Source organism: Halorubrum sp. Ib24, from assembly GCF_002252745.1.
GTDB lineage: Archaea > Halobacteriota > Halobacteria > Halobacteriales > Haloferacaceae > Halorubrum.
The window spans coordinates 1-55,093 of record NZ_NHOX01000024.1; the positions used below are offsets into that span (position 1 = coordinate 1).

Here is a 55,093-nt window from a genome sequence, read left to right on the forward strand (position 1 = left end):
ACGCCCAAATCGGTTGCCCTCGCGGAACCGAGCGGCCGCGTCGAATCGCCGGTATATCACGAAATATCTATATAGCAGCGATAGGCGAGCCGGCGCGCAGAGCACGCGGCCGTCGAACCGCCGAAAAATCACGGCTATTTTTGCCGTGGTGACCTTCACGACGGCCTCTTCCGTAGGTTTTCAGAATCGATATCGGCACAAGGATTTAAATACTCTCAGGCCTTACCCGTTAGTGAGGAGACTAACCGAGACGCGTCTCTCGGTCCCCTCGTTCCCTCCATTTGAACCAACCAATGAGCGAAAACGTTCGAACGTACACGGCGGAGCACGTCGACGACGAGGAGGAGACCGAGTCGTCGGACGAGGAACTGCGATGTCCCGAGTGCAGCGGCCAGCTCGCGACCGACACCGAGCACGGCGAGACGGTGTGTGTCGACTGCGGGCTCGTCGTCGAGGAGGACGAGATCGACCGCGGGCCGGAGTGGCGCGCGTTCGACTCCAAGGAGAAGGACAACAAGTCGCGCGTCGGCGCCCCGACGACGAACATGATGCACGACAAGGGGCTCTCGACGAACATCGGCTGGCAGGACAAGGACGCCTACGGCAAGTCCCTCTCCAGCCGGCAGCGCGAGAAGATGCAGCGGCTCCGCACCTGGAACGAGCGGTTCCGCACCCGCGACTCCAAGGAACGGAACCTGAAACAGGCGCTCGGCGAGATCGACCGCATGGCCTCGGCGCTCGGCCTCCCGGACAACGTCCGCGAGACCGCCTCGGTCATCTACCGCCGCGCGCTCGACGAGGACCTCCTGCCCGGCCGTTCCATCGAGGGGGTCTCGACGGCCTCGCTGTACGCGGCCGCCCGGCAGGCCGGCACGCCGCGCAGCCTCGACGAGATCGCGGCCGTCTCCCGCGTCGAGAAGGACGAGATCGCCCGGACGTACCGCTACGTCGTCCGCGAACTCAAGCTGGAGATCCAGCCCGCGGACCCCGAGAGCTACGTCCCGCGGTTCGCCTCCGACCTCGGCCTCTCGGACGAGGCCGAGCGCCGCGCCCGGTCGCTGCTCGACACCGCGAAGTCGCAGGGGATCCACTCCGGCAAGTCGCCGGTCGGCCTCGCCGCCGCGGCGGTGTACGCCGCCTCGCTGCTGGTCAACGAGAAGGTGACTCAGAGCGAGGTCAGCGACGTCGCGAACATCAGCGAAGTGACCATCAGGAACCGGTACCACGAGCTGTTGGAGGCCGAGGACGGCGTCGCGCTGAGCTGATCGGCGCGCCGGACACGACGACCGCACGCGGTCGACGCTCCGCCCTTTCTGACCGACGTCCGGACGCTCGGGCGTCCGGACGCGGTTCCCCTTTCAGAACGCCCAAGCCCCCGCGGGCCGAGCGGCGCGTATGGAGACCACCCGTCACTTCACCGCGACGACGTACGTCGTCAACGACGGCGCGACCGCGCTCCACGCGCACGACCGGCTCGGGATCCGGCTCCCGCCGGGCGGCCACGTCGACCGCGACGAGCTCCCCCACGAGGCGGCGCTCCGCGAGGTCCGCGAGGAGACCGGGCTGGAGGCCGAGCTGGTCGCGACCGAGTCGTCGATCGAGGGGCCGAACACGCGCGGGCTCCCGGAGCCGGCCCACCTCATGCTCCACGACATCAACGTCCGCGAGGACGGGGCCGTGGGGCACCAACACGTCGACCACCTCTACTACGCCCGCGTCGGCTCCCGCGATATCGCGCCGAACGGCGACGACGAGGTCGACTCTGACGGGTGGCGCTGGTACACGCCGGCCGAACTGGCCGCGAGCGAGCTGCAGCCGGACGTGATCGAACTCGGCCGCGAGGCGATCGCGACCGTCGAGGAGCCGTAGTCGGTCGACGACCCGCGGGAGCGATCGCCGGAAACCCCGGGCCTGCGCGCCGGTCGGCACCGACTGGATCGGCTTCGATCGGCGTCAGACGGGCGTCTCACGGTCCGGAAGGTATTTGGGTCGTTGCAGGCGACATAAACCAAGATGGACGCGCAGCGACGATCGGAGATCACCGAGTGGGATTCCCGCGGGTTCTCGGGCGGATTCGCCGAACTCGGGCGCCTCGTCGACCGCGGATTCTCCGGCGCGGTGACCGACGGCACGGCGTGGCTGTTCGTGTTCGAGGGCCGCGTCGTCGGCGCGGTCGACGGCGACCTCGCGGACTTCTCGGAGGCCTCTGGCACGCTGTACGAGGCCCCCGAACCGGTCCTCCCGGTCCTGTTCGCCATGCAGGAGCGGGGCGGCGAGCCCCGGGCGCAGTACTACACGAACGACACCCCGCTCTCGGAGGCGGACCAGAAGCTCTCTCGCGGCGGGTTCACGGGCTACGTCGAGCTGTCGGAGAACGTGCTCTCCGGCGACTACTACGTCACGTACACGGCGGGCGAGTCGATGACCGCCGCGTACGTCGGCAACTCGCGACGCCTGGAGACGGGCGAGAAGGCGTTCTCGCTGGCCGACGACGAGGTCGGCATCTACACCGTCTACGAGGTCGACCTGAGCGTCAGGGAGATCCCGTCCGACGGCGACGCCGGAGCAGCCGAGTCCGGGGCCGCCTCGACAGCCGAACCGTCCCTCGACGGGTCGGCAGCGGCGGACCCCGAGCCGAGCGCTGCGGGCCGCGACGGCGACTCGGATCGAGACGACGTCACCGCGGCCGACGAGCCCGGTGACGCGGCGGCCGACGACGCCGACGGGAGTCCGGCGCGCCACGGAGTCGCCGGAAGCGAGAGGGCGGACGAGAGCCGCGAGAGTCCCGCTGGTCGGGACGAGACCGAAGCCGGCGGCGACGACGGACCGTCGCCCGTCAGGGTCGGCGGAACCGACGGCCGAGATACTGACGGTCGCGATACCGACGGCCGAGATACTGACGGTCGCGATACCGACGGCCGAGATACTGACGGCGAACGACGGGAAGCCAACGGAGAGCGCAGCGCAGACGCGGAACGTGGCGCGAACGAGGCGCGAAGCGCTGATGACGCCGCCCTCGACGCGGGCGCCGGCGCGGACGAACCGGCGAGCGACGCAGAGGCCGCGGCCACGTCGGACGCCCGCGACGATGGCGAGCCCTCCGACGCGGCCGCCGTCTCGGCGGACTCGGACCGGCCCGAGGGCGAGCCGCACCCGAGCGACGACGTGTTCTCCGAGGAGGAGGAGTGGCGCGAACAGAAGTCGATCCCCGCGTTGGACCCGTCGGAATCGAGCGACCCGCCGACCGGCCGCGACGGAAACGGGGGAGGCTCCGCCAGCGGCTCCCGGCGGTCCCGCGGATCGAACGGCGCCGCGCGGCGAAACGATCCCGAACCGGGCGGGCAGTCCGCGGGGGACGACTCTCCGGATCCGCGGTCGACGGCCGAGGCCGACTCGAACCGGTCCGCCGTGTCGCAGCGCTCGCGGGGCGCCGACGGATCGACCGGCGACGGACGGGGCCAGGATCGCCTGCGCCAGCTGAAGAGCGCGCTGGAGGAGTCGGAGCGGAAGCGCGAGTCGCTGGCGGCGGAGCTGGACGAGACCGTCGCGGACCGGGACGACGTCGAGGCCGAGCGCGACGAGCTGGCCGCCGAGGTGGACCGCTTGGAGTCGGAGCTCTCGACGCTCCGCGAGGAGCGCGACCGCCTGGGCGAGGAGCTCGCCGCGGCCCGCGACCGGCTCCCCGAGGGCGACCGCTCGCTGTCTCCCGCGGAGGCGCGGAGCGGGACGAACCTCTTCGTGCGGTACGATTCCAAGGGCGGCGCGACGCTCGAGGACGCCCACGACGGGGCGGTCGACCGCGACGCGCTCAGCGAGAACCTGCGGATCGAGCACCACACGAGCTTCGAGACGGACGGGCTCACGGTCGACGGGCGGCCGTACGAGGAGTTCCTGCGGGACACGATCGAGTACGGCTTCACCCGCTGGCTCGTCGAGGACCTCCCGTTCGAGGTGAGCGGGACCGGCAACCAGAGCGTTCTCCGCGACCTGTACGACGCGATCCCCGAGGTCGACCGGGCGGAGATCGGCGGCTCGGTGTCGATAGCGATCCGCGAGAACGGCGAGGAGACGCGAGAGCAGCGCGCGTTCGACCTCGTGTTGCGCGACCGGATGGGGAACCCCCTGTTCGTCGCCGACCTCAACGACAGCCGGGACCCGACCGCCGAGGGGACGCTGGAGTCCCTCGTGGGCAACGGCCGCGACATCGCGGAGTCGAACGACTCGTTCGCGGCTGCGTTCGCGGTGACTGAGAGCTTCTTCGAGCCGGGCGCGTTAGAGACGGCGAGCGACGCGGTCGGCGGCGGGCTGTTCAGCCGATCGAAGCGCGCCAGCTTCGTGAAGCTTTCGCGCAAGCAGGGGTACCACCTCTGTCTGGTCGAGGCCCGCGACGGCGGCTTCCACATGACCGTCCCCGACCTGTAGCTCGGCGCTGTTCGCGGCGGAGAGACGGCGACCCGTGACTCCGGGCGGGCGGCGAGAGAAACCGCGGCGGGCAATCAGAGTCGGGGCGAGAGACAACTGCGGCTGCGGTGACCCGAGATCGAAACGCGGACCCGCGGCCGGCGGCGCGTACGAACGGAGGCGTTCAGTTCTCGAGCTCGGCGGCGTCGTCGATCCGCATGGAGCCGAGCTTGTCGACCGTCTCGTCGAGCTTCTCGTCGAGCTCGTCGACGAACTCGTGGGTTCGCTCGGTGGTGATGGCGCCCTGGCTCGACGGCTCGATGAGGTTCTCCTCCTCGAGCACGCGCAGGGAGTACCGGACCTTGTGATGGGGGTATCCCGTCTCGTTCGACATCTTCACGATGCCGATCGGCTCGTTTTCGATGACCATCCGCAGGACTTGGAGGTGTCGTTCCAGCATGTCTACCTCCTTCTCTAGTCGATCTATCATGGCACATGTTAACTCGTCATGCCCCTGTTTAAAAGTTGCTGTCGTCGGCCGCCCCCGGGTCGCTCGATCCCCGACTTCGACGTGGCAGTAATTAACGTGTTCGATCGATCGGGGACCGAGTGGTCGTGCGAATCGACGGCCGACTCCGCGAGCAGCGGCCCCGCGAATCGGTGGCGGAGTTCGTCGCTTCGCTCGTCGCGAGCCCGTCAGACGGGGATCTATCGCACGAACGGGCATACCTCATATGAGTACGCCGCAATCTGATGCACGTTCGTGGGGTGATCGCGTCCGCGGACCGTAATCTGTTTTACCCCCCGGAAGGAACCACCGGGCCGTATGACACTCACCATCGTCGGCTCCCAGCTGGGTGACGAGGGCAAGGGCGCGCTCGTCGACCGGTGGGGAGGGGACGCGGACGTCGTAGTCCGTTATCAGGGCGGCGACAACGCCGGCCACACCGTCGTCGAGGGGGGCGCGGAGTACAAGCTCTCGCTGGTACCGAGCGGTGCCGTCCGCGGCACGGTCGGCGTCCTCGGCAACGGCTGCGTCGTCAACCCGCGCACGCTGTTCAGCGAGATAGACGGCCTGCGCGAGCGCGGGCTCGACCCGGACGTGCGGGTCGCCCGCCGGGCGCACGTGATCCTGCCGTACCACCGCGTGCTGGACGGGATCGAAGAGGAGGTCAAGGCCGACGACGACGCCGGCGACGAGGTCGGCACGACCGGCCGCGGAATCGGGCCGACGTACGAGGACAAAGCGGGCCGCCGAGGGGTCCGGGTCGCCGACCTGCTCGACCCCGGCGTGCTCCGAGAGAAACTGGAGTACGCCGTCCCGCAGAAGCGCGCGATCGTCGAGGACGTGTACGGGCTCGAGATCGACGGCGATGAAGAGCGCGCCGAGGCGTTCGACGTCGACGCGCTCCACGAGGAGTTCGCCGCGATCGGAGAGCGCCTCGCCGACGAGGGGATGACGGTCAACTGCTCGGACTACCTCCACCGCCGCCACGAGGCCGGCGACGAGATCCTCTTCGAGGGCGCTCAGGGGACGCACATCGACGTCGACCACGGGAACTACCCGTTCGTCACGTCCTCGAATCCGACCGCCGGCGCCGCCGCGGTGGGCTCCGGGCTCGGGGTCACGAAGGTCGGCGACGGCGAGGTCGTCGGGATCGTGAAGGCGTACCTCTCCCGCGTCGGCGAGGGGCCGATGCCGACCGAGCTCGACGGGGACGCCGACGAGGAGGCGCTCGCCGACGACATCCGAGAGAAGGGCGGTGAGTTCGGCACCGTGACGGGTCGCCCCCGTCGGATCGGCTGGCTCGACCTCCCGATGCTGCGCCACGCGGCGCGCGTCTCCGGCTTCACGGGGCTCGCGGTCAATCACGTCGACGTGCTCGCCGGGCTCGACGGGCTGAAGGTGTGTACCGGCTACGAGCTAGATGGAGAGGAGATCGATACCGTCCCCACCACGACCGACCGATGGGAGCGGTGCGAACCGGTGTACGAGTCCCTCGACACCTGGGCGGAGTTCGACTCGGCCGCGGTCGCCGAGGAAGGCTACGACGCGCTCCCCGAGGCGGCCCGCGAGTACCTCGAGTTCGTCGCCGACGAGACCGACACGCCCGTCTACGCGGTCGGCGTCGGTCCCGACCGCGAGGAGACGGTCGAGCTGGTGAACCCGTTCGACGCGTAGGCCCCCGTCGCGGGCATACGTCGTTTGGTGCGACGCGTTCGACGGGTGTGAACTGGCCGTTCAGACGGCTCTCTCTGGCCATCCGACTTTCCGGACACTGAGGTCACACGCACGGTACGTCCCGGAGTCCTCGCGACACGCTCGCACTTGCGACGGGGGCTCACCTGTTCGGCTCTTCGCTGTCGTCCATCAGAGAGGAGATGATCAGTCGCTTGATTCCGCGCCGAAGGAGCCCGCTAGCCGCGGGCTGAGAGATGTCCAGGTCGGCGGCGACGTCACTGAGAGTCACGTCTCGGGGCTCTTCGAAATACCCCGCATCGACCGCGACGAGGAGCGCCTCCCGCTGGCTGTCGGTCAGTCCCGCGTCCGTGGTACCGATGCCATCGTACTCGTTGACGCGCACGAGCTCGATACTGATGTCATTCCGTCGTGCGTAGTCCCACAGGCGAGTCAGATTCGCTCGCTCGGGCAGCCACACCGTCAGGTTCCACGCGCCACCCTCGTTTTCCATGTCGAGGATGACACCGCTCGCCGCCGAGACGACCGGCGAGACGATCGTTGCTTCGTCCGAATACTCCACGCTGTAAATCGCCCTCCCGTCGCCGGTTTCACGCAGGCGCTCGAACGCCCCGATTGTGTGATCGTTCCGCAATCCCCTCTCGAACCGACGGAGATCGGACGATTCCACGCGGTAAAAGAACCGCCCGGACGTCGGATCGGTGCCCGCCTCCGATACCGATTCGACGCTCGCACTGCTGTCGTGACGGACCGCGCCCGTGAGGACGATGTCGGCGTGCTCGACTCGGACGACCGCTTTAATATCGCTCATCGTTCTGTGAGGGAACTGCCTCCGGAGTTCCACCTCCGTGAGCGACGGGTGCCGAGGTGGTCGGCGCAAATCGACGGTCGAACGCTCGCGACCGGCGTCACTGCGGCGGTCGTTCGGTGAGTCCCGTCGCCCGGTTGGGCACGGCCTTCGGATACGCGGGTCGCGGTGATATACCTATGTCTCATACGTGTGCGGTTCGGACCGGGAGGGCGACTTGGGGACCGACACGGTGTCGGCCCGAACCGACCGGTCCGGTTCGGCTGTTCGAAGACCCTCCGGCGGACCCGTTCGCAGCGTTCTCGACTCGTCACCGTGGCGGCTTGAACAGCGTCGCGCGGACCCGGTCAAACCAATCGAGTGCGGCCGGGCGAGCGGACGCGGCAGGGAGGTAGAACTTCGGTTCGGTTCTGTCGGCGCCGTCGCGGACGCGGTCGTTCCGTGTCATACGGGTGGAACGTGGAGCCCTCGGCCCATCGGTCTCCGGCTTATGAGTATAACTCACTTATATACTAACGGCCGATCGCGCCCCTGCCGGCCGCCACTGGCGGCCACCTGCCGTACACGATGGCGGGGCGGTCGAGGTCGGTGAAGAACGGCGGCCATCGTGACAACGGACGGCGAACGAGGGGTGTGGGTCGCGACCGTCATCGCCCGGGGGTCGGCGCGTCTCCGACCGAGAGAGACCTTCGACGTCAAAGCGATCGGGTGCTCCAACGGGCTCGATCGGCTCCGTCGTTACCGACCCGCACCCGGACGCCGTCGTTCACGGTACGGGGGTCGCGTCGTTCGACGTGAGTCCTCCGACGCGGGCCGTGCGTACCTCCGTCCGCGGTGCTAGCTCGCTCGACACACTCGTCGGCGACGGCCGCTCTGGCCGCCCGAACGGTGCTCCTGAAGCGGCGGCGGGTATCGACGGTCCACGCGAACGGCCCGCGCCGGTCGTCGCCGAAGACGGCCGTTCCGGACCGTGAGGTCCAAGCGCCCGCGCCGCTAGCCGCCGAACGATCCTGGACACCCCGGCACGGCGACTGCCGTCCCGAGCGCGGGGAACTGACGCCGACGCACCCGAGGCCGGACGCCGTGAGAGGGCTCAGGAATCGGGGCGCATCGCTCGTCGGCGCTCTACGCCCGCAGATCGATCTCGTCCAGAGCTGCCATATCCTCGTCGGTCAGCGAGAGGTCGGCGGCCGCGACGTTCGTTTCGAGGTGTTCGACGCTCGACGTGCCCGGGATCGGGAGCGTCACGTCGGAGTGTTCGAGCAGCCACGCCAGCGCGACCTGCTGTGGCGTGGCGTCGCGACGCTCGGCGACCTCGTCGAGCACGGCGGCCGGCCCCTCCTGAAAGACCGCGTACATCGGCCCCCACGGGATGAACCCCACGTCGTCGCGCTCGCAGGCGCGGAGCACGTCCTCGTCGTCTCGGTGCCCGACGTTGTACCGGTTCTGGACGGTCGCGATATCGACGATCTCCGTCGCCGTCTCCAGCTGTTCGACGGTGACGTTCGAGAGGCCGACGTGGGCGATCTGCCCGGCGTCCTTCATCTCCGCGAAGGCGTGGACGGAGGCCTCGAAGTCGGTGTCCGGGTCGGGCCGATGGAACTGGTAGAGGTCGATCGTGTCGGCCCCGAGCCGGTCGAGGCTGCACAGCACCTGATTCTTCAGGAAGTCCGGGTCGCCGTGGGGGAGCCAGTCGCCCTCGCGGTTGCGGAGCAGCCCGGCCTTCGAGGCGACGACCACGTCGTCGGGGTCGCCGAGGGCCTCGCCGATCAGGCGTTCGCTGACGCCCGGCCCGTAGGAGTCGGCGGTGTCCACGAAGTCGACGCCGAGCTCGACGGCCCGCCGGAGGACCCGCTTGGCCTCCTCCTCGTCGGCCGGCCGCCCGATGATGTCCTCGCCCGTGACTCGCATCGCGCCGAAGCCGAGGCGGTTGACGGTCACGTCGCCGCCGACGTCGAACGTCTCGCTCCGGGTCGTCGTCGCTGGTGACATGGCCGGGCGTACGCGTGCGGCCCCCAAAGTGGTAAGGATAGCGGAGGGGGGAGAGCGCCGACCGGCGCGCCGCGGCCGACGGCCCGTCTTGCGCGCGTCGCTACTCATAAACCGCCCCCGCGTGATCATGAAGTATGGACGCCGAGCGCGAGGTACTCGACGTGTTGGCGCGGAACGCCCGCGAGGACATCGACGACATCGCGGCCCAGACGGGCCTCGACGCCGCCGCGGTAGAGGAGGCCATCGCGGCGCTGGAGGCGGACAACGTGGTCCACGGCTACCAGGCGGTCATCGACTGGGACCGCGTCGACGAGGGGAAGATCCGGGCGGTCGTCGAGATCAACGTGGAGCTCGACCGCGAAACGGGGTACGAGCAGGTCGCCGACCGAATCGCGAAGTTCCCGGCGGTCGACGCCCTCCACCTCGTTTCCGGTGACTACGACTTCGCCGTCGAGGTGCTCGGCGAGACGATGCAGGACGTCTCCCGGTTCATCTCCGAGCAGGTCGCGCCCATGCCGGAGGTCACCCAGACGGTGACTCACTACATCATGGAGACGTACAAGGACGGCGGGGTGCGGTTCGAGGACGGCGACGACGACGACCGCCTCTCCGTCTCGCCATGAGGCTCTCGGAGCGCGCGCGCGACCTCCCCGAGTCGGGGATCCGGAAGTTCTTCGAGCTCGCGGAGGCGCGCGACGACGTGATCTCGCTGGGCGTCGGCGAGCCGGACTTCTCGGCGCCGTGGGCGGCCCGGAACGCCGCGATCGACTCGCTCGAACGCGGGAAGACCTCCTACACGTCGAACCGCGGAATGGCCGCCCTCCGCGAGCGGATCGCGGCCCAACACGAGCGCTACGACCAGTCGTACGACCCGGCCGAGGAGGTGCTCGTCACCACCGGCGCGAGCGAGGCGGTCGACCTCGCCTTCCGCGCGCTCGTCGACCCCGGCGACACGGTCGCGGTCCACGAGCCGACGTACATCTCCTACGGCCCGGGGATCGAACTGGCCGGCGGCGAGCGGCTGACGGTCCCCACGCGGGCCGAGGACGACTTCGCGCTCACGCGGAGCGCGCTGGAGGCGTCGGGCGCCGCCGACGCGGACCTCCTCGTCCTCTGTTACCCGAACAATCCGACCGGCGCGACCATGACCGACGAGCAGTACGCGGCGGTCGCCGCCTTCTGTCGCGAGAACGACATCCGGGTGATCGCCGACGAGATCTACGCCGCGCTCACGTACGGGACCGACCACGCCTCGATCGTCACGCGGCCGGGGATGCGCGAGCGCACCGTCGTCGTCAACGGCTTCTCGAAGGCGTACGCGATGACCGGCCTCCGGCTCGGGTACGCGCTCGGACCGACCGAGGCGATCGACGCGATGAACCGGATCCACCAGTACACGATGCTGTCGGCGCCGACGACGCCGCAGTACGCGGCGATCGAGGCGCTCGACCGCTGCGACGACGAAGTGACCGAGATGGTCGACGAGTACAACCGCCGCCGCCGACTCGTCGTCTCCCGGTTCAACGAGATGGGCCTCGACACGTTCGAGCCCGGCGGCGCCTTCTACGCCTTCCCCGACTGCGGCGGCGACGACGAGGTCTTCGCCGAGGAGCTGCTGGAGGCGCAGGGCGTCGCCGTCGTCCCCGGCTCCGTCTTCGGCGCGGGCGGCGAGGGCCACCTCCGGGTGTCGTACGCGACCTCGATGCGCGAGCTGAAGGAGGCGACCGACCGGATCGCGACGTTCGTCAACGGGCGTAACTGACGAGCGTCCGCCGAGCGCCCGCCGAGCGCGCTCGGTCGGTCTCGCTTCTCGGAGCCAAACGACTAACGCGGTCGCCCGCCACGAGCGGGTATGGGCGAGTACGACGCAGTCGTGGTCGGTGCGGGCGTGGTGGGGTGTGCGGCCGCCCGCGCGCTCGCCGGCGAGGGTCGAGACGTGCTGCTGTTGGAGCGAGGCGACTTCCCGAACCCGCGGGCGACCTCGCACGGACCGAGCCGCATCTTCCGACTCGCCTACCACGAGGGCGAGATGTACGTGCCGATGCTTCGCCGGAGCCGACGGGCGTGGCAGCGACTCGACCGCGACGCGGAGGCCGACCTCTTTTATCGAACCGGGTCCCTGACCGTCGGGCCCGAGTCGGGCGACTCGTTCACCGGCGCGCGAGCGACCTGTCACACCCACGACATCGACCACGAGGTGCTGGACGCGGCCGCTGTCAACGACCGGTTTCCGGCCTACGACCTCCCCGAGGGGTACCGAGCCGTGTTCCAGCCCGACGGCGGGCTCCTCGACCCGGAGCGGTGTCTCGTCGCGCTCGCCGAGGCGGCGATGGCGGACGGCGCCGAGCTGCGGGCCCGCGAGCCGGTAGTCGACTGGACCGCGGGCGAGGACGGGGTCCGCGTTCGGACGCCGCGACGGGACTACGACGCCGACTCGCTCGTGGTCGCGTCGGGCGCTTGGGCCGCCGACCACGTCGCCGCGGTGGAGGGGTTGGTGGAGCGCGAGCGGCACGTTGCCTGTCGGATCCGGCCGCGGACCCCGGCCGCGTTCGCGCCCGACTCGTTTCCGGTGTTCGTGATGGACACCGAGGACGGCCGGCACTTCTACGGCCTCCCCCGGCATCGCGTTCCCGGATTCAAGGTGGGGGCGACCCACGCCGAGGGGAGCGCCGTCCATCCCGACGAGATTCACGACGCGGGACTGGCCGAGACGGAGGCGGCGCGCGGGTTCGCCCGCGACTTCGCGCCGACCGGTGACGGGGCGGTGCTGGGGACGAGGGCGTGCGTGCTGTCGCAGACGCCGGACGGGGACTACATCATCGACACGCTCCCCGACGGTGGGAACGTCGTCGTCGCGGTCGGGATGTCCGGACACGGGTTCAAGACGGCGCCGGTCGTCGGCGAGGTCGCCGCCGCGCTCGCCACGGACTCGGACCCGCCGGTCGACGCAGACCCGTTCGCTCTCGATCGGTTCGACGGGGTCGGTGACGGACGGGGGTAACCCCGACCGCTCGCGGTCGACGATCCGTCCACACGGGCGCCGACCGGAAGACACGGCGCGATCCGACGCCCGCCGTGCCGGGACGCCGTGATAAACGCGCTCCGGATTCCTCGTCATTTACGAATAATTATGATGAATTCGGCGGATCGGGTGAACATGGAGTTCCAGCTGACCGACGAGCAACGACACCTGCGGGACGAGGTGCGGAAGTTCGCCGACGAGGAGATCCGACCGGTCGCGACGGAGTACGACGTGGCCGAGGAGTACCCCCACGAGGTCATGGAGAAGGCCGCCGAGATGGGCCTGCTCGCGCCGCACGTCCCGGTCGAGTACGGCGGCGTCGGGTACTCGTCGGTGGAGAACGCGATCCTGACCGAGGAGCTGTTCGCGGCCGACCCCGGGATCGGCCTCTGCGTCTCCAGCGCCGGGTTCGGCGCCGAGGCGCTGATGGAGTTCGGTACGGAGGAACAGAAGGAGCGCGTCCTCCCTGAGGTGACCGCCGGCGACGCGGTGATGGGCTCGGCGATCTCGGAGCCGCAGGCGGGCTCGGACGTGACGTCGGTCGAGACCCGCGCGGAGAAGGACGGCGACGAGTGGGTGATCAACGGGTCGAAGATGTGGATCACGAACGGCACCGTCGCCGACTACTTCGTCGTCGTCTGCGAGACCGACCCCGAGATCGACGACCGCTACTCCGGCTACTCGCAGATCCTGGTCGAGGGCGACCGCGACGGGCTCACCCGCGACAAGATCACCGGGAAGCTCGGTATCCGAGCGAGCGACACCGCGGAGCTCCGCTTCGACGACGTCAGGGTGCCGGAGGAGAACCTGATCGGCCAGCGCGGGATGGGATTCCTCCAGCTGATGCAGTTCTTCGACGAGACACGCACCGCGGTCGCCGCGCAGGGCGTCGGGATCGCCCGCGGCGCGGCCGAGCGCGCACTTGAGTACGCGGAGGAGCGCGAGCAGTTCGACCGCCCGATCAGCGACTTCCAGGCGATCAAACACAAGCTCGCGGAGATGCACACGAACACGGAGGCCGCCCGCTGGCTCACTTACCGCTCCGCGTGGGCGGTCGACAACGAATCCGGCGATCTCACCGCGCTCGCGTCGATGGCCAAGGAGTTCGCCTCGCGGGTCGCCGTGGACGTCGCCGACGAGGCGGTCCAGGTCCACGGCGGCGCCGGCTTCGTCAACGACCACGACGTCGAGCGGCTCTACCGCGACGCGAAGATCACCCAGATATACGAGGGGACCACCGAGATCCAGAAGAACATCATCGCTCGCGAACTGCTCGACGAGGGGTTGTGAGCGACTCCGTCGGGTCGCTCGCGCCCCCCGCTCGCGACCGGTATATAAAAACCGGCGGCGGCCCTTCGTCACTGACATGAGCGACGGTGCGGACTCCGAGCCGGCCGGGAGCGCGAGCGACGGCGCGGACGCCGAGTCGGCCGACGGCGTGACCCCGGAGGAACGCCTCAAGCGCCAGCGCGACGACCTCCGCCTGCTGAACCAGGTGATGCGCCACGACATCCGCAACGACCTCCAGCTGGTCGGGGCGTACGCCGAACTGCTCGACGACCACGTCGACGAGGACGGGAAGGAGTACCTAGAGGTCATAAAGCGCAACACCCAGAGCGCGGTCTCGCTGACCACGACGGTCCGCGACCTGGCCGAGGTCATGCTCCGGGAGGACACCGACCCGAGCCGCGTCGCGCTCGATAGGGTCCTCTCCCAGCAGGTCGAGGAGGTCCGCTCGGCGTACTCGGAGGCGGTGTTCACCGTCGAGGGATCGTTCCCCGACGAGGCGGTCGTCGCCGACGAGATGCTGAGCTCGGTGTTCCGGAACCTCCTGCGGAACGCGGTCCAGCACAACGACGAGACGCCGCCGACGGTGACGGTGTCGGCGACCCTCGACGAGGGCGAGGGCGTCGTCGAGGTACGCGTCGCCGACAACGGGCCCGGGATCCCCGAGGGCCAGCGCGACGAGGTGTTCGGGAAAGGAGAGAAGGGACTCGACAGCCCGGGCGCCGGTATCGGGCTGTACCTAGTCCGGTCGCTCGTCGAGATTTACGACGGGGACGTGTGGATCGAGGGCAACGAGCCGAAGGGGGCGGCGTTCGTCGTCAGGCTCTCGGTGGCGGAGTAGGGCGCGAGGGCGTCGCCGGTCTCTCCGCCAGTCTCTCCGTCCGCGCCGCCAGCGTGATCAACGCCGCCAGCGTGATCAACGCCGCCAGCGTGATCAACGCCGCCAGCGTGATCAACGCCGCCAGCGTGATCAACGCCGCCAGCGTGATCAACGCCGCCAGCGTCGGTTCCCCGGGCGCACCGAGCGCGCTCACTCGTCGTCGTACTCCATCGCGACCGAGTTGATGCAGAACCGCTTCCCGGTCGGCTCGGGGCCGTCGTCGAACACGTGGCCCAAGTGGGAATCGCAGTTCGCGCACCGCACCTCGGTGCGGCGCATCCCGTGGCTCGTGTCGACGGTCGTCGTCACCGACTCTTCCTCGGCCGCGTAGAACGCCGGCCAGCCGCAGCCGGACTCGTACTTCGTCTCGGCGTCGAACAGCACCGTTCCACAGGCCCGACAGCGGTACTCCCCGTCGTCGGGGTGGTGGTCGACGTACTCGCCCGAGAATTTCGCCTCCGTGCCGCTCTCGCGGAGCACGCGGTACTCCTCCTCGGAGAGCCGCTCGCGCCACTCCTCGTCGGTCAGCTCTCCCGGGTCGACCGCGTCTCCCTCCTCGGTCTCGCTCATACGCCGAGTACGGGCCCCACGCCCAAGGCGGTTCCGGCGGGGTCTCGGTCGCCCCGCCCGGACCGGCCCCAAACCGTATGCCTGCGGGCACGGATCGACGTGACATGGCGCGCGAAGTCACCCACGAGGAGCGCGGTCCGGCGATACTCGACGAGTCCGACACCGGCGACGACGGCAAGATATACGTCTGTCAGTGCGGCCTCTCCGACTCGAAGCCGCTCTGTGACGGGTCGCACAACGCGACCGCCGACGAGGCGGACGGCGTCGTATATAAGTACGCGAACGACGACGCCGACGGCGAGCGGCGCGAGATCGACGAGATCGCGTCCGAAGACCGGTAAGCGAACCTGAGACGGTCGGGTGGTAGCGGGGAGGCGTTCGCTCAGGAGTCGACGGGAGGCCTCTCGTCGAGGAATGCGGCGACCTCGTTCGGACCGCCGGTACTGCCGGATTCGACGTAGGAGACCGCACAGGCGTTTCCACACGCCAGCGCGACGTCCCAATCCCACCCGCACGCCAGCGCGTGGCCGAGCCCGCCGGTGAATCGATCGCCGCCACCGGTGTGTCGGACCGGACGCTCGACGCTGTAGTTGCTGACCCGCAGACGATCGTCGGACGTGACGGCGGCGGCGGCCTCGTCTCTCGCGTGCATCACCGCGGCCGTGACGCCCGTCTCCGCTCGGATCGCGGCGAGTCGGGCGAGGTCGTGGTCGAACGGTCCGGACAGGGGCGCGGCCGTCGCCCGGACTTCCTGCCGATTGGCTGAGTACACCACGTCGAACGCGTCTTGGAGAGCGGCCATTGCGTCGAGCAACGCACCGATCTCGTCGGGCCCGCACCCGACGATATCGCCCGGGTCGAAAACGAAGGGGATCCGCGGGACGTCCGCGTCGCTCAGCCGGTGAAACGCGCTTTCGAGCCCCGCCACGGAGTCCCAGTTACTACAGCAGACGGCGTCACCCCCGAACACGTCCGGGAGATCAGCGACTCGGCGTACCTCCGCGAGGGTCCACTCCGCGACGTCGGCGGCCTCGACGAACATCACGTCCCGATCGCTGAAGCCGAACACGTACACGACCGCCGGAGCCCCCATCGACACGGTATCGAAGGGTAGCGACTCGAATACCGGCGCGTCGAGGTGGCCGTAACAGGTGACCGATCCGCCGAGCGCGTGGAGCTGTTTCGCCGCGTTGACCGCTTGGCCGCCGGGCTCGGTCGCCTCGACGGCGAACGAGAACGACGACCGATCTCCGAGGATCTCCCGGCCGAACGCGTCGCGGGTCTCCGGCGACTCGGCGTCGTCTTCGGCGACCGTACAGAAGTGGTCGACGCTTCCGTCGGGGAGCGTCGTCACAGTCGGAGACCCCGACTCAGTGAGACGCCGCCGCAGCCGATCGTAGGGCATGCGACACCTCCGTTCAGAGCACGCCCATCGCTCCGAGCCGCTCGGGGAGGTACGTGTCGGTGACGAAGTCGAGCCCGCGGCTCGCGAGCGACTGCTGTTCGGACTTCTTCCCGATGTCGAGCTGGAGCTCGATCTGCTCCTCCCAGTAGTCGGTCTGGAAGCGCGGGTCCTCCAGCTCCGACTCGAGGGCGTTCACGTCTGAATCCGAGAGCGGGTCGGCCGGGAGGTCGTACTCGACGATGTCCTCGGGCTGGATCCCGACGAACTGCGCCTCCGGGGTCGCGAGGTACTTCGAGAGGTGCGCGGACTTGATCGAGCCGTACGCCACGGAGCCGTAGATCCGGTAGGACCACGGGTCGCCGTCGGCGAAGACGGCGATGGGGACGTCGAGCTCGTCGTGGACGCGCTTCGTGATGCGGCGGGTCGCTCGCGCCGGCTGGCCCTTTAAATGGATGACGAGGCAGTCGTACTCCTCGTCGAACCCGTTCTCGACGAGCCGGTCGCGCATCCCGCCGGTCTCCACCGCGAGCGCGAAGTCGATGTCGTCGTCGAGGAACTCGATCATGTCCGGGTTGTTCGGGATCTGGTAGCCGCCCTCGCCGACGTCCTTCTGACAGTGGATCTCGCGCTCGCCGCGGCGGGTCTGCTCGCGGATCTCCAGCGGACCCATCAGGGTCGCCCCCGACTCCTCCGGGCGCATGTGGAAGTCCTCGCGGGTGACCCCCGTGACGATCTCCAGGTCCTCCACGAGGTCGTTGGACTCGTCTTGTGACTTGAACTGCGCCTCGTCGTTGTCCCACGACTCCGAGAGGTAGTACAGCTCCCGCAGCGTCGAGGAGCGCCCCTCGTCGAGCTGGTTCGCGAGGAACTCGATCGTGTACGCCGCCTTCAGCAGCTTGCGGGCGCCCCGCACCGAGTTGGCGCTGCGCGTCGACGTGCGGTCGCCGTACGTCCACACGCCGCTCTCCGTGTCGTACTCGATGTTGCTCTTCGTCCGCGTCGGGAGCTGCAGCTCCGGGATCGTCCCGTCCGCGAACTGGTCGTAGAAGTCGGCGGCCAGGTCGATCAGCTCGTCTCGTGCGTCAGTGTCTGTCGTCATTTACGCGTTCACCGTGAGTTTCTCCGTCTCGACGCCGCCGACGCTGACCTCGAACTCGGCGTCGCCGTCGACCGCGTACGTCAGTTCCCGCTCGTCGCCCGAGGGGACCTCGGGCTTCCACTGGACGAACCACTCGCCGTCCATGTCGACGACCGTCCCGTCCGAGGGGTCGGTCGGCTCGGTCGAGACGATATCGGTGATCTCCAACTGCTCGTTCACGTCCGAGTGGTTCTCGACGACCAGCGTCACGGTGCCGTCGGACACCTCGCGATCGACGCTGACGTTGTTCATGATCCGCGCCAGCGCGCCGTCGATGTCGGGGCGCGGGCGGCCCGTGACCTCGGAGACCTTGTCGGCCATCTCCGGGAGGATCTTCCCGAGCACGTCCTGCTTCTCGCGGCGCTGCTGCATCGAGCGGCGCTTGTTGAGGAACGACTTCAGCTCCCGAGCGGCCTCCCGCACGGCGAGCTCGATCTCGTCTTCGATCGCGGGGACGTTCGCGAGCGCGTCCTTCGACTCGCTCGTGAACGGGACGTTCGTGGAGGCGACGTGGATGCTGATCACGGCCGGCCCGTTCGGCATCCCCGAGCCGCCGGGCTGGTCGAGCCCGTAGTTGCGCCAGCCGATCGACTTGATCACGTCCGTCGTCGCGCAGGCGCCCCGCTGGTAGACGAGGGGGACGCGGTTCGCGAACCGGAGCAGCTCGACGGAGCCCTCCGCCGGAATATTCCCCCCGTAGGCGATGCCGGCCTCGACGATGAACGGGTCGCCGCCGTGGACCTCGGCGTCGCGCGTCGCCGCCGCGTAGAAGTCGGCGTCGTACTCCTTGCGGAGCCCGGCCTCGACGAGCTCGGCCGTGATGGGCGCGAGGCAGTCGGTCGGCGGCGCGAGGATGTCCGTGGTGCGCATCGCTTCGAGCAGGTCGGCCGCGGCGTCGCGGTCGGCGGCGACGTCGCGCACCTTCGGCGGGTCGTCCGGCACGGTGCGCGCACGGGACCAGAACGCTTCGACGACGTTCTCGCGGGCGGTCTCTCCGAACGTCGCGTCGTGCTGTTCGGCGACGAAGTTCGCCGCGTCGGCGACGAGCCGATCCAGGTCGTCGCGAGCGATCCGGAAGGCGTCGCCGTCGAGGTTCAGGAACCGGCGCGTCAGCGCGTCGGCCATCGCCTGGACCGCGGCGTCGTCCTTCCGAGTCGACGTCACCTCGTCGACGAGCGCGTACGCGTCGGCGACGAGGGGGGAGTGGGCCTCTCCCCCGTCGTCCTCGCCGTCGCCGGCCGCGTCTCCCGCGGCGGCCCCGACCGGCTCGCCGTCGGTGTCGACCCCGGTGATCGCCCGCCACGCCGCGTCGACCGCGTTCTCCCGGACGGTCCCGCCGAACGTCTTCCCGGTGTCGTCCTCGACGCCGTCGGCGACGTTCCCGACGATCGTCGCGAGCTCGGACCGGCTCAGCCGGTCGTTCCCCGAGACCGTCTCGGCGACGCCTTCCGCGAAGGCGGTCGTCGCCGCCTTCCCCTTGTTGGCCACCGCTTCGCTCACCGCGGCCGCGACGTCGCGGTCGTCGTGCGCGCGCGGCGGCGTCCACGAGAGCTCGCGCCCGTAGTAGACGTCCCGGAAGTTGTCGATGACGCTGTCCGCGGTCTTCTTGCCGACCCGCGTGAACTCCTCCTGGAGGAACCCGGACACCGAGTACGACTCGGTCGCCTCCAGCATCTTGATGAGCGCGCCGAGCTCGACCCCGTGGGGGTGCGGGCGGATCTCCTTCGTCTCAGCCGGTAGATCGTCGGTCGCGCGCTCGAACTTCATCGGCTCGTCGAGCCCCGGCTCGCGGAGTTCGATCCGGGCGTGGGGGTTGACGACCGCGGTGTGTTTCACGTAGTCGTGGAGCTGCTGACGGGCCCGCATGTTCGCCTCCATCTCCAGCTCGATGCGGGTGCCGTGGGGGCGGTCCCACGTCGCCTCCTCGTCCGCCTTGATCTCCGGCTCGTTCGTGTCGGTGTCGATGATGAGCTCGAAGTACTGCGCCCGCGACTGCCCCTTCGGGCGCGAGGTGATCTTCGCGGGCTGGCCGGACGTCAACTGCGAGTACAGTACGGCCGCTGAAATCCCGATTCCCTGTTGACCGCGATTTTGTTCACGTGTATGAAACCTTGAACCGTACAGGAGCTTCCCGAACACTTTCGGGAGCTCCGCTTTCGTGATGCCCGGCCCGTTGTCCTCGATGACGAGCCGGTAGTAGTCGCCCACCTCCTCGATCTCGATGTAGATGTCGGGGAGGACGCCGGCCTCCTCGGTCGCGTCCAGGGCGTTGTCGACCGCCTCCTTGACGGCGGTGACGAGCCCGCGGGCGCCCGAGTCGAACCCGAGCATGTGCTTGTTCTTCTCGAAGAACTCGGCGATGGAGATCTCGCGCTGGCCCTCGGCCAGCTCCTCCGCGACCCCCTCCTCGTCGCCGATCGTCGACTGGAAGGACGTCATTCGGTACCCCTCCCTTCCACCGAGGCACCTAAAAACGCACCGCCGGCGCGGTGAAAGTGGATCCCGGCGTCAGACGCCGTCTCATTCGGATATATTGGTCGCTCTCGCGTTGTGGACTTCGGGCGACTGCGAGAGCGCTTCCGTCGCGACCCTGTCATCAATAATTTAAAATAACATAAAATTATTGTATATAGTGGCACGGTAACATGTGCCTTGTCAACGACCGTGCCGGGAGGCAGCACACCCATGGCAAACGACGACGCGAGTGGAGAGCCGAGTCGAGCGCGAAACGCGGACCGACCGCGGGACGCGAACCGACGCGGGGTTCTCCGGGGAGTGGCCGCGGCCGGTGCCGCCATCGTCTGGGGGTCGTCGACCGTCGCAGGCAAACCGGGCAACGGAAACGGCGGAAGCGACTCCGGAGGAGGCAAATTCCCTCCGAAGCGACTGACAGAGTACGGGAGACGCATAAAACTCGGAAAGGGTATCGTCAGGACGTTCACGAAAGTGACGCCATCGGGAGAAACGGAGTACCACGGTGTTGAGTTCGACCGCGCGGCGCTGGAAGCGTTACCAAGTGCAGAAGAGCTCAAGAATGCCGCAGAGAGCTCAGGCCGCGGTCCATACGCGGATAAATATAACCCGACCGGGGAGGCGCTGGAGGTGCACTACAAGTACTCGCTTCAGTTCTTCGTCCCGTTCCCGGACACGGCAGACACACCATTCACGTTCTTGGGACTCAACTGGAATCCGGGCGGTCACTTCGGCGGCAAGGGCGCGTGGCTCAAGCCGCACTTCGACATCCACTTCCATATGCTCGACCCCGCGACGGTCGACGCCGTCGAGGGGCCGCGGCTCCCGCCGTATGACACCGGGAACGGGGAGTACACGTCCGGAAGCCCAGCACCGGATTTTGATGGAAAGGTGACCGACACGAATTTCGATTACGACCAGCTCCCCGAGGGGTACGCGCGGGCGCCCGATCCGGTCGCCGACCAGCGATACATCAGGGACATGGGCGAACACACGGCCCCTGCGGACGCGCCCGAACTACCCGACGGACCGGACGATGTCGGTGATCCGGGTGCCTTCGATAACACACTCATCCAGGGGTTCATCGGTGACGCCGACTCGTCGCGTCTGGCGTTCGTCGAGCCGATGATCACGCGAGAGTTCCTCCGGAATTTCAACGGCAACGAAGAGTACAGCGTCCCACAGCCGGATGCGTACCCGCACGACCAGCGGCACCCGACCAAATACAGAGTCCGCGACGTTCCGTCGAAGGACGTGATCGCCGTGGTGCTCGAGAAATTCGAGCAGGTTTGATCGCGGGGGCGCGTCTCGTTTCGCGCTGTATTTATCCGTTACCGGTTCGCCCGCCGACAGCTTTCTCCGCGTGAGACCCCTTCCGTCTCCCATGTCAGGCTGGACGACCGACGAGATGCCGCGACTGGACGGAAAAACTGTGGTCGTCACCGGGGCGAACAGCGGACTCGGCTACGAGGGGACCCGTGCGTTCGCCGAAAAGGGGGCGACGGTCGTGATGGCGTGCCGGAGCGTGCGGCGCGGCGATCGCGCCGCCGACGAGATCCGACGCGAGAGCGCCCTCGATCGCGAGGACCTCAACCTCGACGTCCGCGAGTGCGACCTCGCCTCCCTCGACTCGGTAGCGGCCTTCGCCGAGGGACTCGCCGCCGACTACGACGCGGTCGACGTCTGCTGTAACAACGCCGGGGTGATGGCGATCCCGCGGAGCGAGACCGAGGACGGCTTCGAGACCCAGTTCGGCGTCAACCACCTCGGCCACTTCGCGCTCACGGGGCGCCTGTTCCCGCTCTTGGACGCCGCCGAGGGGATCGGCGGGGCGGCCCGCGTCGTGACGCAGTCGTCTGGCGCCCACGAGCAGGGCGAGATGGACTTCTCGGACCTCAACTGGGAGCGCTCGTACGGGAAGTGGAAGGCGTACGGCCGGAGCAAGCTCGCGAACCTGCTGTTCGCCTACGAGCTCCAGCGGCGGATCGCCGACGCGAGGGGGAACGACGGGGGCGACGACCCCGAGATCCGAAGCGTCGCCTGCCACCCGGGCTACGCGGCGACGAACCTCCAGCACCGCACCGCGGAGGCGAGCGGTAACCCCCTGATGAAGGTCGGGATGAAGGCCGCGAACGCGGTGCTCGGACAGGACGCCGCGACGGGCGCCCTCCCCATGCTGTACGCCGCGACCGCCGACGTCGACGGCGGCGCCTACGTGGAGCCGGGCGGTCTCATGAACATGCGGGGGACGCCGACCGTCGGCCGGTCGAACGACGCCTCGTACGACCGCCCGGACGCCCGCCGGCTCTGGGAGTACTCCGAGGAGGCGACCGGCGTCGAGTTTCCTATTTAAAAGAAACCGCGGCGACTAATGCAGCGTGCCCTCCCGCACGCGGTCGTCGTGCGCGAACAGCGCGTAGCCGACGTCGACCGCGCGGTGACCCGTCTCCTCGGCGATCTCGCGGATCGGTTCGATCATCGTCACGTAGTCGGCGGCGTCGAACGACTCCTTCCGCCCGTCGAGATACCCCAACCGCTCCAGCGACGCCCAGACGCGGGTGTCGACGACGGCGTGGCGGTCGCCGTCGAGCGCGGCGACCACGCACGACGCCGTCGGCGCCTTGAACCCGGTGAGCCCCGTGATCAGGTGGATCGTCGAGAAGTCCCCGTCGACGGCGCGGGCGTTGCGGGTCACCTCCCGACAGCGCCGCTCCGGGTTCTTCCGGACGTGGTACGCGCTCCGCGTCGACGACTCGTAGGCGATGTCGTACAGCTGTTCGCGGGTCAGGTGCCCCTGCGCCCGGTACCTGTCGCCGAACTCGTCGAGCCGCTCGGGGAGGACTCCCTGCGTCTCGGCGTAGCGGTCGAGGTGCTCGGCGACGAACTCGTCGAGGTCGTCGACCTCCATGTCGGCGTCCTCTGGCTCGGAGGTCAAAACACCGGCGACGCCGCTCGCGGTGTAATATACGCGGAACGCGTTTCGAGAGCTGTCCGCCGTCGCCGGTCGCGGGTACGGCCGAGCGAGCTACAGCCGAGTGAGGTTCGTCGCGCGCGGACCCTTGTCCGCCTCCTCGATCTCGAACTCTACCTCCTGGCCTTCCTCGAGGTCCGGGCCGCCGACGTCTTCCATGTGGAAGAATACGTCTTCGTCAGCGTCGTCAGTCTCGATGAATCCGTAGCCGCCGGTGTCGTTGAAGAAGTCGACCTTACCTGTCGCCATCGCATTCAGACACACTCCCGACTGGATGATAAGTGTTGTGTGCGCTCCGATCCACCCGTATTCGACGCTCTCAGACCCGGACAGGCTCTATGTCCGTTTTTCCGGACCGGATCGCCGCGGCGGACCCCTTCGCGGCCGGAACGTCGGAATCGCCGCCGGTCGCGCGCGGCACCGTCCGCGCCCGCATCGGCCCGCGAGTCGGATCGCGAACCGTTTCCCGAAACGTTAGGTCGCGAGCGGCCGTACGTTCGAACGTAACTCGTGGCGAAAGACGACGCTCGGGTCGACATGACGGCGGGAGCCATCTCGCCGAAGCTGTTCGACCTCGCGTGGCCGCTGGTGCTCGGGAACCTCCTCCAGACGCTGTACAACCTCGCGGACATGTTCTGGGTCGGGCGGGTGAGCACCGAGGCCGTCGCCGCCGTCTCGCTCATGTTCCCGCTGTCGTGGATGTTCGTCTCGACCGCGGTGGGCCTCACGGCCGCGACGATCGCCCTGGTCTCCCAGCACGTCGGCGCCGGCAACGACCGGCGCGCCGACGAGGTCGTGGGACAGACGGTGCTGCTCGCGGTCGCGGTCTCCGTCGCCCTCGCCGCCCTCGGGTTCGCGGCCCGTCACCGGCTGCTCTACTGGATCGGCGCGCGGGACGCGGTGTTCGTCGAGTCGCTCGCCTACATCGAGGTGATCCTCCTCACGCTCCCGCTCACGTTCCTCTTCTTCGCGTTCCGCGCCTCCCTGCAGGGCGCGGGCGACACGACGACGGCGATGTGGCTGGTCGGGATCTCCGCGGGGATCAATATCGTCATCGATCCCGTCTTCATCCTCGGATGGGGGCCGGTCCCGCCACTCGGGACGCGCGGGGCCGCGATCGCGACGCTGATCGCGCGCCTCTTCGCGACCGCGACGGGCGTCTGGATTCTGCTGCGCGGCGACTGGGGGGTGAAGCTGTACGTCCGCGACCTCGCGCCGAACCCGGAGATCCTCCGGAAGCTGATCGGCGTGGGGTACCCGGCGACGCTCGACGGGTGGGCGCGGTCGTTCGCGGCCGTCTTCATGGCCGCGCTGGTCGCTCGGTTCGGCCCGGCCGCGACCGCGGCCTACGGGATCGGCGTCAGGCTCATGTCCGTCTCGTGGTCGGTCGCGGGCGCGGTCGGGCAGGCGACCGCGACGGGGGTCGGACAGAACCTCGGCGCGGAGACGCCCGACCGCGCCGTCGCCGTCACCCGCGTCGCCACGCTAGGGACCATGGCGCTACTCGGCGTCGCCGGCGGCGCGGTCTGGCTGTTTCCGGCGGTCGCGATGCGCGTCTTCATCGACGACCCGGCGACGGTCGCCGAGGGGGTCGTCTTCCTCCGCGTCATCGCGCTGTCGTGGGCGTTCTTCGGCGGGCTCATGGTGATACAGGGCGCGTTCCGCGGCGCGGGCCACACCAAGGCGGCGCTGGCGCTCTCGCTGCTCTCCCGGTGGGCCGTCCGGATTCCGCTCGCCGCCCTGCTCGCGTTCGGGGCGGTCGGGATCACGCTCGGCGGCGGGGCGGTCGGTCCCGTCGACGTCCCCGCGATCGAGATCAGCTACGTCGGGCTCGACTGGGGCGTCGTGGGGCTCTGGTGGGCGTACGCGATGGCCGCCGTGGTCTCCTTCGCGGTCGGCGTGGCGTGGTTCCTGCGCGGGACGTGGACGGAGGGAGTCGTCGACGAGTCGGACGGTGCGGCGGTCGCGCCGGGCGACGACCGCGGAGACCGGGAAGAAGGGGAGGGGGAGGGGGTCGAAGGCCCGGACGTCTCGGCCGAGACGGTCGACGACTGACGCCGGACCGCGACCCGGGACTACCGCTGTTCCTTCGCCATTTCCAGCGAGATAAAGAAGCCGAAGTACGCCGGGATTCCGGCGAGCATGAACATGTAAAACACCCACTGCGGGGCGTTCGTGAACGCGTAATCGAAGAGGAGCGACACGAGCGTCACCCAGACGACCGCGAACAGCAGGTCCTGCACCATGCCGGTCCGGTGCTCGGTGACGTGCGATCGGACGCGGTCGGCGAGGCTCTCCTCGTCGCTGTCGTCGATCGGCTTCGTCTCTGTCATGAGTGTGCGTGTCGGTCGGGGTACGTCGGTGTTCCGGAAGCGGTGCGAGTCGGTCGGTCGAACGCCCGTGGCCGCGACGGAACGCGGCCGCGCCCGCGGTCGCGGCTCAGTCCTCGTCGGCGTAGTCGACGACGAGAACGGGCACGTGCGTCGACCGAAGCGTCCGCTCGGTGACGCTCCCGAGGAGCGCGCGCCGGACGCCGGCGCGGCCGTGGCTCCCCATCACGATGAGGTCCACGTCGTGGTTCTCGGCGTAGTCGGCGATCACCGTGTGCGGGCGGCCGCCGGAGATCTGCTCGACGACCTCGATATCCCGCTCCGCGCCGCGGGCGGCGACGGCGCCGGTCGCCTCGTCGGCCTTCGATTTCAGCTCCTCCATCTCGTCGAACCGGCCCTGCTTGAGCCGGTCGACCTGCTCGGTCCCGAGGCCGAGGTTGACCGAGTCGATGTCGACCACGTACAGCGCGTGGACCTCGGCGTCGTACTGCTCCGCGAGGTCGAGCGCGTGTTCGACCGCTGACTCTGCGACGTCGCTGCCGTCGGTCGGGATCAGAATGTGTTCGTACATGGATCACTCCTCCGTGGCCGCGCGGCCCCCGTCGGCCGTCATCTCCTCGCCGCCGTCGGCGACGACGTCCTCTGCCGTCTGCTGTTGGCCCATCGGTTCGGGGCTGTGACACTGGCGGACCATCCGCTTGGTCTCCAGCGGGGGTTCCGGCGTCGCCATCGAGACGGCGATGGTGACGAGGAACACGAGCGGCGTGCCGACCAAGGCGGCGCCGATCGGCGGCACGTACTGGGCGTAGACCGGGATGAGCGCCTGTCCGGAGCCACCGGCGATGTCGGCGAGGAAGCCGACGTAGGCCGGCAGGACGCTGTTGACGATCGAGGTGAACCACAGCACCAGGCCGACGGTCATCCCCGCGAGCGCTCCCTGCCGGTTGGTGTTCTCCCACCACAACCCGAGGAAGAACATCGGGAACAGGACGGTGCCCGCGAGCGAGAACGCGTAGGCGACGAGTTCGCCGATGAGCGCCGGCGGGTTGAACGCGGTCACCGTGACGAGCGCGCCGATCCCGACGATGGTCGCCCGGCCGATGAGCACTTGCTGCCGCTGGGTCGCGTCGGGGTTGATGAGCTCGGCGTAGATGTCGTGAGCGACGGCGGAGGAGGCCGTAATGAACAGCCCCGCCGTCGTCGCGATCGCGGCCGCCATCGCGCCGGCGGCGACCAGCCCGACGAACCAGGTCGGTAACTGGGCGAACTGTGCGGCCAGCACGACGATGACGTCGCCCTCCGCGCCGGACATCGCCTGCTCGCCGCTGAACACCGCTTCGGACGAGATGCCGTTCACGGTCGCGAAGAGGTCGACGCCGAAGGCCGCCATCGCCGGCGCGGCCCAGTACAGGAGCAGGATGAAGAACAGCCCCCACACGGTGGACCAGCGGGCGGTCCGCTCGCTCTGGACCGTGTAGAACCGGACCAGAACGTGCGGGAGGCCGCACGTGCCGAAGATGAGCGAGAACGCCGTCGCGACCCACAGGTAGTAGCTGTTCCCGCCGATGAACGGCTCGCTGAACTGCCGGCCGAGCTCGCTGAACAGGGTGCCGTACTCGATCTGCGGGAGCACCGTCGAGTACCCCTGCGAGAAGCCGACGACGTAGACGCCCGCGAGGAACGCGACGATGAGGATCACGTACTGAACGGCCATGTTCTTCGTCGCGCCCAGCATGCCCGAGAGCGCGAGGTAGCCGACGGTGATGGTCATCATCACGATGATCATCGGGATGATGTCGAGTCCGAACACGTACTGACCGACCAGCCCCATCCCGCGGGCTTGGCCCACGGAGTAGACGTACGCGATGAGCAGCGTGGTGAACGCGGCCAGTGCGCGTGCCATCGGGGAGTTGAATCGGTCCGCGACGAAGTCCGGCGCGGTGTACTTCCCGAACCGGCGCATCTGGGCCGCGAGGAAGATGAGCAGGACGAAGTACCCGGTCGTCCAGCCGACGATGAACGCGAGCCCGTAGAAGCCGGCGAGCGCGACCAGCCCGGCGAGGCCGAGATACGAGGCGGCCGACATCCAGTTGGCGCCGATCGCCATCCCGTTTTCGATGTTACCGATACCCCGACCGGCGACCCACATGCCCTCGGTGTCTGCCACCTTGAACACGAAGCCGATGGCCAGGAAAGAGGCCATCATCAGGAAGACGATGATAGCCGGGAGGAGCTTAAAGGAGATGTCGAGCGCCTCGGCTTGGAGCGGGAGCGTCATTCCCGCTGCCCCCCGTCGCTGGCGGTGTCGGCCGACCCGGTGTCGGTGCTGTGGTCGATGCCGTACTTATCGTCCAACTTGTCCCGCTGGCGGGCGTAGACGGCCGCCAAGATCAGTGCGCCCGTCGGCGCGCCGAAGGCGACTAAGAAGTAGTGCCAGGGGAATCCGAGCACCGGCATGGTCGTCGTCATCGTGCCCGGTGCGAGCATCGTCATCGTGACCGGACCGAAGACGATGAGTGCCCAAACGATGAACCCGGTCCAGACGATTCTGAGGTGGTCCCGCATATACGCGGTGCTCGGTTTCAGCAGGTTCACCTCTTCGCTGAGGTAGTCGGTCTGTCGGTGCTGCTGTGCCGCGCCCGTGGCGACGCCGCCGTCGGTGGCCGCGTCGCCCGCTGCTCGTCCACCCTCGGTGGCCGCGTCGTTCGGTGCTCGTCCACCGTCGGTGGCCGCGTCGCCCGCTGCTCGTCCACCCTCGGTGGCCGCGTCGTCAGTATCGTGTGAACTATTATCTGTCATGTGTATCGGTGTGCCGTGGTGTGTCGGTATCGCGTGTCGTCGCGCGTCGATTATCTGAATCGATCGTGATGGTCGTCGGCGCGTCGGCGTGCTCCGGTACCGGTTGCGTGTCGAAAACGAGGCCGGTGAGCGGCTACTCGCCCTCTGCCTTCCGCTGGATCTCCTCGACGATCTCCGGGTTCCGGAGCGTGCTCGTGTTTCCGAGCTCCTCGCCGTCGGCGATGTTCTCCAACAGGCGCCGCATGATCTTGCCCGAGCGCGTCTTCGGCAGGTCGGGCGTGAACACGACCTGCTCCGGCCGGGCGATCGGGCCGATGGCGTCCTCGACGCCGGCGACGATCGCGTCGCGGAGCTCCTCGTTGCCCTCGTACCCGTCCTCGGTCGTCACGTACGCGTAGACGGCCTCCCCTTTGATCTCGTGGTTGCCACCGACGACGGCGGCCTCCGCGACCCCCTCGACGCCGACGATGGCGGACTCGATCTCCATCGTCCCCAGCCGGTGGCCGGAGACGTTCAACACGTCGTCCACGCGGCCGAGGACGGTGATGTACCCGTCCTCGTCGATCTTCGCCCCGTCCTCCGGGAAGTACACCCAGTCCTCGGGGTCGTCGCTGTCGGTGTCGGAGTACTCCGCCCAGTACTCGTCGATGTAGCGCTCGTCGTTGTTGTACAGCGTCCGGAGCATGCCGGGCCACGGCTTCTGTACCGTGAGGTAGCCGGCCTTCCCCGGCTCTACCTCGTCGCCGAGCGTGTCGAGGATCTGGACGTCCAGCCCCGGCAGCGGCGGGCCCGCCGCCCCGGGCTTCATGTCCTTGATCCCGGGTAAGGTCGTGATCATCATCCCGCCGGTCTCCGTCTGCCACCACGTGTCGACGATGGGGCACTCCTCGTCGCCGATGTGCTGGTAGTACCACTTCCACGCCCGCGGGTTGATCGGCTCGCCGACAGTCCCGAGCAGCCGCAGCGAGGAGAGGTCGTGGCGGTCCGGGTACTCCGAGCCCCACTTCATGAACGCGCGGATCGCCGTCGGCGCCGTGTACAGCTGGGTCGCGTCGTGCTCGTCGACGATCTCCCAGAGGCGGTCCTGTTCGGGGTGGTCCGGCGTCCCCTCGTACATCATCGTCGTCGTCCCGAGCGCGAGCGGCCCGTAGACGATGTAGGAGTGACCCGTGATCCAGCCGATGTCGGCCGAGCAGAAGTACGTGTCATCCGGCTTGATGTCGAGGACCGACTGCGAGGTCCACGACACCCACGAGAGGTAGCCGCCGGTCGTGTGTTTCACCCCCTTCGGCTGTCCCGTCGTCCCCGAGGTGTACATCAGGAACAGCATGTCCTCGGCGTCGCGGGTGACAGGCTCCACCTCTGCGCCCTCGTGCTCGGCCACGAGGTCGCCGTAATCGAGCTGGTCGTCGCCGAGGTCGTGACCGAAGTCGTCGCCGTTCGGCCCGAGCCGGTCGACGACGACGGTCGTGGTGTCGTGGTCGACGCCCGCGAGCCCCTCGTTCGCCTTGTCGAGGTGGTCGAGGGGGTCGCCGCGGCGGTAGTAGCCGTCGCAGGTGACGAGGTACTCCGACTCCGCGGAGTTCATCCGCGTCGCGAGCGCGTCGGCCGAGAACCCGGCGAACACGACGCTGTGGGGCGCGCCGATGCGGGCGCACGCCAGCATCGCGACCGGTAGCTCCGGGATCATCGGCATGTACATCGTCACGACGTCGTCCTCCTCGACGCCCTGATCGCGGAGGGCGGCCGCGAACTCGTTCACCTCGCGGTGGAGCTCCGCGTACGTGTACGTGCGGTCGTCCTCGTCGACCGGCTCGCCGACCCACTCGATCGCGGCCTCGTCGCCGCGCTCGTCGAGGTGTCGGTCGAGGCAGTTGGCGGACGCGTTCAGCTCGCCGCCGGTGAACCACTCGTAGAAGGGCGGGTCGCTGTCGTCCAGCACCTGGTCGTAGTCGGACTCCCAGTCGAGGAGGTCGGCTGCCGCCTGCCAGCACTGCGGCCAGTTCTCCTCGAACGTCTCGTAGATCTCGGGGTCGGAGACGTTCGCCTGCGCCGCGAACGACTCGGGCGGCTCGAACACCTCCTGCTCTTCAAGTCTCGCTTCCAGTTGACCGTCACCCTCTGTCATGGTACGGTCGTATCCAACCGATCTCGGCATATAAACGCTGACGCTAAATACGAAAAATCATGAGGAATACGCGGCGCGTTGCCCGGCTCCGTCCCGTCCGCGTCGCGCTCTCGAACCCCGTTACGAACGATTCGCGTGGGTCGCGTCAACGGCGCTCTCGGTACTCCTCGTCGAAGAGGCCGTCGAGCAGGGCGCGCTGGGCCTTCCGGAGGTGGTTGTGGAACGTCGGGGAGGAGACCTCCATCGCGTCGGCGACCTCCTCGGCGGTGCTCTCCCGCGGCCAGTCGAAGTAGCCGCCGTGGTACGCGGCCGACAGCGCGGCCCACTGGCGGTCGGTGAAGCGGTCCGCGACCCCCTCGCGGAACGACGACTCCGGCCGTGACGCCCGGACGACGGACTCCTTGCTCGCGAGGCGGGCGTCGTCGAAGGCCGCGCGGAGCCCGTCGGCCACCGGTCTGACGTCGGCGCCCCCGGGGAGGTCGGCGACGACGCGGACGCGACCGTCCTCCGCGGTCGCCTCGCGGACCGTCGCGCCGTGTTCGGTGAGCGTCCGGACCGCCGACCCTCCCTCGACGCGGACCGAGGCCGAACAGCCGTCCTCGCGCGTCTCGGTCACCCGGAGGTCAGAGACGCCGTCCGCGCCGTCGACGACGTCGGCGACGCCCTGGGGCCTCGCGCCAGCGACGGAGAGGTAGAGCCGCGAGGCCTCGTCGGTGACGCCGACGGTGGAGTCGAGTTCTATCGCACAGCCGAGGGCGGCGCTCGCGCGGGCGAGGAACGCTCCGTCGTCGGCGGTGTGGAACTCCACCTCGGTGACGGCGTCGGAGTGCAGGAGGTCGCGCCACCGGCCCGCCGTCACCGCCCGAGCGCGACCAGCTCCCGCCGCTCGACGTCCGACACGGGCGCGCCGTCGTCGGCGACGACGCAGAGCGCGCCGTGCGTCACGTCCCGGTAGCCGGCGGGGACGGCGATCCCGGGCCGGCCGCCGGCGGTGGGCTCCCCGTCCGTCAGGACCGGCTCGCCGTCCTCGACCGCGCCGAGCCACGGCCCCTCCCGCGTGACGCCGCGGTCGACGAGGACCTCTCGGTCGACCCCGGCTGCTCCCACGACCTCCGCCCGGCCGTCGTCGACCGATCCGCGGACCACCCACGCCTCGGCCCACCGACCGGACTCGACCAGTCGCTCCGGGACCGCGGCGAGCGGCGATTCCCTCGCCTCGCCGTCGGCGAGGGCCTCGAATCCGCCGAGCGCGCTCGGGGCCCGTCCGCCCGCGTCCGGATCCGGAGCGCCGGTACCGCCGGCTTCGGCGCCCCCGGCGGGGGCGAACGCCTCGGCGATCTCCCGCCCGTCGAGCGCGCCGAGGAACTCGTCGAGCGTGCCGAGGGTCTCCCAGCCGCCGGCCTCGCGCACGGCGTGCGGGTCGACGCCCCGATCGACGAGGAGCCGGCGCGCGAACGTCTCCCGGAGATCGCTCGGCGTGACGTCGGCCGGCACCGCGCCGTCGGTCCGCGCCGCCGCCCGCTCGGCCGTCTCGGACACGATCATCTGGACGCGCCGGGGCGACACGCCCACGAACGGCTCCGCGTCGTCGAGTCCCTCGCTCTCGGCGTACCGGCGGAGCTCGGACGCCAGCGAGGCGGGGACGACTGTCTCGCGGTCGATCGCCACCGTCGACTCGGCGCCGTTCGTCGGCTCCCCTTCGGCCTCGCCGTCGGTTCCCGAGCCGTCCGGGACGGCGAGGAGGGACGCGCCGGAGGCGACGCCCGAGTCCCGGAGATCCCGCGGCGCGACGCGGGTGATCTCGCCGGTTCGGAGCCCGGCCTCGCCGGCGAGGCGAACCACGACCGCGGCGCGGTACGTCTCCGCGGCGGTCAGGAGCGCGTCGTAGGCGTCGCCGTCGAGGCCGTCGACCATCTGTTTCGTAAGTAGACAGAAACCCGAAAGAAAAATCTTCCCCCTTTAGTCGCCTCGCGCGGTCTGCAAGGCGAACTTCAGCCGACGCGGTCGACCGACCGCTCTGATCGCACCTTATGGACGGTCAGAATTTCGGTCTTCAGACAGTACCCGAAATAGCCGTCGAGCGGTCAGCCCGAAGGCGGTGCGCCCCGGACGACGGGGATCCGCCCGAGCACCCGCGGTCCGCCCCTGCCGAGGCCGCCGAGACCGCCGCGACCGGGCGGCCGACTCAGACGCCGTCGGCGACGCCCCACGCGACGTGGTCCCACAGGCGCTCGTAGGCGTAGTAAGTCGCGGTCTTGAGGGCGTTGGTCACCAGCCCGATGTTCACGGCGTCGCCGACGTCGCCGACGACCGCCCACGCCACGGTCACGGTGATCATGACCATGAACGCGCGGTAACAGTGCGTCTTGGCGACCGCGCGCCTCCGGTCGTGAAGCGCGGACCGCGAGACCAGCGTTCCCATACCGACGCTTCGGCGGCCACGCTTATGGATCCTTGAGAAATTTCGAAAGCGGTGTTTGGGAACCGTATTCGGTTACTCACTTCGAACGGCGGACTCGATCTCTCCGACGACCTCGGGGTTCCGGAGGGCGCTGACGTCGCCGAACTCCTCGCCGCGCGCGATGTCTTCGAGCAGGCGGCGCATGATCTTGCCCGAGCGCGTCTTCGGGAGGTCCGGGGTGAACACGATCCGGTCCGCGCGGGCGAGGTCGCCGACCTCGCGGGCCAGCTCCTCGCCGATCGCCGTCCTGAGCGGCTCGCCGGGCTCGACGTCGCTCCGAGTGGTCACGTAAGCGACGACGTCGCCGTCGTCGTCGCCGACGACCGCGGCCTCGGTGACCCCTTCGACGCCGACGATCGCCGACTCCAGCTCGGCCGTGTTGAACCGCTGCGCCCGGACGTTGATCACGTCGTCGACGCGACCGAGAATGGTTACGTAGCCGTCCTCGTCGACCGTCGCGCCGTCGCCGGTCCGGTACCGCCACCCGTCCTCGGCCTCGACCCAGTACTCCCGGCGGTAGCGCTCGTCACCCTCGCGGAGCCCGCGGAGCATGCCGGGCCACGGCGACCCGATCGTGAGGTAGCCCGGCTCGCCCGGGTCCACCGGCTCGCCGTCCTCGTCGACGACGCGCGCGTCGATCCCGGGCAGGGGCGGCCCGACCCTCCCCGGTTTCATGGGCGTGATCCCGGGCAGCGTCGCGAGCGCGATGGCGCCCGTCTCCGTCTGCCACCACGTGTCCACGATCGGCGCCTCGTCGCCGCCGACGTGGTCGCGGTACCAGCGCCACGCCTTCGGCGTGATCGACTCGCCGACGGTCCCGAGCAGCCGGATCGACGAGAGGTCGTGGCGGTCGGGGTACTCCGCGCCCCACTTCATGAACGACCGGATCGCGGTCGGGGAGGTGTAGAAGACGCTGACCGCGTTGCGCTCGATGAGGTCCCACACGCGGTCCCGGTCCGGGTAGTCCGGCGAGCCCTCGTACAGCACGGTCGTCGTCCCGACGGAGAGCGGGCCGTACACGCCGTACGAGTGGCCCGTGATCCAGCCGATGTCGGCCGCGCACCAGTAGGTGTCCGACGGGCGGACGTCGAGGACGTTCCGGGTCGTCCAGGCGACGTGCGCGAGGTAGCCACCGGTCGCGTGTTCGACGCCCTTCGGCCGGCCGGTCGTCCCCGAGGTGTACATCACGAACAGGAGGTCGGTGGCGTCGCGCGCGACCGGCTCGACCGTCTCGCCGTCGTGCGCGTCGACGAGCGACTCGTACGCGTGTTCGTCGGCGCCGAGCGACACGTCCAGCGCGTCGCCCAGCCGGTCGACGACGACCGTCGCCGCGAGGTCGCCGTCGGCCCGGAGTCGCGCGTTGTCCGCCTTCGACTTCTGGTTGAACGCGTCCTCCCGGCGGTAGTAGCCGTCGCAGGTGATCAGGTACGACGAGTCGGCCGCGTCGAGGCGGGTCGCGAGCGCCTCCGCCGAGAGCCCCGCGAAGACGACGTTGTGCGGCGCGCCGATGCGGGCGCACGCCAGCATCGCGACCGGCAGCTCCGGGACCATCGGGAGGTACAGCGTCACCACGTCGTCCTCCTCGACGCCGAGCTCCCGCAGGCCGGCCGCGAGCGCGTTCACTTCGCGGTGTAAGTCGAGGTAGGTGTACGACCGCCGCTCGCCACGCTTGCCGAACCAGCGAATCGCGAGCTGGTTGCGCCGCTCGTCGAGGTGGCGGTCGACGCAGTTGACGGCGGCGTTGAGCCGCCCGTCCGGGAACCACTCGTAGAAGGGCGGGTCGCCGTCGTCGAGCACCCTCTCGTACGGTCGCTCCCAGTCGAGGAGGTCGGCGGCCCGCCGCCAGGCGTCGGGCCCCTCGGTCGCGAACGCGTCGTACACCCCCGCGTCGCTCGCCACGGCCCGCTCGCGGAACCCGGTCGGCGGCTCGATGGCGTCGTCGTCGGCGACGGGGCGGTCCCGCCGTCGGCCGTCGACTCCGGCGTCGTCCATGATACCCGTTCGCAAGTGGAGGAATGTATACTTTGTCCGCGGTCCCCGGTCGGCGGCGAGTCGGCTACGTCGACTCCGCGGGCGCGAGATCCGCCGCCTTCGACCGCGCGCGGGCCACGATCGAGGGTTTGGCCTCGAAGTCGACGGTCACCTGGTCGCTCGCGTACGACTCCTCGTCGACGTGGCCGTGGTCATGGATCCACGAGACGAGGCTCATCGCCTCGTCGGAGACCGGGAGGACGAGCCGCTCGCGCTCCCAGTCGGGGAGCTCGTCTTCGACGCGGTCGCGGAGCTCCGCGACGCCCGCGCCCGTCTTCGCCGAGACGGCGACGGGGTCGGGGGCGACACCGGAGAGCGCACCGCGCTTATCGGCCAACTCGCCGGGCGCGAGCCGGTCGACCTTGTTGAACACGGTCACGACGGGGGCCTCGTTGCGCTCGTAGAGGGTGTCGTGGCTCGTGACGAGCTTCTCGCGCATGTCCTCGACCGGCTCGCTCGCGTCGACGACGAGCAGCACGAGGTCGGCGCGGTAGACCGAGTCGAGCGTCGACTCGAACGACTCCACGAGCCAGTGGGGAAGGTCCGCGATGAACCCGACCGTGTCCGTGAGCAGCACGTCTCGCTTCTCCATCTCGGCCCTGCGGGTCGTCGTGCCGAGCGTGGTGAACAGCATGTCCTGCGACTCGGCGGTGGTGTCGAGGTCGGGGTGTCGGTCGGCGTTCTCGTCGACGTCGATCTCGGCCGCGAGCCGGCGCATCAGCGTCGACTTCCCGGCGTTCGTGTACCCCGCGAGCGCGACCAGGTCGAAGCCGGAGTCGCGGCGCTGCTCGCGGCGCGCCTCTTCCTTCTCCGCGATCGACTCCAGCTCGTCCTGTATCTCGGAGATCTGGCGTTTGATGTCGCGCTCGACGCTCTCGTCGTACTCGCCGAGCCCCATGAAGCCGGGGCGCTCGTCGCGCTTCGCGAGGCTCGCCTTCGCCTCGGCGCGCGGGAGCTCGTACCGGAGCTCCGCGAGCTCGACCTGGAGCTGCGCCTTCCGGGTGTTGGCGCGCTGACCGAATATCTCGAGGATGAGCGTGAACCGGTCGATCACCTCGACGCCCTCGGGGAGCTCCCCGCCGATATTGAACGTCTGGTACGGGCCGACGTCGTTGTCGACGATGACGGCGCCGGCGTCGGTCCGGCGGACCAAGTCGCGCAGCTGCGCGACCTTTCCCTCCCCGAACATGAACGCGGCGTCCTCGGTGCGGGTCTGGGTGAGTTCGCCGACGACCTCGTACCCCGCGGCCGCGGCGAGCTGGGTGATCTCGGCCAGGTCGGCGTCGCCGGAGTCGACGCGCTTGGCGACGACCGCCCGCCGCTCTCGGGGGACCGATTCGGCGTCGCCGTCGGCGCTCGCCCCCTCGACGCTCCCGGTCATAAGAGGAGGTCTCGGGCGGCGTACGCGGCGTGGTGTGCTGCCTGCACTGTTTCGCGTTCTCCTATGCTCTCGACGTATTTAAACTCGGGTCGGAAGCTCAGCCCGACTCGATCGGGGGGCTCCTCGTAGAACTCGCCGTGTTCGGCGACGATCGGGCCGTCCGGCGGCTCCGGCAGGTTCCCGACCGCGGTCGCGACGAGGCCGAGGGTCGCGTCGAGCGTCGGTCCCTCGCGCACGGCGGCGAAGCCCATCCCCTCGACCGACCGGATCCGCGTCGAGCCGACCCGGGCGTGGACCGCGGCCGCGACCATCAGGTACTCGCCCGCCTCCTCGTGGCGGCCGCTGATGTCGACGCCGACCACCTCAGGGGCGGGCACCGGCCACCTCGGTTCGCCCGGGCCGCGAGCTCCTACCGACGGGTGTCGGCTCCATAACCCGTCGTTGTTTGCCCGCCGAATTGAACGTTTCCGTGGTGTGCGCCGGAAATTCGAGTCCGCCGGCTCAGGCCGACAGCGTCGCGACCGCGTCGCCGATGCGGTCGATCGCGGCGTCGACGTCGTCCTCGTCGACGTCGAGGTGCGTGGTGAACCGCGTCGTGTGCTCGTCGAACTCCACGCAACCGACGCCGGCCGACTTGCAGGCCTCGACGAGGTCCGACGCGGGGATCCCGGCGTCCTCGGTGTGCGCGACGACGATGTTGGTGTCCGGCGCGGGCGCGTCGACCCCGTCCAGCGCGTCGAGCCCGGCGGCGAGCCGCTCGGCGTTGGCGTGGTCGTCCGCGAGCCGGTCGACGTTCTCCAGGGCGAGGAGGCCGGGCGCGGCGATCATGCCGGCCTGTCGCATCCCGCCGCCGAACAGCTTCCGGACGCGGCGGGCCGCCTCGACGAACGCCTCGTCGCCCGCGAGTATCGAGCCGACGGGCGCGCCGAGCCCCTTCGAGAGGCAGAAGGTGACGCTGTCGACGGGGTCGACGACGTCGCTCGCGTCGACGCTGAGCGCGACAGCCGCGTTGAACACGCGGGCGCCGTCGAGGTGGACCGGCACGTCGGCGTCGCGGGCGACGTCGGCGGCCGCGGCGATCCCCTCGACCGGCACCGCGACGCCCCCGCGGTAGTTGTGGGTGTTCTCCAGCGAGAGGAGGCCGGTCCCGGGCCGGTGGAGGTCCTCGCTCACGAGTCCCTCGCGAACCTCCTTCGGGGTCGGGACGCACCGGTCGCCGGCGTCGATCGTGCGAGTCTGCGCGCCCGAGAGCTTCGCCGCGCCGGCGAGCTCCCACCGGTAGATGTGCGACTCGCGCTCCAAGAGGAGCTCCTGCCCCGGCTCCGTGTGGACGTGGACGGCGATCTGGTTGGCCATCGTCCCGGAGGGGACGTACAGCGCGGCCTCGGTCCCGACCGCCTCGGCGGCGAGGCGCTCTAACTCGTTGACCGCGGGGTCGTCGCGGTACACGTCGTCGCCGACCTCGGCGGTCGCGGCCGCCTCGCGCATCTCGGCCGAGGGCGTCGTGACGGTGTCGGATCGCAGGTCGATGGTGTCCTCGTCGGTCTCCATTCGGTACCGTCGGTTCGGCGGCCGATCGGAAATAGGTCGCGCTCACCCGGCCGGGGCGTTCCGGATTCGGTCCCTTCTTAATCGGCGCGACCGATCCGTGACGTATGGCAACGGAAGCCGCGGCCGACGACGCGACCGACGCCCCCGATACGTACGAGGCCCTCCTGGACCGCGTTCGACGCTGGAACACGGTCGGGAGCGCCGCCGGCGTGCTCGGGTGGGACCAACAGGTGATGATGCCCGAGGGCGGCACCCCCGCCCGGTCGAAGCAGCTGTCGACGCTCTCGTCGATCCGCCACGACATGATCACGGACGAGGAGACCGGCGAGCTGCTCGCCGAGCTCGACGACGCCGACCTCTCCGACGAGCGGGCGGCGGTCGTCCGCGAGGTCCGCCGCGAGCACGAGCGCGCCGACGCGGTCCCGGTCGAACTCGTCGAGGAGATCTCCGAGACCGGCTCCGAGGCGCTGCAGGCGTGGGAGGAGGCGAAAGCTGAGGACGAGTTCGAGACGTTCGCGCCGTACCTGGAGAAGCACGTCGAGCTCAAACGGGAGTACGCCGAACACATCGACCCCGACCGCGACCCCTACGAGGTCCTCTTCGAGGACTACGAGCCGTGCCTCTCGATCGACCGCGCCGAGTCGATCCTCGAGGAGCTCCGCGAGACGCTCGTCCCCATGATCGACGCGATCCGCGACGCCGACGCGGACCTCGCCGTCGACACGTTCGAGGGCACGTTCCCCGAGGACGAGCAGGAGGAACTCGCCCGCGAGGCGCTCGAACTCCTCGGCTACGACTTCGATCGCGGCCGGCTCGACGTCTCCTCGCACCCGTTCACCTCCGGCAACCAGTTCGACTGCCGCGTGACCACCCGGTTCGACGAGTCGGACCCGCTCGGCGCGATCGGCTCGACGATCCACGAGTACGGCCACGCGCAGTACAACCTCGGGCTCCCGCGGGAGGAGTGGGCCACCCCGCTCGGCGAGTCGCGCGACCTCTCCGTCCACGAGTCGCAGTCGCGGCTCTGGGAGAACCACGTCGGGCGGAGCCGACCGTTCTGGGAGCTGTTCCTCCCGCGGTTCCAAGAGCAGTTCCCGCAGACCGAAGACGCGAGCGTCGAGGACGCCTACGAGGCGTTCAACCAGGTGCACGAGGACAACCTCATCCGCGTCGAGGCCGACGAGCTCACCTACCACCTCCACATCATCGTCCGGTTCGAGATCGAGCGCGACCTGATCCGCGGGGACCTCGCGGTCGAGGACGTCCCGGAGGTCTGGAACGACAAGTACGAGGAGTACCTCGGGATCCGCCCCGACACCGACAGCGAGGGCTGTCTCCAGGACATCCACTGGAGCCACGGCAACTTCGGCTACTTCCCGACGTACTCGCTGGGCTCGGTCATGGCCGCCCAGCTGTTCGAGGCCGCCGAAGCGGAGATCGACGGCCTCGACGCGAAGATCGCCGACGGCGACTTCGACGAGCTGCAGTCGTGGCTCGGCGAGAACGTCCATCGACACGGCTCGCGCTACGAGACGAACGAGCTGGTGAAACGCGCCACCGGCGAGGCGTTCTCCGCCGACGCGTTCACCGACTACGTCGAGGAGAAGTACGGCGAGCTGTACGACCTCTGAGGCACTGAGGTCTCCGCGTTCTCGGCGGTCTCCGCGGTTTCGTGGGTTATGCGGGCTTCACCCCAGCCGGAGCCCCGTCATCAGCACGATAATCGCGAGCATCGCGCCCGCCTCGAGGAGTCCGACGACGAGATTCCGCTTCTCGATCGCCTCGAGTCGTGAGGCGTCGGGCTCCGCCGACCGGCTCTCGTAGTACGCGCTCAGGTGGATCCGGTTCGGGACGAGCAGCCCGAAGACGAAGAGTCCCCAGCCCAGCGTCAGCGAGAGGGTCGGCCACCGTCCGGAGAACCCGTAGCCGAGTCCGAAGACGGACCCGAGCAGGATCGTCCCCGAGACGACGGTCGTCAGGGAGAACCCGAGCACGAAGAACACGACCTTCGGCGTCAGCGCGGTCGTCACGTCCGCCGCGGTCTCGCGATCGAGGCCGCCGAGGGTCGGCCCGATGACCGCCGGGAAGATCAGCGCGAACCCGAACCAGACCGCGCCGGCGGCGACGTGGGTATAAAACAGGAGTGTCGTGCTCGAGAGGAGGACGCCGGCGGCGACGAACGACAGCGGCACAATGACGCTCCCGGCCGCGAACGCCGGGTTGGCGGCTTGCGCGAGATGCGCGACGCGCTCCAGCCAGTTGGCCTCCTCCACGCGGTCATGCTCGTGAATGACTGCCATGGAAGCGGATGGAACATGCAGAACATATTGGTTTTCGTTGCGACATTTTTGACGATCACCGACACGCGGATCAGTTTAAAAGGCCTCGTTCGCCGTCCCGCTACCGCGACGCTCGACGTTTCGCTGCTCGGCCTCGCTACTTCTCGATGATGCTCTCCTCGACCGCCTCGCCGAAGTGGCGCGCGACGTCCTCGTAATAAACGAGCGCCTCGTCACCGGCTTCGAGATCGGTGACGGCCTTCTTGCCGTCGCTCGTCGCCACCTTCACGGTCTCGGCGTTCTGGATGAGCGTCTCCACGCGATCGACCCCGTCCTCGGTCTCCAGTTCGGCCTGCAGCCGGAACATCGGTCGCTTCTCGATCTTCACGCGCCCGACGATCGCCTCGCGCGTGTGACCCGCGGTGTCGAGGATCTGCACCTCGTCGCCGCTGGAGAGCTCCGCGAGGTAGTTCGTGCCGCCCTCGGCGTTGCGGACGTAGGCGTGGACGGCCCCGGCGTTCACGCGGAAGGGGCGCGACTCGACGTACGGCGACTCCGCGGTCTCGGCGTGGACGAAGAAGAGCCCGCGCGACATCGACCCGACGAGCATCCCCTCGTCGTCGTCCATCAGCGAGCCGGTGTCGATGCAGACGCGGTCGGCCATCCCGGTGCGCTCGACCGCGGTCACCTCGGCGTGTCGGAGGTCGAGCGTCTCGCGGTCGGCGGCGTCGCGGGCGTCGACCGCGCCCCGGATCTCGTCGGGGGAGTCGCTGTCGAGGAGGACGCCGTCCGCGCCGATCTCCAGCGTCTCGAAGGCGGTCCGGGCCTCGGCCGCGGTCGTCGCGCCGGCGACGAGGTGCGTCTCCTCGCCGACCCGCGCGATCAGGTTCTCCAGCGGGATGATCGACCAGTCCTCGCCGACGACGATCGTGTACTCGGCGTCCGCCGCCGCCTCCTCGGCGAACCGCTCGTACTCGGTCCCCAGCACGCGGACGTACACGCCCTGGGCGCGGTCGTCGCTCCGGCGGACCGTCGTGAGGTCCGCGGAACCGGAGAAGTCGTTCGGGAGGTCGATCGTCCCGTCGCCCTCGCCGCCCTTGCCGACGAAGTAGGCGTCGGCCTCGGCGTCGCTCTCGGCGTCGTCGATGACGTCCGCCTCCGAGCGGAACGCCGCGACCGAGACGTCGCCAAGCTCGCGGACGCGCCCCACGTCCGCCTCGTCGACGAGTACCCAGTCCGCGCCGGCCTCGATGGCGGTCGTGATCCGTCGCTTGCGCGCCTCCCAGTCGCCGACGCTCCCGTCGGCTTTCACCCAGACCGTGCGTGTCATTGTCGGAACCTCACGGCGGGCGGGCTTGAAAACTGCGGAAGGGTCGCGCGTTGCGGGCGACTGCGCGACGGGAGCGTCATTCGCGGTCGACGGCGCGGCGGGACCGTCCGCCGTTGGCGACGCAACGACCCGTAAACGACAAAGCACTTATAACTAAGCTTGTATCGTAGGACGTACACCCCCGAATGAAGACACCACGCCGGTGGCCCTCGAACGCGGGGTCCCGATACGCCGCTGCGCGCGAGGCCCTCCGGGAGCGCGCCGCGCCGCACCTCGGGATCGATCCGCGAGCGCTGGGCGCGTTCCGGATCGGGCTGGCCCTCCTACTCCTCGGTGACCTGCTCGTCTACCGCCTCCCGGTGGTGGGCGCGTTCTACACCGATGACGGCGTCCTGCCGCGCTCGACGCTCGCCGAGCTGTACCCGTTCTTGGAGACCGTCTCGATCCACGCGGCGTCCGGCTCGGCGCGGGTCCAAACGGGGCTCCTCGCGCTCGGCGCGTGCGCCGCCGTCTGCCTGCTCGTCGGCTACCGAACGCGAGCGTCGACGGGTCTCTCCCTCGTCCTGCTCGCGTCGCTTTACGCTCGCAACCCGTTCGTGATCAACGGCGGGAACACGATCCTGATAGTACTCCTCTTTTTGAGCCTCTTTCTCCCGCTCGACGCCCGGTGGTCGCTCGGTGCCGGCCGGTCGAGCGACCCCGGTTACCGCGACGACGCCGATGAAGGCTCGTCTGACGGGGGTGAGAGCGGCGTCGGTCAGCGGGTCTGTTCGCTCGGAACCGCCGTCACCCTCCTGACGATCGCCTCGATCTACGCGGCCAACGTGGTCTCCAAGTACCGGAGCGACGCGTGGATGTCGGGCGTCGCGGTCCCGCGGATCTTCCAGATAGAGGAGTTCGTCGTGCTGTTCGGCCCGTTCGTCTCGGACCACACCGCAGTCCTCGCGGCGATAAACTGGCTCTGGATCGCGCTCCTCTCTGCGTCCGTGCTGCTGGTCGCCGCCACCGGGTGGCTGCGAACCGGCGTCGCCCTCGCGTTCGTCTCCGCGCACCTCGGCATGGCCGCGACGATGCGGCTCGGCGTGTTCCCGTTCGTCATGGTCTCGGTCCTGCTCCTGTTTTTCCCGCCGAGGGTCTGGGACGCCGTCGAGTTGCTCGCGTCGAACCTCCCCGGGCCGTCTCGGCTCCCAGAGCGGGCGTACCGAAGCGACGGCGGAAGGGCGACCGAAACCGCGTCTCCGGTCACGTCGCGGGCGCGTCGCGGGATCCGCGTCGCGGCCGCCGTCCTGCTCGTGGGCGTCTTCGTCGCGCTCGTGGTCTGGCAGGCCGCGGGGGTCGGGCTCGTCGACATGCCGGCGTCGGAGTCGGCGGGCGAGCTCTCGGAGGTGAGCTGGTCGTTCTTCGCGCCCAACCCGCCCGACACCTCCAGCTGGTACGTCGTCCGAGCGACGCTCGAATCCGGGACGACGGTCGACGCGTCGGACGGCGGGCCGGTCGCGTTCGACCGTCCACCGGACGCGGCGGACACGTATCCGACGACCCTCTGGCATCAGTACGGCCACCGAATCCGGTACGCCGGGGAGACGCAGTACCGACCGCTGGCGGCGTACGCGTGCGAGCGGACGGACGGCTCGGTGGAGTCCGTGACCGTCTTCCACGTCGAGCAGACGGTCGACCCGAACGGGCCGGTGGGGGAGCCGGAGCCGCAGGAGCGGGTCAGCGTCACCTGCTGATCGCGGCGGCGCTCCGCGTCGCGTCGCTTCCCGAGACCGGATCGCCCCGATCGTATTAGTGGCGATGGCGCGTGGCGTGAGCCATGTCCGACTCACCACGCGTCGTCGGCGTCGCGGGGAGCCTCCGAGAGACGAGCTACACGCGACTGGCCGTCGGTCGCGCGCTCGACGGAGTCCGCCGTGCGGGCGGGACCCCGGAACCGATCGACCTCCGCGAGTACGACCTGCCGACGTACGACGCCGACCGCGGTTCGGCGGGAGACGCGGACGCGTTCACCGCGCGGTTCCGCGCGGCCGACGCCGTCCTCCTCGGGACACCGATGTACCACGGTTCGTACTCCTCGACGCTGAAAACGGCGCTCGACTACTGCGGCTTCGAGGAGTTCGAGGACAAGACCGTCGGCCTCCTCGCGGTCGCCGGCGGCGGCTTCCCGGTGACCGCGTTAGAACACCTCCGCTCCGTCTGTCGGGCGCTCAACGCGTGGGTGATCCCGCATCAGGTCGCCGTTCCTCGCGCCCACGCGCAGTTCGAGGACGGTGACCTGGTCGACGAGGCCCTCGACGACCGAGCGCTCACGCTCGGGCGTCGCGCGGTGCAGTACGCCGACATCGAGCCCGATCCGGACTCGTTCGAGGGAGAGCAGAACGTCGGGGCGAGGTGACCGCCGGCGCTGCGTGACCCCTTACGCCTCGACGAAGCCGCCCGCTCGGAGCGCCTCCTCGACGTCCGCGTCGTCGTGGACGATCGCCGAGACGGCGCGGGCGATCCCCTCGGGGTCCTCGTGCTGGAATATCGACCGTCCCATCGAGACGCCGGCGGCGTCGCCGTCCATCGCGCCGCGCACCATCTCGACGGTCTCGCGGTCGGTGCCCTTCGACCCGCCGGCGATGACGACCGGCAGCCGGGTCGACTCCGTGACGCGGGCGAAGGAGTCGCCGTCGCCGGAGTACCCCGTTTTCACCACGTCGGCGCCGAGCTCCTCGGCCAGCCGGACAGCGTGCCCGAGCGACTCCGGATCGGTCTCGTCGACGCCGGGGCCGCGCGCGTAGGCCATCGCGAGCACCGGCAGGCCGAGGCGGTCGGCGTCGGCGGTCAGCTCCGCCAGCTCTTCGATCTGGTCGGGCTCGTGGTCGGAGCCGACGTTGATGTGGAACGACACCGCGTCGGCGCCCGCGCGCACCGCGTCCTCGGCGGTGGCGGTGACGCGCTTGTCGCTCTCGTCGGGGCCGATCGTCGTCGACCCGTTGACGTGGACGATGTAGCCCGCGTCGTTCTTGTTCGGATGGACGCGGGGGGCGACGCCGCGCTGCGTGAGGACCGCGTCCGCCCCGCCGCGCGTGACGCCGTCGATCGTCGACTCGATGTCGACGAGGCCGTCGACGGCGCCCATCGTGATCCCGTGGTCCATCGGGACGATGAGGTACCGGTCATTTGTGGAGATGCGTTCGAGTCGTGCCGAGAGTCCTGCTGTCATGGTGGGTTCGGTCGTTGTGTGAGAGTGTGGCAATCGCAGGTAAGTGGGTTTCGTTCGGGGTCGTATTGGCTCGAACCCGCGGTCACCGCGACTCCGCCGCGCCGACGCGGGCGGCGTGGCCGCGCTCGGCGCCCTCCTTCAGCTCCCGCGAGAGCGCCTCCAACCGGTCTGCGACCTCGTCGGTGGGCAGATCCTCCTCGACGCCCTCGGCGACGATGTCGACGAGCGCCGAGCCGACGATGATCCCGTCGGCGCCGCCGGCGACGATGCGCTCCGCGTGCTCGCCCGCCGAGATGCCGAACCCGACGGCCTTCGGCACGTCGTACTCCGCGAGCCGGTCGAGGCTCTCCGTGGTCTGCTCGGAGACGTCGTCTCGCGCGCCGGTCGTCCCGAGCCGCGCCTGCACATAGACGTACCCCGACACGCGCCCCATGATCCGGTCGAGCCGGTCGCCGACCGTGGTCGGCGCGACGATGAAGACGAGGTCGAGGCCGAACTCGTCGCAGGCCTCCCGGAGCGGGTCGGCCTCCTCCGCCGGTAGGTCCGGAACGACGAGCCCCTGGATGCCGGCCGCGGCGGCGCGCTCGACGAAGCGGCGCGGGCCGCCGCTCGCGGTGTCACCGGTCGCCTCCGAGGCGCTCCGCGCCTCGCCCGACCCGTACTGATAGATCAGGTTGTAGTACGTCATACAGACCAGCGGCGCGTCGACGTCGAGCTCCTCGGCGAACGCGAAGAACCGGTCCGGCGTCATCCCGCCGTCGAGCGAGCGCACGAGGGCGCCCTGGATCGTCGGCCCCTCGGCGATCGGCTCCGAGAACGGGAGTCCGAGCTCGATGACGTCGGCGCCGCCGCGGTCGAGCGCGCGGACGTACTCCAGCGACGCCTCGTAGGAGGGGTCGCCGACGGCGAGGTAGGGGACGTATGCGGGGCCGTCGGCGAACGCCTCGGCTATCGCGGCCGAGTTTCCCGTCTCCGGCTTCGCCGTCGACTCCGCGGTCCGCTCCGCCATTCAGATCCCCCCCGTGAACATCGACATGTCCGGCGCCTCGTCGATGTCGCGCTTGTCCGTCTCCTCGATGGCCGCGTCGAGGTCCTTGTCGCCGCGCCCGGAGACGTTCACGACGACGCGCTCGCCGAGCTCCTCGTGGTGCTCCTCTAAGAAGCCGAAGGCGTGGGCCGTCTCCAGCGCGGGGATGATCCCCTCCGTGCGCGAGAGCCGGTGGAACCCCTCCAGCGCGACGTCGTCGTCGACGGCGACGGGATTCACGCGGCCCTCGTCGACGAGGTACGCGAGCTCCGGACCGACGCCGGCGTAGTCGAGCCCGGAGGATATCGAGTGGCTCTCCATGATCTGCCCGTCGGAGTCCTGCAGGAGCTTGGTGCGCGCGCCGTGGAGCACGCCCTCTTCGCCGGTGAAGAGCGAGGCGGAGTTCGGGGCGACGCCCGCCTCCTCGTCGACCTCCAGCGTCGAGCCGCCGGCCTCGACCGCGTGAAGTGCGACCTCCTCGTCGTCGACGAACGCCGCGAACGTCCCCATCGTGTTCGAGCCGCCGCCGGCGCAGGCGACCACGTCGGTCGGGAGCGCGCCCGTCTTCTCGATAGTCTGCGCGCGCGCCTCCTCCGAGATGACGGCCTGGAAGTCGCGGACCATCACCGGGAACGGGTGCGGGCCGACGATGGACCCGATGACGTAGTGGGTGTTCTCGACGGTGGTCGCCCAGTCGCGCATCGTCTCCGAGATGGCCTCCTTCAGAGTGCCCCGGCCCGCGGTCACCGGATTCACCTCGGAGCCGTTGAGCTTCATCCGGAAGACGTTCGGACGCTGGCGGTTGATGTCGCGCTCGCCCATGTATATCTCGCAGGGCATGTCGAGGTGGGCGGCCGCCATCGCGGTCGCGGTGCCGTGCTGGCCCGCGCCCGTCTCCGCGATGATCCGCTCTTTCCCCATGTACTTCGCCAGCAGGACCTGCCCGAGCGCGTTGTTCAGCTTGTGCGCGCCGCCGTGGAGCAGGTCCTCGCGCTTGAGGTAGACATCGGTGTCGTAGCGCTCGGAGAGCCGGTCGGCCCGCTGAAGCGGGATCGGGCGCCCCCCGAAGTCCGCGAGCCGCTCGCGGAGCTCGTCCATGAAGCCGTCCTCGTTCTCGAGGACGTACCGCTCGTAGGCGTCGGTCAGTTCCTCGATCGCCGGCATCAGCGCCTCGGGGACGTACTGGCCGCCGTAGCGGCCGAACTTCCCGTCCTCTCGGCCGCGCTCGCGGCCCGGGCGGCGCGAAAGCTCTCCAACCTCGCTCGTCGATGATTCGGTTTCGCTCATGTGGGTGTCTCCGTGGTGTCGGTGGTCTCGTCGATGACCGCCTCCGCGTCTTCGTCCGTCTCCGCGTCTTCGTCCGCCTCAGCCTCGCCGTCCGTCTCTGCCTCGCCGTCCGCCTCCGCCCGCGTCAGCGCCCGCGTGTTCGCCTCGACGTCGCCGTCCATGATCGCGCTCCCGACGAGCAGCGCGTCGGCGCCGGCCGCCCGCATCCGCCGGACGTCGGCGGGGGATCCGACACCGCTCTCGGCGATGAGCGTCACGTCGTCTGGGACGTGGGGCGCCACGGACTCGAAGGTTCCGAGATCGACGACCAGCTCCGCGAGGTCGCGGTTGTTCACGCCTATCGCGGTCGCGCCCGCGTCGAGCGCCCGCGCCAGCTCCTCGCGGTCGTGGACCTCGACGAGGACCTGAAAGCCGCGATCGCGGGCGGCGGCCAACAGGTCCGGGAGGTCGTCGCCGACGAACCGCGCGATCAGCAGGACGACGTCGCTCTCGACGGCGTCTAGCTGGGGCTCGGCGACGACGAAGTCCTTCCGGAGGACCGGCACGTCGACGGCCTCGCGCACGCGGTCGAGCACCTCGACGCTCCCGCCGAAGTGCTCCGGCTCCGTGAGCACCGACAGCGCGGCGGCGCCGCCCGCGACCATCCCCTCGGCGAGCGCGACGGGGTCGTCCTCGCGGGTCCCGTCCGTGGTGGGGCTCGTCGGCTTGACCTCCGCGACGACCGGCACGCGACCGTCCTCTTCGGCCCGGTCGAACGCGGCGCGCAGGTCGCGCGGGTCGACGGCGACGCGGTCGGTACGCCCCTCTGCCGCCCGTTCGCGCGCCGCCGACAGGATCGACCTGACCGCGGGGGCCAGCTCGGTTGGATCCTCCATTAGTGTACACTAATGCACGTATCTGTTCATAAGGCTTGCGGGCGTGACCCGCCCGGAACGGACGAGCGGCCGAGTCGGCGACGCGACGCTCCGTCCGTCCCATCATTTTAACCGTCGGGGCCGTCGTATGACGGGTATGAATTCGACGGGAGCGTCGGGCGTCTTCGCCCGCGAGTTCGATGGCCTCGGTCGCGCGGTGGAGGTCGGATTCGCCGGCGGACGGGTGATCTCGGTGTCGTTCCCGGCGGAGATACCGGCGGACGCGAGGCCGGATCACGAACTCCTCGACCGGATCGGCGCGTACGTCCGCGGGGAGCGAGACGAGTTCGCCGAGGTCGCCGTCGGACTCACGGTGCCGACGGACCGCCGCGACGTCCTCGAAGCGCTCCGGACGGTCCCCTACGGCGAGGAGGTGTCCGTGAGTCGGCTCACACGCTTGGCGGCGCTCGACGCGGACGACCCCGACGACCTCAGACTCGTGCGAACGGCGCTGGACGAGAACCCGATCCCCATCCTCCTTCCCGACCACCGGGTACAGGGCGGCCCTTACAAGACGCCGGGAGAGGTACGCGACGCGCTGCGTCGCGTCGAAGGGCTGTAGCGGGGAGGGCCCGAGGCCGGGAGTTCAGCGACCTACTCGGACGGCCGCCCGCGACCGTGCTCTTCGATGTTCTCCCAGACGACCGTCATCAGCTCGCCGGTCTTCTCGACGAGGTCGTCGACCGCGCCGCCGCAGTCCGCGGGCGCGCAGCCGAGGTCGCGGATCGCCTTCGTCGCCGACGTGTGGTGGACGTGGACCAAGTCGTCGCCCTCGCGCTCGTACACGATGGTGGTGCACGGGAGCATCCCGGCGAGCGTGGGGTCGATCTCGATCGCGTCGAACGCGATCTCGGGGTGACAGACGACGATGAGCGCCGTCCGCTCGACGTCGTCGTGGCCGAGCATCCCCTCGATCATCTGATCGAGCCGCGTCACCTGCACCGTCTCGAAGTCGGCGAGCTCGTGTTCGATCTGCACGAACGGGACCGCGTCGTCGAAGGGCATGTCGAGGGTCGTGTGGAGCGCCTCGTCGGCGGTCGGCGCCGGGGACCCGCTTCGGGCGTCGCTCATGGGTGTGACTCCGACCGCGGCGGGAAAAACCCTCCCCCGGCCCGTCAACGACTGCCGCTACCTGTGACGGAGCGCGCCCTTTGCCGGTCGGGACGGACTTATCGGTCGGAGTCGCCTTCGCTCGCCCATGATCGAACTCTCACGGGCCGTGTACGACGACATCGTGTACCACGCGTACGGCGGCGGCGAGGCGGAGATCTGCGGCGTGCTCGCCGGCACCCACGGCACCGACGGCGAGCCGAGCGTCGTCACCGAGGCGTATCGGGCGGAGAACGTCGCCGACACGCCCCAGATCCGCTATCTCATCGACCCCGAGGAGCAGTTCGAGCTCATCGAAGCGATCGAGGACGACGGGCTCGACGTGGTGGGGTTCTACCACTCGCACCCGACCGGCCCGACGCACCCGAGCGAGACGGACGCCGCGCGGGCGACCTGGCCCGGTCACTCGTACGTGATCTGCGCGCTGGACGGCTACCCGTTCGTCGGCTCGTGGCGCTGGCGGGGCGACGAGGAGGGGTTCGAACAGGAGACCGTCTCGGTGCGGAGCGAGCGATAGGACGGGTTCGGATACGACGTCCGCTTGTGAATCTCGGAGTCGGCGGTGACGGGCTTCGCAGCCTCGACCGCTCGTCTATACGTGGTTGATTCTAGATCGGCGGTGAAAACCGCTAAATCCACAGCCGATCGGCTGTACGCGGTCGACGCTAGGTCACCGATGAAGACCGCCTTCGCCCTCGCGGCAGCGCGGCGCTTCGCGCCGCTGGCAGCCGGCGGCGACGCCGCCGGCGGCTGCCCGTTTGAGTCCCACCCGACCGCACCGCCTGGCAGCCTCACGCCTCCCCAGCCTCGTCGCTCCCTTCGGTCGCGACTCCAGCGAGAATCGGAGATTCTCTGGCAGCCGGCGCGGAGCGCCGGCGACAGCGAGGCGCTCCGCGCCTCTGGCAGTCGGGCGAAGCCCGACGACCTCGCGCGTGCTCCTCGGCCGCGAGACGGCCTCGGAGGCACGCGCCACCGCATCGTTTATGAGTTAACTCGCGTCGCTGACGCTCGTTTTTGAGTGCACATCGCAATCAGCGCTCGCGTCGAGAGGGAATTCTCTCCGAGCCTCGGCACGACCGATCAGTCGCTCGCTTCGATCTCGGGCTCCGCCTCGTCGTCGCCGCCGACGTCGATGGCGCAGGAGGCGTCGTACTCGACGTCCTGTACCGACTCGATGGCCGGGTCGTCGCCGCACACCGGGCAGTCGTCCTGCTTGGGAATCTCGACCTTGTCGAACTCCATGTCGAGCGCGTCGAAGAACAGCATCGAGCCGTCCAGCGACTCGCCCTCGCCGATGATGTGTTTCACCGTCTCCGTCGCCTGCAGACAGCCGACGGTGCCGGGGAGCACGCCGAGGACGCCGGCGGTCGCGCAGTTCGGGACCATCCCGGCCGGCGGCGCCTCGGGGAACAGACAGCGGTAACACGGCGAGTCGTCGTCGCCCGCGAACGTCGTCACCTGCCCCTCGAACTTGAAGATGGAGCCGTGCGAGAAGGGGATCCCGGCGAGCGTGCAGGCGTCGTTGACGAGGTACCGCGTCGCGAAGTTGTCCGTGCCGTCGACGACGAAGTCGTAGCCCTCGATCAGCTCCTCGACGTTGTCCGGGGTCACCCGCAGCCCGTGCTTCCGGACGTCGATGTCGGGATTGAGCCCCTCGACGAAGTCGGCGGCGGAGTCGACCTTCTTCCGTCCCACGTCGTCGTTCCCGTGGATCACCTGGCGCTGGAGGTTCGACAGCTCGACCTCGTCGTCGTCGGCGACGCCGAGCGTCCCCACCCCGGCGGCGGCGAGGTACTGGATGATCGGCGCCCCGAGCCCACCGGCGCCGAGCACGAGCACTTCGGCGTCGAGCAGGGCCTTCTGCCCCTCGGGACCGACGTCGTCCATGATGATGTGCCTGGAGTACCGGTCGAGCTGCGTCGGATCGAGGTCGAGGTCGCTCATTTGCCGCCGCTTGTCGCTGCAAACCAATAAGACGGCCGCCCACCGGCGCGTGCTGCCGACATCTCGGAGATGCGCCCGGTTCGCACGACCGGTTGCGCATCGGGGGACGGCCCGCAACGCATCGAGAGGACGGCCCGCAACGCATCGAGAGGACGACCGGCGGCGCACGGGGAGCCGGCCGGTACCGCGCCCGACGACGGCCTCGCTCGACTCGTCGCGGACGCGGGACCGACGGCAGAACGTCCGTCGCGGGCGCGTCGCTCCGGGCTCGGCGGTCGTGTTAGACCGGGGCCACCGTTGCCGTCGGCGGGGTCCTTTTTTGACTGGGACGAGAACCGCTAATATGGCCACGATTAAGCTGCCGGCCGTCCTCGTCGGCGGGTCCGCGACCTCTGAGGTCGAGGTCGAGGGGGAGACCGTCAACGAACTGTTCGACAACCACGCCGACGAGCACGGCCCGGAGCTCAGAGACAGCGTGCTCGAAGACGGCGAAATAAAGGAGTTCATCAACGTCTACGTCGAGGGGACGCCCGTCGACGGCGTCGACGCCGAGGTCCCGGCAGACGCGCAGGTCCGCGTCATCCCGGCGGCGTCCGGCGGTCGGTAACCGGTCCGTCTCTCGGTTCGCGGCGGGATTCGCTTATAAGTAGTCCTCCCAGAGCGGGATGTCCGCGTACTTGTCGCCGCGGTCGCACAGCATGAAAACGACGACGTCGTCGTCGTCGAGCTCGCCCGCCGCGTCCAGGTTCGCCACGACGGCCGCGCCGCCGCCCGCCGACGTGCCCACGACGAACTGATCGTCGACGCGGAGGTGTTCGCGGACCGTCGCCTCGTCGTGCTGGCCGAGGTCGGCGATCGGCACCGGATCGTCGAGGTAGCGCTCGCGGAGCGCCCGCGCCTGGTCGTACGCGTCCGAGGTGGCGACGTACTCCGTCCGGTCGAGCACCGACTCGTCGTACGTCTCGGGGTGGTAGTGGTCGCCCGTCTTGAGGTATTTCAGGCCGTCGATGGCGTGGAGCTGCTCGTCGGGCTCGAAGCCGACGATCTCCGTCGCCCCGTCGCTCAGGTCCGTCAGGCCCCGGCCGGTCCCCGTGATCGTCCCGCCCGTCCCGACCCCCGCGACGAAGTGAGTCACGTCGCCGTCGGTCGCCTCGTATATCTCCCGGGCGGTCGTCCGCTCGTGGGTGCCCGGGTTGTCGGGGTTCTCGTACTGGTTCGGGCGGAAGTACGCCTCTGGGTCCGCGGCGATTATCTCCTCGCAGCGCTCGATGACGGCGTCGTAGCCGAGGTTGGCGTCGACGAAGTGGATCTCCGCGCCCGCGTCCCGAACGGCGTCCACCTTCCCGCCGGCGGCGTTGTCGGGCATGACGATCTCGACGTCGTAGCCGCGGGCGGCCGCGAGCCGCGCCACCTCGCTGCCGGTGTTGCCCGAGGTAGGCTCGATGACGGTGACGCCGGACTCGAGGTCGCCGCGCTCCTCGGCGCCGTCCAGCATCCCCTTCGCGATCCGGGACTTGATCGACCCGCCGCCGTGGGGGGCGTCGTAGAGGTTGAACCACTCCGCCTTCGCGTACACGTCCGCGTCGGCCCCGAGGTCGAGGTCGAGCTCCACGAGGGGCGTCTCGAAGATCGTCGACTCGTCGACGACGTACTGGCTCATGGGCCTCGTAGATCGCTCCCGGGTAAGAGTCCGACGGAAACGGCTGTCTCGGCGCCTATCGCGGTCGTGCGTCGCGATCGCCCGTCAGAGATACGGGAGAAGCCTGCCGGTCACGAAAGGCGTTACACGGCGAATCGTCTACCGAGCCGTATGAGCCAACCATCGTGGGACGACGTCGTCGAGATGCCCGACGAGCTCGACGACGAGACCGCCGAGGCGCTCTTCGATGACGCGACCGAAGTACAGGACATGACCGGCGAGGTCTGCCCGTACCCGCAGGTCGAGGCCAAGAAGGCCGTCGCGGGGCTCTCCCCCGGCGACGTGCTCGTCCAAGAGACTGACCACGTCCCGAGCACGGAGAACGTCCCGAAGGCCGTCGGCGACGACGCGACCGCGAAGGTCTGGAAGTCGGGCGACGGCCGCTACCGCATCTTCATGCGGAAGGAGTGATCATGGTCGAAGAACTCACCCCCGAGGAAGTCAACGAGCGCGTCCAGAATGGCGACATCCGCGTCATCGACACGCGACCGCAGGAGCAGTACGAGCGGGGTCACATCCCGGGCGCTATCAACGTCCCGCTCGGCGACCTCCCGTCGATGGTCCCGGACATCGACTGGGACGACAGGGACGTCGTCTGCGCGTGTCCGGTCGGCCAGTCATCGAAGCAGGCCGCGATGCTGATCAGCAGCTACGAGGGCGTCGAGGAAGACATCGTCGTCGCCAGCATGTCCGGCGGCTACGAGGAGTGGGACTTCGAGCTGGAGACCGACGCGTCCGCCGACGCGTAGTTCGCCCCGATCTGTCCGCTGACACGGAGGTCGCCCCGACCCGCCCCCCGGTTTCCGTCGGCAGCGCTCGGAGAGGGCGGCGGCGGCGGCCCGCACAGCGGTCTCTGAAACTATATGTGCGTCCGACTGTCACGTTGGCGTATCTCTTTGTACCGCAGGCCAGTTAGTGGCCCGCATGGACGCCGAGAAGGCCCGCCGAGAGCTCTACGAGGTGATGAACGAGTCGGGCGAGTTCGACGAGAAGGCCGAACGAGCCCTCGCGCTCGGGAAACGGTACCTCGACGTCGAAAACGCCCACCTGACGGAGATCCACCCCGACAGCGACTACTGGGAGACGGTCGCCAGTACGGACCCGCCTGAGGGGGCGTTCCCGGCCGGACTGGTTCTCGACCTCGGGACCACCTACTGCCGGCGCGTCGTCGCTGATCGGGAGACGGTCGCGCTCCACGACGCCCCCGAACAGGGGTGGGCCGACGACCCGGCGTTCGACGCGCACGAACTCCGCTGTTACCACGGGAGCCCCCTCGTCGTCGACGACGAGCTCTACGGGACCGTCTGCTTCGTCTCCGAGGGCGCCCGATCGCGGCCCTTCAGCGACGAGGAAACGCTGTTCGCGGAGCTGATCGCCCGGGTGCTCGAACACGAGCTGCAGCGTCGGCGCACCGCGGTCGAGATCGAGCGGCTGGACCGGTTCGCCAGCGTGCTCGCCCACGACCTGCGCAATCCGCTCGGGGTGGCGCAGGGGTACGTCGACTTCGCTCGGGAGTCGACCGGCGATCGGGACCTCGACACGGCGGCGACCGCGCTCGACCGCATGGAGGAGCTCATCGAGGACGTGCTGACGATGGTCCGACAGGGCCGGTCCGTCGAGTCGGCCGACGAGATCCGACTGGGGTCGGTGGCCGAGCGATGCTGGCGATCGGTCGTGACCGAGGAGTCCGCGCTCCGCGTCGAGTCGGACCTGGCGATCCGGGCGGCCCCCGACCGGCTGCGGCGGCTGTTCGAGAACCTCTTTCGCAACGCGATCGAGCACGGGGGCGACGACGTCACGGTCCGGATCGGCGCGCTGCCCGACGACGCGGGGTTCTTCGTCGAGGACGACGGACCGGGCATCCCGGAGATCGAGCGTGACTCCGTCTTCGAGCGGGGGTACTCGTCGGAGTCGGAGGGGAGCGGGCTGGGGCTGGCGATCGTCGCGAGCGTCGTCTCCGCGCACGGCTGGGAGATCGCGGTCACGGACGCCCCGAACGGCGGCACTCGGTTCGAGGTCAGCGACGTCGCCGTGCTCGATCCGGTGACGGACTGACCGGACCGACGGCGGATCGGCGCCGTCGGTCAGATCGCGCAGCCGACCTCGCGGTACATGTAGTGAGTCATGACGTAGACGCCGAGGACGATCCCCCCGCCGGCGAGGAACGAGTGCACGGAGAGCAGCGCGATCCCCGAGAAGAGGTTCGCGATGTTGCAGCCGGCGGCGAGCCGCGAGCCGACGCCCATCAGGAGGCCGCCCGCGGCGTAGTTCGGCACGCGGTTCAGCTTCGGTTTCCGGATCCGGAAGTCGCCGGAGGCGTACGCGGCGAGGAAGGAGCCGACGACGAGCGACGCGATCATCACCATGTCGATGCTCAGGGAGATGTCGCCGTCGCGGAAGAGGATCGAGCCCCAGTACTCGACGCTCGCGACGTCGTAGCCGGTCTGCGCGAGGAGGTAGCCGGCCCA

The 55,093-nt window shown here is 69.4% G+C and carries 53 protein-coding genes and 1 pseudogene (1 of these 54 cut by a window edge); 23 read left to right on the top strand and 31 right to left on the bottom strand.

Annotated features, from left to right (window positions below):
* Positions 1-293 precede the first annotated feature (293 nt).
* The 3 genes from DJ82_RS05425 (at position 294) to DJ82_RS05435 (ending at position 4,422) form a co-directional block, all read left to right on the top strand.
* Positions 294-1,265 (top strand): transcription initiation factor IIB family protein, encoded by a 972-nt coding sequence (locus DJ82_RS05425; protein WP_094526821.1) that lies wholly within the window; start codon positions 294-296, stop codon positions 1,263-1,265.
* Between the two features lie 130 nt (positions 1,266-1,395).
* Positions 1,396-1,869 carry an NUDIX hydrolase gene (locus DJ82_RS05430; RefSeq protein WP_094557839.1) on the top strand — a complete coding sequence of 158 codons (474 nt, stop codon included), beginning with the start codon at positions 1,396-1,398 and terminating at the stop codon, positions 1,867-1,869.
* Positions 1,870-2,013: 144 nt separating this feature from the next.
* Positions 2,014-4,422 carry a hypothetical protein gene (locus DJ82_RS05435; protein WP_094581250.1) on the top strand — a complete coding sequence of 803 codons (2,409 nt, stop codon included), beginning with the start codon at positions 2,014-2,016 and terminating at the stop codon, positions 4,420-4,422.
* Between the two features lie 163 nt (positions 4,423-4,585).
* Here the strand turns inward: DJ82_RS05435 and DJ82_RS05440 are convergent, their stop codons facing one another.
* Positions 4,586-4,891 carry a hypothetical protein gene (locus DJ82_RS05440; RefSeq protein WP_004045854.1) on the bottom strand — a complete coding sequence of 102 codons (306 nt, stop codon included), beginning with the start codon at positions 4,889-4,891 and terminating at the stop codon, positions 4,586-4,588.
* A 336-nt stretch (positions 4,892-5,227) separates the two neighbouring features.
* On the opposite strand from DJ82_RS05440, the gene DJ82_RS05445 reads away from it, so the two are divergent.
* A complete protein-coding gene (locus DJ82_RS05445; protein WP_094525522.1) occupies positions 5,228-6,583 on the top strand; it encodes an adenylosuccinate synthase in 1,356 nt (451 codons plus the stop codon).
* A 160-nt stretch (positions 6,584-6,743) separates the two neighbouring features.
* Here DJ82_RS05445 and DJ82_RS05450 read toward each other — a convergent pair whose 3' ends face one another.
* Positions 6,744-7,412, bottom strand: coding sequence for a helix-turn-helix domain-containing protein (locus DJ82_RS05450; RefSeq protein ID WP_094525616.1), 669 nt, complete (start codon positions 7,410-7,412; stop codon positions 6,744-6,746).
* On the opposite strand from DJ82_RS05450, the gene DJ82_RS14940 reads away from it, so the two are divergent.
* Complete coding sequence (locus DJ82_RS14940; protein WP_198948023.1) at positions 7,344-7,532, top strand: hypothetical protein; 189 nt, start codon at positions 7,344-7,346, stop codon at positions 7,530-7,532. The genes DJ82_RS05450 and DJ82_RS14940 overlap by 69 nt on opposite strands.
* 1,002 nt (positions 7,533-8,534) lie before the next feature.
* On the opposite strand, the gene DJ82_RS05455 is transcribed toward DJ82_RS14940, so the two are convergent.
* Positions 8,535-9,401 (bottom strand): aldo/keto reductase, encoded by an 867-nt coding sequence (locus DJ82_RS05455; RefSeq protein ID WP_094581251.1) that lies wholly within the window; start codon positions 9,399-9,401, stop codon positions 8,535-8,537.
* 134 nt (positions 9,402-9,535) lie between these two features.
* Between DJ82_RS05455 and DJ82_RS05460 the strand changes: the two genes are divergently transcribed.
* From DJ82_RS05460 to DJ82_RS05480, 5 genes are all read left to right on the top strand, one after another.
* A complete protein-coding gene (locus tag DJ82_RS05460; RefSeq protein ID WP_094525520.1) occupies positions 9,536-10,024 on the top strand; it encodes an Lrp/AsnC family transcriptional regulator in 489 nt (162 codons plus the stop codon).
* The gene (locus DJ82_RS05465; protein WP_094525519.1) at positions 10,021-11,163 is read left to right on the top strand and encodes a pyridoxal phosphate-dependent aminotransferase; all 1,143 of its coding nucleotides are present in this window, start codon (positions 10,021-10,023) and stop codon (positions 11,161-11,163) included. The genes DJ82_RS05460 and DJ82_RS05465 overlap by 4 nt, the downstream gene beginning before the upstream one ends.
* Before the next feature lie 90 nt (positions 11,164-11,253).
* Entirely contained in the window at positions 11,254-12,402 is a 1,149-nt protein-coding gene (gene solA, locus DJ82_RS05470) for an N-methyl-L-tryptophan oxidase (protein WP_094526817.1), read from the top strand.
* A gap of 156 nt (positions 12,403-12,558) precedes the next feature.
* A complete protein-coding gene (locus tag DJ82_RS05475) occupies positions 12,559-13,713 on the top strand; it encodes an acyl-CoA dehydrogenase family protein (RefSeq protein ID WP_094581252.1) in 1,155 nt (384 codons plus the stop codon).
* Between the two features lie 76 nt (positions 13,714-13,789).
* On the top strand, positions 13,790-14,551 hold the full coding sequence (locus DJ82_RS05480) for a sensor histidine kinase KdpD (RefSeq protein WP_094557834.1): 762 nt from the start codon (positions 13,790-13,792) through the stop codon (positions 14,549-14,551).
* Here DJ82_RS05480 and DJ82_RS05485 read toward each other — a convergent pair.
* Together DJ82_RS05485 and msrB are read right to left on the bottom strand one after the other, a co-directional pair.
* Positions 14,529-14,744, bottom strand: a complete 216-nt coding sequence (locus DJ82_RS05485; RefSeq protein ID WP_094581253.1) for a hypothetical protein — start codon at positions 14,742-14,744, stop codon at positions 14,529-14,531. The two genes, DJ82_RS05480 and DJ82_RS05485, sit on opposite strands and share 23 nt — an antisense overlap.
* A complete protein-coding gene (gene msrB, locus DJ82_RS05490; RefSeq protein WP_094525515.1) occupies positions 14,741-15,160 on the bottom strand; it encodes a peptide-methionine (R)-S-oxide reductase MsrB in 420 nt (139 codons plus the stop codon). The genes DJ82_RS05485 and msrB overlap by 4 nt, the downstream gene beginning before the upstream one ends.
* Before the next feature lie 104 nt (positions 15,161-15,264).
* Between msrB and DJ82_RS05495 the strand changes: the two genes are divergently transcribed.
* Positions 15,265-15,501, top strand: coding sequence for a CDGSH iron-sulfur domain-containing protein (locus DJ82_RS05495; protein WP_094525514.1), 237 nt, complete (start codon positions 15,265-15,267; stop codon positions 15,499-15,501).
* Between the two features lie 41 nt (positions 15,502-15,542).
* Here DJ82_RS05495 and DJ82_RS05500 read toward each other — a convergent pair whose 3' ends face one another.
* The 3 genes from DJ82_RS05500 to DJ82_RS05510 are packed head-to-tail and all read right to left on the bottom strand — an operon-like array spanning position 15,543 to position 20,142.
* On the bottom strand, positions 15,543-16,565 hold the full coding sequence (locus DJ82_RS05500) for a PfkB family carbohydrate kinase (RefSeq protein ID WP_143420503.1): 1,023 nt from the start codon (positions 16,563-16,565) through the stop codon (positions 15,543-15,545).
* Between the two features lie 13 nt (positions 16,566-16,578).
* Positions 16,579-17,664 carry a DNA topoisomerase IV subunit A gene (locus tag DJ82_RS05505; protein WP_094557831.1) on the bottom strand — a complete coding sequence of 362 codons (1,086 nt, stop codon included), beginning with the start codon at positions 17,662-17,664 and terminating at the stop codon, positions 16,579-16,581.
* Positions 17,665-20,142 carry a DNA topoisomerase VI subunit B gene (locus DJ82_RS05510; RefSeq protein ID WP_094581255.1) on the bottom strand — a complete coding sequence of 826 codons (2,478 nt, stop codon included), beginning with the start codon at positions 20,140-20,142 and terminating at the stop codon, positions 17,665-17,667.
* A 246-nt stretch (positions 20,143-20,388) separates the two neighbouring features.
* Between DJ82_RS05510 and DJ82_RS05515 the strand changes: the two genes are divergently transcribed.
* Positions 20,389-21,468 (top strand): hypothetical protein, encoded by a 1,080-nt coding sequence (locus DJ82_RS05515; RefSeq protein ID WP_094525510.1) that lies wholly within the window; start codon positions 20,389-20,391, stop codon positions 21,466-21,468.
* Positions 21,469-21,559: 91 nt separating this feature from the next.
* Positions 21,560-22,528 (top strand): oxidoreductase, encoded by a 969-nt coding sequence (locus DJ82_RS05520; protein ID WP_094581256.1) that lies wholly within the window; start codon positions 21,560-21,562, stop codon positions 22,526-22,528.
* A 15-nt stretch (positions 22,529-22,543) separates the two neighbouring features.
* Here DJ82_RS05520 and DJ82_RS05525 read toward each other — a convergent pair whose 3' ends face one another.
* Both DJ82_RS05525 and DJ82_RS05530 read right to left on the bottom strand, forming a co-directional pair.
* A complete protein-coding gene (locus tag DJ82_RS05525) occupies positions 22,544-23,083 on the bottom strand; it encodes a hypothetical protein (RefSeq protein ID WP_094525508.1) in 540 nt (179 codons plus the stop codon).
* A gap of 117 nt (positions 23,084-23,200) precedes the next feature.
* Positions 23,201-23,395 (bottom strand): cold-shock protein, encoded by a 195-nt coding sequence (locus DJ82_RS05530; protein ID WP_004045866.1) that lies wholly within the window; start codon positions 23,393-23,395, stop codon positions 23,201-23,203.
* Between the two features lie 288 nt (positions 23,396-23,683).
* Here DJ82_RS05530 and DJ82_RS05535 point away from each other — a divergent pair, with 288 nt between their 5' ends.
* A complete protein-coding gene (locus tag DJ82_RS05535) occupies positions 23,684-25,201 on the top strand; it encodes an MATE family efflux transporter (RefSeq protein WP_094525614.1) in 1,518 nt (505 codons plus the stop codon).
* A 20-nt stretch (positions 25,202-25,221) separates the two neighbouring features.
* On the opposite strand, the gene DJ82_RS05540 is transcribed toward DJ82_RS05535, so the two are convergent.
* The 11 genes and pseudogenes from DJ82_RS05540 to DJ82_RS05590 all read right to left on the bottom strand — a co-directional run bounded on the left by DJ82_RS05540 (position 25,222) and on the right by DJ82_RS05590 (position 37,827).
* Positions 25,222-25,479 (bottom strand): hypothetical protein, encoded by a 258-nt coding sequence (locus tag DJ82_RS05540; RefSeq protein ID WP_094525507.1) that lies wholly within the window; start codon positions 25,477-25,479, stop codon positions 25,222-25,224.
* Between the two features lie 106 nt (positions 25,480-25,585).
* Positions 25,586-26,047 carry a universal stress protein gene (locus DJ82_RS05545; protein WP_094525506.1) on the bottom strand — a complete coding sequence of 154 codons (462 nt, stop codon included), beginning with the start codon at positions 26,045-26,047 and terminating at the stop codon, positions 25,586-25,588.
* A 3-nt stretch (positions 26,048-26,050) separates the two neighbouring features.
* Positions 26,051-27,754 carry a cation acetate symporter gene (locus tag DJ82_RS05550; protein ID WP_094557830.1) on the bottom strand — a complete coding sequence of 568 codons (1,704 nt, stop codon included), beginning with the start codon at positions 27,752-27,754 and terminating at the stop codon, positions 26,051-26,053.
* Entirely contained in the window at positions 27,751-28,275 is a 525-nt protein-coding gene (locus tag DJ82_RS05555) for a DUF4212 domain-containing protein (RefSeq protein WP_094581257.1), read from the bottom strand. The genes DJ82_RS05550 and DJ82_RS05555 overlap by 4 nt, the downstream gene beginning before the upstream one ends.
* A gap of 133 nt (positions 28,276-28,408) precedes the next feature.
* A complete protein-coding gene (gene acs / locus DJ82_RS05560) occupies positions 28,409-30,403 on the bottom strand; it encodes an acetate--CoA ligase (protein WP_094525503.1) in 1,995 nt (664 codons plus the stop codon).
* Between the two features lie 145 nt (positions 30,404-30,548).
* A pseudogene (locus DJ82_RS05565) lies at positions 30,549-32,317 on the bottom strand (bacterio-opsin activator domain-containing protein).
* Between the two features lie 271 nt (positions 32,318-32,588).
* Positions 32,589-32,825 (bottom strand): DUF2061 domain-containing protein, encoded by a 237-nt coding sequence (locus DJ82_RS05570; protein WP_094526807.1) that lies wholly within the window; start codon positions 32,823-32,825, stop codon positions 32,589-32,591.
* Between the two features lie 72 nt (positions 32,826-32,897).
* Positions 32,898-34,856 (bottom strand): acetate--CoA ligase, encoded by a 1,959-nt coding sequence (gene acs, locus DJ82_RS05575; RefSeq protein ID WP_094581258.1) that lies wholly within the window; start codon positions 34,854-34,856, stop codon positions 32,898-32,900.
* Positions 34,857-34,920: 64 nt separating this feature from the next.
* On the bottom strand, positions 34,921-36,276 hold the full coding sequence (hflX, locus tag DJ82_RS05580) for a GTPase HflX (protein ID WP_094525499.1): 1,356 nt from the start codon (positions 36,274-36,276) through the stop codon (positions 34,921-34,923).
* Positions 36,273-36,638, bottom strand: a complete 366-nt coding sequence (locus DJ82_RS05585; protein ID WP_094526847.1) for a DUF2209 family protein — start codon at positions 36,636-36,638, stop codon at positions 36,273-36,275. Before DJ82_RS05585 ends, hflX begins: the two co-directional genes overlap by 4 nt.
* A 139-nt stretch (positions 36,639-36,777) precedes the next feature.
* On the bottom strand, positions 36,778-37,827 hold the full coding sequence (locus DJ82_RS05590; RefSeq protein WP_094581259.1) for a low specificity L-threonine aldolase: 1,050 nt from the start codon (positions 37,825-37,827) through the stop codon (positions 36,778-36,780).
* Positions 37,828-37,931: 104 nt separating this feature from the next.
* Here DJ82_RS05590 and DJ82_RS05595 point away from each other — a divergent pair, with 104 nt between their 5' ends.
* A complete protein-coding gene (locus tag DJ82_RS05595) occupies positions 37,932-39,458 on the top strand; it encodes a carboxypeptidase M32 (protein WP_094581260.1) in 1,527 nt (508 codons plus the stop codon).
* Positions 39,459-39,515: 57 nt separating this feature from the next.
* Here the strand turns inward: DJ82_RS05595 and DJ82_RS05600 are convergent, their stop codons facing one another.
* Both DJ82_RS05600 and DJ82_RS05605 read right to left on the bottom strand, forming a co-directional pair.
* Complete coding sequence (locus DJ82_RS05600) at positions 39,516-40,127, bottom strand: hypothetical protein (RefSeq protein WP_094525496.1); 612 nt, start codon at positions 40,125-40,127, stop codon at positions 39,516-39,518.
* A 136-nt stretch (positions 40,128-40,263) separates the two neighbouring features.
* Positions 40,264-41,436 carry a 3-dehydroquinate synthase II gene (locus DJ82_RS05605; RefSeq protein ID WP_094525495.1) on the bottom strand — a complete coding sequence of 391 codons (1,173 nt, stop codon included), beginning with the start codon at positions 41,434-41,436 and terminating at the stop codon, positions 40,264-40,266.
* Between the two features lie 185 nt (positions 41,437-41,621).
* Between DJ82_RS05605 and DJ82_RS05610 the strand changes: the two genes are divergently transcribed.
* Together DJ82_RS05610 and DJ82_RS05615 are read left to right on the top strand one after the other, a co-directional pair.
* The gene (locus tag DJ82_RS05610) at positions 41,622-43,169 is read left to right on the top strand and encodes an HTTM domain-containing protein (RefSeq protein WP_094581261.1); all 1,548 of its coding nucleotides are present in this window, start codon (positions 41,622-41,624) and stop codon (positions 43,167-43,169) included.
* Positions 43,170-43,252: 83 nt separating this feature from the next.
* Complete coding sequence (locus DJ82_RS05615) at positions 43,253-43,831, top strand: NADPH-dependent FMN reductase (RefSeq protein ID WP_094581262.1); 579 nt, start codon at positions 43,253-43,255, stop codon at positions 43,829-43,831.
* Between the two features lie 21 nt (positions 43,832-43,852).
* Here DJ82_RS05615 and DJ82_RS05620 read toward each other — a convergent pair whose 3' ends face one another.
* The 4 genes from DJ82_RS05620 to trpC all read right to left on the bottom strand — a co-directional run bounded on the left by DJ82_RS05620 (position 43,853) and on the right by trpC (position 47,833).
* On the bottom strand, positions 43,853-44,644 hold the full coding sequence (locus tag DJ82_RS05620; protein ID WP_094525492.1) for a 2-amino-3,7-dideoxy-D-threo-hept-6-ulosonate synthase: 792 nt from the start codon (positions 44,642-44,644) through the stop codon (positions 43,853-43,855).
* An 82-nt stretch (positions 44,645-44,726) separates the two neighbouring features.
* A complete protein-coding gene (trpA, locus tag DJ82_RS05625) occupies positions 44,727-45,653 on the bottom strand; it encodes a tryptophan synthase subunit alpha (RefSeq protein ID WP_094581263.1) in 927 nt (308 codons plus the stop codon).
* Positions 45,654-46,958, bottom strand: a complete 1,305-nt coding sequence (gene trpB / locus DJ82_RS05630) for a tryptophan synthase subunit beta (RefSeq protein ID WP_094525490.1) — start codon at positions 46,956-46,958, stop codon at positions 45,654-45,656.
* On the bottom strand, positions 46,955-47,833 hold the full coding sequence (gene trpC / locus DJ82_RS05635; RefSeq protein WP_094557825.1) for an indole-3-glycerol phosphate synthase: 879 nt from the start codon (positions 47,831-47,833) through the stop codon (positions 46,955-46,957). The genes trpB and trpC overlap by 4 nt, the downstream gene beginning before the upstream one ends.
* A 136-nt stretch (positions 47,834-47,969) precedes the next feature.
* Between trpC and DJ82_RS05640 the strand changes: the two genes are divergently transcribed.
* Entirely contained in the window at positions 47,970-48,434 is a 465-nt protein-coding gene (locus DJ82_RS05640) for an MGMT family protein (protein ID WP_094525488.1), read from the top strand.
* A 32-nt stretch (positions 48,435-48,466) separates the two neighbouring features.
* Here DJ82_RS05640 and DJ82_RS05645 read toward each other — a convergent pair whose 3' ends face one another.
* Positions 48,467-48,943 (bottom strand): DUF302 domain-containing protein, encoded by a 477-nt coding sequence (locus DJ82_RS05645; protein ID WP_094525487.1) that lies wholly within the window; start codon positions 48,941-48,943, stop codon positions 48,467-48,469.
* Positions 48,944-49,070: 127 nt separating this feature from the next.
* On the opposite strand from DJ82_RS05645, the gene DJ82_RS05650 reads away from it, so the two are divergent.
* A complete protein-coding gene (locus DJ82_RS05650) occupies positions 49,071-49,499 on the top strand; it encodes a desampylase (protein WP_094581264.1) in 429 nt (142 codons plus the stop codon).
* A 563-nt stretch (positions 49,500-50,062) separates the two neighbouring features.
* Here the strand turns inward: DJ82_RS05650 and DJ82_RS05655 are convergent.
* The gene (locus DJ82_RS05655; protein WP_094581265.1) at positions 50,063-50,926 is read right to left on the bottom strand and encodes a molybdopterin-synthase adenylyltransferase MoeB; all 864 of its coding nucleotides are present in this window, start codon (positions 50,924-50,926) and stop codon (positions 50,063-50,065) included.
* 343 nt (positions 50,927-51,269) lie between these two features.
* On the opposite strand from DJ82_RS05655, the gene DJ82_RS05660 reads away from it, so the two are divergent.
* Entirely contained in the window at positions 51,270-51,533 is a 264-nt protein-coding gene (locus DJ82_RS05660) for a MoaD/ThiS family protein (RefSeq protein WP_094525484.1), read from the top strand.
* Positions 51,534-51,566: 33 nt separating this feature from the next.
* On the opposite strand, the gene DJ82_RS05665 is transcribed toward DJ82_RS05660, so the two are convergent.
* Positions 51,567-52,586 carry a PLP-dependent cysteine synthase family protein gene (locus DJ82_RS05665; protein WP_094525483.1) on the bottom strand — a complete coding sequence of 340 codons (1,020 nt, stop codon included), beginning with the start codon at positions 52,584-52,586 and terminating at the stop codon, positions 51,567-51,569.
* A gap of 150 nt (positions 52,587-52,736) precedes the next feature.
* Here DJ82_RS05665 and DJ82_RS05670 point away from each other — a divergent pair, with 150 nt between their 5' ends.
* From DJ82_RS05670 to DJ82_RS05680, 3 genes are all read left to right on the top strand, one after another.
* The gene (locus DJ82_RS05670) at positions 52,737-53,036 is read left to right on the top strand and encodes a sulfurtransferase TusA family protein (protein ID WP_094581266.1); all 300 of its coding nucleotides are present in this window, start codon (positions 52,737-52,739) and stop codon (positions 53,034-53,036) included.
* A gap of 2 nt (positions 53,037-53,038) precedes the next feature.
* Positions 53,039-53,374 carry a rhodanese-like domain-containing protein gene (locus tag DJ82_RS05675; protein ID WP_094525481.1) on the top strand — a complete coding sequence of 112 codons (336 nt, stop codon included), beginning with the start codon at positions 53,039-53,041 and terminating at the stop codon, positions 53,372-53,374.
* A gap of 175 nt (positions 53,375-53,549) precedes the next feature.
* Positions 53,550-54,680 carry a HAMP domain-containing sensor histidine kinase gene (locus DJ82_RS05680; protein ID WP_094581267.1) on the top strand — a complete coding sequence of 377 codons (1,131 nt, stop codon included), beginning with the start codon at positions 53,550-53,552 and terminating at the stop codon, positions 54,678-54,680.
* Between the two features lie 29 nt (positions 54,681-54,709).
* Here the strand turns inward: DJ82_RS05680 and DJ82_RS05685 are convergent, their stop codons facing one another.
* Positions 54,710-55,093, bottom strand: the 3' portion of a protein-coding gene (locus tag DJ82_RS05685) for a YeeE/YedE family protein (protein ID WP_094525479.1). Its footprint extends 825 nt past the window's final position; 384 of the gene's 1,209 nt are visible here — the last part of the coding sequence; its start codon lies beyond the right edge, outside the window; it ends in the stop codon at positions 54,710-54,712.

What these genes read in the sequence shown, in the direction of transcription:
- DJ82_RS05670 (WP_094581266.1), top strand. Translation starts at nt 52,737, where the DNA reads ATGAGCCAACCATCGTGGGACGACGTCGTCGAGATGCCCGACGAGCTC.
- DJ82_RS05475 (WP_094581252.1), top strand. Translation starts at nt 12,559, where the DNA reads ATGGAGTTCCAGCTGACCGACGAGCAACGACACCTGCGGGACGAGGTG.
- DJ82_RS05460 (WP_094525520.1), top strand. Translation starts at nt 9,536, where the DNA reads ATGGACGCCGAGCGCGAGGTACTCGACGTGTTGGCGCGGAACGCCCGC.
- DJ82_RS05525 (WP_094525508.1), bottom strand. Translation starts at nt 23,083, where the DNA reads ATGGAGGTCGACGACCTCGACGAGTTCGTCGCCGAGCACCTCGACCGC.
- DJ82_RS05605 (WP_094525495.1), bottom strand. Translation starts at nt 41,436, where the DNA reads ATGACACGCACGGTCTGGGTGAAAGCCGACGGGAGCGTCGGCGACTGG.
- DJ82_RS05510 (WP_094581255.1), bottom strand. Translation starts at nt 20,142, where the DNA reads ATGACGTCCTTCCAGTCGACGATCGGCGACGAGGAGGGGGTCGCGGAG.
- DJ82_RS05515 (WP_094525510.1), top strand. Translation starts at nt 20,389, where the DNA reads ATGGCAAACGACGACGCGAGTGGAGAGCCGAGTCGAGCGCGAAACGCG.
- DJ82_RS05650 (WP_094581264.1), top strand. Translation starts at nt 49,071, where the DNA reads ATGATCGAACTCTCACGGGCCGTGTACGACGACATCGTGTACCACGCG.
- DJ82_RS05615 (WP_094581262.1), top strand. Translation starts at nt 43,253, where the DNA reads ATGTCCGACTCACCACGCGTCGTCGGCGTCGCGGGGAGCCTCCGAGAG.
- DJ82_RS05545 (WP_094525506.1), bottom strand. Translation starts at nt 26,047, where the DNA reads ATGTACGAACACATTCTGATCCCGACCGACGGCAGCGACGTCGCAGAG.
- DJ82_RS05660 (WP_094525484.1), top strand. Translation starts at nt 51,270, where the DNA reads ATGGCCACGATTAAGCTGCCGGCCGTCCTCGTCGGCGGGTCCGCGACC.
- msrB (WP_094525515.1), bottom strand. Translation starts at nt 15,160, where the DNA reads ATGAGCGAGACCGAGGAGGGAGACGCGGTCGACCCGGGAGAGCTGACC.
- DJ82_RS05430 (WP_094557839.1), top strand. Translation starts at nt 1,396, where the DNA reads ATGGAGACCACCCGTCACTTCACCGCGACGACGTACGTCGTCAACGAC.
- trpA (WP_094581263.1), bottom strand. Translation starts at nt 45,653, where the DNA reads ATGGCGGAGCGGACCGCGGAGTCGACGGCGAAGCCGGAGACGGGAAAC.
- DJ82_RS05610 (WP_094581261.1), top strand. Translation starts at nt 41,622, where the DNA reads ATGAAGACACCACGCCGGTGGCCCTCGAACGCGGGGTCCCGATACGCC.
- solA (WP_094526817.1), top strand. Translation starts at nt 11,254, where the DNA reads ATGGGCGAGTACGACGCAGTCGTGGTCGGTGCGGGCGTGGTGGGGTGT.
- DJ82_RS05675 (WP_094525481.1), top strand. Translation starts at nt 53,039, where the DNA reads ATGGTCGAAGAACTCACCCCCGAGGAAGTCAACGAGCGCGTCCAGAAT.
- DJ82_RS05640 (WP_094525488.1), top strand. Translation starts at nt 47,970, where the DNA reads ATGAATTCGACGGGAGCGTCGGGCGTCTTCGCCCGCGAGTTCGATGGC.
- trpB (WP_094525490.1), bottom strand. Translation starts at nt 46,958, where the DNA reads ATGAGCGAAACCGAATCATCGACGAGCGAGGTTGGAGAGCTTTCGCGC.
- DJ82_RS05530 (WP_004045866.1), bottom strand. Translation starts at nt 23,395, where the DNA reads ATGGCGACAGGTAAGGTCGACTTCTTCAACGACACCGGCGGCTACGGA.
- acs (WP_094525503.1), bottom strand. Translation starts at nt 30,403, where the DNA reads ATGACAGAGGGTGACGGTCAACTGGAAGCGAGACTTGAAGAGCAGGAG.
- DJ82_RS05505 (WP_094557831.1), bottom strand. Translation starts at nt 17,664, where the DNA reads ATGACGACAGACACTGACGCACGAGACGAGCTGATCGACCTGGCCGCC.
- DJ82_RS05600 (WP_094525496.1), bottom strand. Translation starts at nt 40,127, where the DNA reads ATGGCAGTCATTCACGAGCATGACCGCGTGGAGGAGGCCAACTGGCTG.
- DJ82_RS05620 (WP_094525492.1), bottom strand. Translation starts at nt 44,644, where the DNA reads ATGACAGCAGGACTCTCGGCACGACTCGAACGCATCTCCACAAATGAC.
- acs (WP_094581258.1), bottom strand. Translation starts at nt 34,856, where the DNA reads ATGGACGACGCCGGAGTCGACGGCCGACGGCGGGACCGCCCCGTCGCC.
- DJ82_RS05595 (WP_094581260.1), top strand. Translation starts at nt 37,932, where the DNA reads ATGGCAACGGAAGCCGCGGCCGACGACGCGACCGACGCCCCCGATACG.
- DJ82_RS05465 (WP_094525519.1), top strand. Translation starts at nt 10,021, where the DNA reads ATGAGGCTCTCGGAGCGCGCGCGCGACCTCCCCGAGTCGGGGATCCGG.
- DJ82_RS05440 (WP_004045854.1), bottom strand. Translation starts at nt 4,891, where the DNA reads ATGATAGATCGACTAGAGAAGGAGGTAGACATGCTGGAACGACACCTC.
- DJ82_RS05535 (WP_094525614.1), top strand. Translation starts at nt 23,684, where the DNA reads ATGACGGCGGGAGCCATCTCGCCGAAGCTGTTCGACCTCGCGTGGCCG.
- DJ82_RS05680 (WP_094581267.1), top strand. Translation starts at nt 53,550, where the DNA reads ATGGACGCCGAGAAGGCCCGCCGAGAGCTCTACGAGGTGATGAACGAG.
- hflX (WP_094525499.1), bottom strand. Translation starts at nt 36,276, where the DNA reads ATGACCGGGAGCGTCGAGGGGGCGAGCGCCGACGGCGACGCCGAATCG.
- DJ82_RS05665 (WP_094525483.1), bottom strand. Translation starts at nt 52,586, where the DNA reads ATGAGCCAGTACGTCGTCGACGAGTCGACGATCTTCGAGACGCCCCTC.
- DJ82_RS05480 (WP_094557834.1), top strand. Translation starts at nt 13,790, where the DNA reads ATGAGCGACGGTGCGGACTCCGAGCCGGCCGGGAGCGCGAGCGACGGC.
- DJ82_RS05455 (WP_094581251.1), bottom strand. Translation starts at nt 9,401, where the DNA reads ATGTCACCAGCGACGACGACCCGGAGCGAGACGTTCGACGTCGGCGGC.
- DJ82_RS05550 (WP_094557830.1), bottom strand. Translation starts at nt 27,754, where the DNA reads ATGACGCTCCCGCTCCAAGCCGAGGCGCTCGACATCTCCTTTAAGCTC.
- DJ82_RS05450 (WP_094525616.1), bottom strand. Translation starts at nt 7,412, where the DNA reads ATGAGCGATATTAAAGCGGTCGTCCGAGTCGAGCACGCCGACATCGTC.
- DJ82_RS05555 (WP_094581257.1), bottom strand. Translation starts at nt 28,275, where the DNA reads ATGACAGATAATAGTTCACACGATACTGACGACGCGGCCACCGAGGGT.
- DJ82_RS05425 (WP_094526821.1), top strand. Translation starts at nt 294, where the DNA reads ATGAGCGAAAACGTTCGAACGTACACGGCGGAGCACGTCGACGACGAG.
- DJ82_RS05435 (WP_094581250.1), top strand. Translation starts at nt 2,014, where the DNA reads ATGGACGCGCAGCGACGATCGGAGATCACCGAGTGGGATTCCCGCGGG.
- DJ82_RS05445 (WP_094525522.1), top strand. Translation starts at nt 5,228, where the DNA reads ATGACACTCACCATCGTCGGCTCCCAGCTGGGTGACGAGGGCAAGGGC.
- DJ82_RS05570 (WP_094526807.1), bottom strand. Translation starts at nt 32,825, where the DNA reads ATGGGAACGCTGGTCTCGCGGTCCGCGCTTCACGACCGGAGGCGCGCG.
- DJ82_RS05645 (WP_094525487.1), bottom strand. Translation starts at nt 48,943, where the DNA reads ATGAGCGACGCCCGAAGCGGGTCCCCGGCGCCGACCGCCGACGAGGCG.
- trpC (WP_094557825.1), bottom strand. Translation starts at nt 47,833, where the DNA reads ATGGAGGATCCAACCGAGCTGGCCCCCGCGGTCAGGTCGATCCTGTCG.
- DJ82_RS05590 (WP_094581259.1), bottom strand. Translation starts at nt 37,827, where the DNA reads ATGGAGACCGACGAGGACACCATCGACCTGCGATCCGACACCGTCACG.
- DJ82_RS05520 (WP_094581256.1), top strand. Translation starts at nt 21,560, where the DNA reads ATGTCAGGCTGGACGACCGACGAGATGCCGCGACTGGACGGAAAAACT.
- DJ82_RS05655 (WP_094581265.1), bottom strand. Translation starts at nt 50,926, where the DNA reads ATGAGCGACCTCGACCTCGATCCGACGCAGCTCGACCGGTACTCCAGG.
- DJ82_RS05495 (WP_094525514.1), top strand. Translation starts at nt 15,265, where the DNA reads ATGGCGCGCGAAGTCACCCACGAGGAGCGCGGTCCGGCGATACTCGAC.
- DJ82_RS05540 (WP_094525507.1), bottom strand. Translation starts at nt 25,479, where the DNA reads ATGACAGAGACGAAGCCGATCGACGACAGCGACGAGGAGAGCCTCGCC.
- DJ82_RS05500 (WP_143420503.1), bottom strand. Translation starts at nt 16,565, where the DNA reads ATGCCCTACGATCGGCTGCGGCGGCGTCTCACTGAGTCGGGGTCTCCG.